The sequence below is a fragment of the Xanthomonas hyacinthi genome (genome assembly GCF_009769165.1).
Classification (GTDB): domain Bacteria; phylum Pseudomonadota; class Gammaproteobacteria; order Xanthomonadales; family Xanthomonadaceae; genus Xanthomonas_A; species Xanthomonas_A hyacinthi.
The window spans coordinates 3857109-3914053 of the sequence record NZ_CP043476.1 but is presented as its reverse complement, the minus strand read 5'-3'; the positions used below and the strand labels follow the sequence as shown (position 1 = coordinate 3914053).

At 66.5% G+C, this 56945-nt stretch carries 50 protein-coding genes, 1 tRNA gene and 1 pseudogene (2 of these 52 cut by a window edge); 28 read left to right on the top strand and 24 right to left on the bottom strand.

Annotation, left to right across the window (positions count from 1 at the left end; translation table 11 throughout):
- A protein-coding gene (gene cydC / locus FZ025_RS17180) for a thiol reductant ABC exporter subunit CydC (protein WP_046980140.1) crosses the window boundary here: on the bottom strand, nucleotides 1-1395 show its 5' portion. Its footprint begins 282 nt before the window's first position; only the first 1395 of its 1677 coding nucleotides appear in the window; the start codon lies at nucleotides 1393-1395; the stop codon falls past the left edge of the window.
- Complete coding sequence (gene cydD, locus FZ025_RS17175) at nucleotides 1392-3251, bottom strand: thiol reductant ABC exporter subunit CydD (RefSeq protein WP_046980143.1); 1860 nt, start codon at nucleotides 3249-3251, stop codon at nucleotides 1392-1394. Before cydD ends, cydC begins: the two co-directional genes overlap by 4 nt.
- Before the next feature lie 201 nt (nucleotides 3252-3452).
- Here cydD and FZ025_RS17170 point away from each other — a divergent pair, with 201 nt between their 5' ends.
- The 5 genes from FZ025_RS17170 (at nucleotide 3453) to xopB (ending at nucleotide 8738) form a co-directional block, all read left to right on the top strand.
- Nucleotides 3453-5042: a cytochrome ubiquinol oxidase subunit I gene (locus FZ025_RS17170; protein ID WP_104557958.1), complete on the top strand. Its 1590-nt coding sequence runs from the start codon at nucleotides 3453-3455 to the stop codon at nucleotides 5040-5042.
- 19 nt (nucleotides 5043-5061) lie between these two features.
- Nucleotides 5062-6213, top strand: coding sequence for a cytochrome d ubiquinol oxidase subunit II (cydB, locus tag FZ025_RS17165; protein ID WP_104557956.1), 1152 nt, complete (start codon nucleotides 5062-5064; stop codon nucleotides 6211-6213).
- Between the two features lie 37 nt (nucleotides 6214-6250).
- The gene (cydX, locus tag FZ025_RS17160; RefSeq protein WP_046978049.1) at nucleotides 6251-6361 is read left to right on the top strand and encodes a cytochrome bd-I oxidase subunit CydX; all 111 of its coding nucleotides are present in this window, start codon (nucleotides 6251-6253) and stop codon (nucleotides 6359-6361) included.
- Nucleotides 6362-6421: 60 nt separating this feature from the next.
- Nucleotides 6422-6498: transfer RNA gene (locus FZ025_RS17155), tRNA-Pro, on the top strand.
- Between the two features lie 386 nt (nucleotides 6499-6884).
- On the top strand, nucleotides 6885-8738 hold the full coding sequence (xopB, locus tag FZ025_RS17150; RefSeq protein ID WP_244292393.1) for a XopB/HopD1 family type III secretion system effector: 1854 nt from the start codon (nucleotides 6885-6887) through the stop codon (nucleotides 8736-8738).
- 137 nt (nucleotides 8739-8875) lie between these two features.
- On the opposite strand, the gene FZ025_RS17145 is transcribed toward xopB, so the two are convergent.
- Nucleotides 8876-10792 (bottom strand): CocE/NonD family hydrolase, encoded by a 1917-nt coding sequence (locus FZ025_RS17145; RefSeq protein WP_046978050.1) that lies wholly within the window; start codon nucleotides 10790-10792, stop codon nucleotides 8876-8878.
- Between the two features lie 315 nt (nucleotides 10793-11107).
- On the opposite strand from FZ025_RS17145, the gene FZ025_RS17140 reads away from it, so the two are divergent.
- From FZ025_RS17140 to FZ025_RS17090, 11 genes are all read left to right on the top strand, one after another.
- Nucleotides 11108-13516: a glycosyl hydrolase family 95 catalytic domain-containing protein gene (locus tag FZ025_RS17140; RefSeq protein ID WP_046978051.1), complete on the top strand. Its 2409-nt coding sequence runs from the start codon at nucleotides 11108-11110 to the stop codon at nucleotides 13514-13516.
- 405 nt (nucleotides 13517-13921) lie between these two features.
- Complete coding sequence (locus FZ025_RS17135) at nucleotides 13922-14068, top strand: hypothetical protein (protein ID WP_158185590.1); 147 nt, start codon at nucleotides 13922-13924, stop codon at nucleotides 14066-14068.
- A 32-nt stretch (nucleotides 14069-14100) separates the two neighbouring features.
- Nucleotides 14101-15039, top strand: a complete 939-nt coding sequence (locus FZ025_RS17130) for a hypothetical protein (RefSeq protein ID WP_046978052.1) — start codon at nucleotides 14101-14103, stop codon at nucleotides 15037-15039.
- Complete coding sequence (locus tag FZ025_RS17125) at nucleotides 15029-15919, top strand: hypothetical protein (RefSeq protein ID WP_053057156.1); 891 nt, start codon at nucleotides 15029-15031, stop codon at nucleotides 15917-15919. Before FZ025_RS17130 ends, FZ025_RS17125 begins: the two co-directional genes overlap by 11 nt.
- Nucleotides 15920-16055: 136 nt before the next feature.
- A complete protein-coding gene (locus tag FZ025_RS17120) occupies nucleotides 16056-17534 on the top strand; it encodes an alpha/beta fold hydrolase (RefSeq protein WP_104557952.1) in 1479 nt (492 codons plus the stop codon).
- Complete coding sequence (locus tag FZ025_RS17115; protein ID WP_046978054.1) at nucleotides 17534-18280, top strand: ABC transporter ATP-binding protein; 747 nt, start codon at nucleotides 17534-17536, stop codon at nucleotides 18278-18280. Before FZ025_RS17120 ends, FZ025_RS17115 begins: the two co-directional genes overlap by 1 nt.
- Nucleotides 18277-19455, top strand: coding sequence for an ABC transporter permease (locus FZ025_RS17110; RefSeq protein ID WP_046978055.1), 1179 nt, complete (start codon nucleotides 18277-18279; stop codon nucleotides 19453-19455). The genes FZ025_RS17115 and FZ025_RS17110 overlap by 4 nt, the downstream gene beginning before the upstream one ends.
- A gap of 30 nt (nucleotides 19456-19485) precedes the next feature.
- Entirely contained in the window at nucleotides 19486-20154 is a 669-nt protein-coding gene (locus FZ025_RS17105) for a YIP1 family protein (protein WP_146093501.1), read from the top strand.
- Nucleotides 20155-20171: 17 nt separating this feature from the next.
- On the top strand, nucleotides 20172-21353 hold the full coding sequence (locus FZ025_RS17100; RefSeq protein WP_158185589.1) for an efflux RND transporter periplasmic adaptor subunit: 1182 nt from the start codon (nucleotides 20172-20174) through the stop codon (nucleotides 21351-21353).
- 9 nt (nucleotides 21354-21362) lie between these two features.
- Nucleotides 21363-22037, top strand: a complete 675-nt coding sequence (locus FZ025_RS17095) for an ABC transporter ATP-binding protein (RefSeq protein WP_046978058.1) — start codon at nucleotides 21363-21365, stop codon at nucleotides 22035-22037.
- A gap of 44 nt (nucleotides 22038-22081) precedes the next feature.
- Entirely contained in the window at nucleotides 22082-23299 is a 1218-nt protein-coding gene (locus FZ025_RS17090) for an ABC transporter permease (RefSeq protein WP_046978059.1), read from the top strand.
- Between the two features lie 397 nt (nucleotides 23300-23696).
- On the opposite strand, the gene FZ025_RS17085 is transcribed toward FZ025_RS17090, so the two are convergent.
- From FZ025_RS17085 to FZ025_RS17020, 14 genes are all read right to left on the bottom strand, one after another.
- Nucleotides 23697-24425, bottom strand: a complete 729-nt coding sequence (locus FZ025_RS17085; protein ID WP_046978061.1) for a helix-turn-helix transcriptional regulator — start codon at nucleotides 24423-24425, stop codon at nucleotides 23697-23699.
- Between the two features lie 2 nt (nucleotides 24426-24427).
- Nucleotides 24428-24679, bottom strand: a complete 252-nt coding sequence (locus FZ025_RS17080) for a hypothetical protein (RefSeq protein WP_046978062.1) — start codon at nucleotides 24677-24679, stop codon at nucleotides 24428-24430.
- Nucleotides 24680-25039: 360 nt separating this feature from the next.
- Nucleotides 25040-26284 carry a glutamate-5-semialdehyde dehydrogenase gene (locus tag FZ025_RS17075; protein ID WP_104557945.1) on the bottom strand — a complete coding sequence of 415 codons (1245 nt, stop codon included), beginning with the start codon at nucleotides 26282-26284 and terminating at the stop codon, nucleotides 25040-25042.
- Nucleotides 26285-26434: 150 nt separating this feature from the next.
- A complete protein-coding gene (proB, locus tag FZ025_RS17070; RefSeq protein WP_104557943.1) occupies nucleotides 26435-27586 on the bottom strand; it encodes a glutamate 5-kinase in 1152 nt (383 codons plus the stop codon).
- A gap of 4 nt (nucleotides 27587-27590) precedes the next feature.
- Nucleotides 27591-27848, bottom strand: coding sequence for a YciI family protein (locus FZ025_RS17065; RefSeq protein WP_046981959.1), 258 nt, complete (start codon nucleotides 27846-27848; stop codon nucleotides 27591-27593).
- Between the two features lie 136 nt (nucleotides 27849-27984).
- On the bottom strand, nucleotides 27985-29283 hold the full coding sequence (argH, locus tag FZ025_RS17060) for an argininosuccinate lyase (RefSeq protein WP_046981960.1): 1299 nt from the start codon (nucleotides 29281-29283) through the stop codon (nucleotides 27985-27987).
- A 144-nt stretch (nucleotides 29284-29427) separates the two neighbouring features.
- Nucleotides 29428-30393: an N-acetyl-gamma-glutamyl-phosphate reductase gene (gene argC / locus FZ025_RS17055; RefSeq protein ID WP_104557941.1), complete on the bottom strand. Its 966-nt coding sequence runs from the start codon at nucleotides 30391-30393 to the stop codon at nucleotides 29428-29430.
- Complete coding sequence (locus FZ025_RS17050; RefSeq protein ID WP_046978773.1) at nucleotides 30390-31001, bottom strand: GNAT family N-acetyltransferase; 612 nt, start codon at nucleotides 30999-31001, stop codon at nucleotides 30390-30392. Before FZ025_RS17050 ends, argC begins: the two co-directional genes overlap by 4 nt.
- Before the next feature lie 5 nt (nucleotides 31002-31006).
- Nucleotides 31007-32338, bottom strand: a complete 1332-nt coding sequence (locus FZ025_RS17045) for an acetylglutamate kinase (RefSeq protein WP_046978766.1) — start codon at nucleotides 32336-32338, stop codon at nucleotides 31007-31009.
- 59 nt (nucleotides 32339-32397) lie between these two features.
- Nucleotides 32398-33495, bottom strand: coding sequence for an acetylornithine deacetylase (locus FZ025_RS17040; protein WP_046978767.1), 1098 nt, complete (start codon nucleotides 33493-33495; stop codon nucleotides 32398-32400).
- A gap of 6 nt (nucleotides 33496-33501) precedes the next feature.
- Nucleotides 33502-33945, bottom strand: coding sequence for a GNAT family N-acetyltransferase (locus FZ025_RS17035; RefSeq protein ID WP_046978768.1), 444 nt, complete (start codon nucleotides 33943-33945; stop codon nucleotides 33502-33504).
- A 291-nt stretch (nucleotides 33946-34236) separates the two neighbouring features.
- Nucleotides 34237-35472, bottom strand: coding sequence for an argininosuccinate synthase (locus tag FZ025_RS17030; protein WP_046978769.1), 1236 nt, complete (start codon nucleotides 35470-35472; stop codon nucleotides 34237-34239).
- A 57-nt stretch (nucleotides 35473-35529) separates the two neighbouring features.
- Entirely contained in the window at nucleotides 35530-36561 is a 1032-nt protein-coding gene (locus FZ025_RS17025; protein WP_046978770.1) for an N-acetylornithine carbamoyltransferase, read from the bottom strand.
- Nucleotides 36562-36858: 297 nt separating this feature from the next.
- Nucleotides 36859-37380, bottom strand: coding sequence for a glycine zipper 2TM domain-containing protein (locus FZ025_RS17020; protein ID WP_046978771.1), 522 nt, complete (start codon nucleotides 37378-37380; stop codon nucleotides 36859-36861).
- Between the two features lie 124 nt (nucleotides 37381-37504).
- Here FZ025_RS17020 and cysS point away from each other — a divergent pair, with 124 nt between their 5' ends.
- The 3 genes from cysS to FZ025_RS17005 all read left to right on the top strand — a co-directional run bounded on the left by cysS (nucleotide 37505) and on the right by FZ025_RS17005 (nucleotide 40799).
- Nucleotides 37505-38914 carry a cysteine--tRNA ligase gene (gene cysS / locus FZ025_RS17015; protein ID WP_046978772.1) on the top strand — a complete coding sequence of 470 codons (1410 nt, stop codon included), beginning with the start codon at nucleotides 37505-37507 and terminating at the stop codon, nucleotides 38912-38914.
- A 200-nt stretch (nucleotides 38915-39114) separates the two neighbouring features.
- A complete protein-coding gene (locus FZ025_RS17010) occupies nucleotides 39115-39555 on the top strand; it encodes a SufE family protein (RefSeq protein WP_104557938.1) in 441 nt (146 codons plus the stop codon).
- The gene (locus FZ025_RS17005) at nucleotides 39552-40799 is read left to right on the top strand and encodes an MFS transporter (protein ID WP_046979808.1); all 1248 of its coding nucleotides are present in this window, start codon (nucleotides 39552-39554) and stop codon (nucleotides 40797-40799) included. The genes FZ025_RS17010 and FZ025_RS17005 overlap by 4 nt, the downstream gene beginning before the upstream one ends.
- A gap of 22 nt (nucleotides 40800-40821) precedes the next feature.
- Here FZ025_RS17005 and FZ025_RS17000 read toward each other — a convergent pair whose 3' ends face one another.
- Nucleotides 40822-41931, bottom strand: a complete 1110-nt coding sequence (locus tag FZ025_RS17000) for an alpha/beta hydrolase (protein WP_046979807.1) — start codon at nucleotides 41929-41931, stop codon at nucleotides 40822-40824.
- 436 nt (nucleotides 41932-42367) lie between these two features.
- The gene (dksA, locus tag FZ025_RS16995) at nucleotides 42368-43435 is read right to left on the bottom strand and encodes an RNA polymerase-binding protein DksA (RefSeq protein WP_104557935.1); all 1068 of its coding nucleotides are present in this window, start codon (nucleotides 43433-43435) and stop codon (nucleotides 42368-42370) included.
- Nucleotides 43436-43550: 115 nt separating this feature from the next.
- Between dksA and yidD the strand changes: the two genes are divergently transcribed.
- The 7 genes and pseudogenes from yidD to FZ025_RS16960 all read left to right on the top strand — a co-directional run.
- Nucleotides 43551-43823 (top strand): membrane protein insertion efficiency factor YidD, encoded by a 273-nt coding sequence (yidD, locus tag FZ025_RS16990; protein ID WP_104558104.1) that lies wholly within the window; start codon nucleotides 43551-43553, stop codon nucleotides 43821-43823.
- A complete protein-coding gene (locus FZ025_RS16985; RefSeq protein ID WP_104557933.1) occupies nucleotides 43824-45158 on the top strand; it encodes a dihydroorotase in 1335 nt (444 codons plus the stop codon).
- On the top strand, nucleotides 45158-46018 hold the full coding sequence (locus FZ025_RS16980) for a M23 family metallopeptidase (RefSeq protein ID WP_046979805.1): 861 nt from the start codon (nucleotides 45158-45160) through the stop codon (nucleotides 46016-46018). Before FZ025_RS16985 ends, FZ025_RS16980 begins: the two co-directional genes overlap by 1 nt.
- 584 nt (nucleotides 46019-46602) lie before the next feature.
- Nucleotides 46603-47985, top strand: a complete 1383-nt coding sequence (eat, locus tag FZ025_RS16975; protein WP_046979804.1) for an ethanolamine permease — start codon at nucleotides 46603-46605, stop codon at nucleotides 47983-47985.
- 49 nt (nucleotides 47986-48034) lie between these two features.
- Nucleotides 48035-49429, top strand: a complete 1395-nt coding sequence (locus FZ025_RS16970) for an ethanolamine ammonia-lyase subunit EutB (protein WP_046979803.1) — start codon at nucleotides 48035-48037, stop codon at nucleotides 49427-49429.
- An 11-nt stretch (nucleotides 49430-49440) separates the two neighbouring features.
- Nucleotides 49441-50268 carry an ethanolamine ammonia-lyase subunit EutC gene (gene eutC / locus FZ025_RS16965; protein WP_046979802.1) on the top strand — a complete coding sequence of 276 codons (828 nt, stop codon included), beginning with the start codon at nucleotides 49441-49443 and terminating at the stop codon, nucleotides 50266-50268.
- 362 nt (nucleotides 50269-50630) lie between these two features.
- Nucleotides 50631-50804 (top strand): annotated as a pseudogene (locus FZ025_RS16960) (IS1595 family transposase); the annotation flags it as partial.
- 13 nt (nucleotides 50805-50817) lie between these two features.
- Here the strand turns inward: FZ025_RS16960 and FZ025_RS16955 are convergent.
- Nucleotides 50818-50994 carry a hypothetical protein gene (locus tag FZ025_RS16955; protein ID WP_158185588.1) on the bottom strand — a complete coding sequence of 59 codons (177 nt, stop codon included), beginning with the start codon at nucleotides 50992-50994 and terminating at the stop codon, nucleotides 50818-50820.
- Between FZ025_RS16955 and FZ025_RS16950 the strand changes: the two genes are divergently transcribed.
- Both FZ025_RS16950 and FZ025_RS16945 read left to right on the top strand, forming a co-directional pair.
- A complete protein-coding gene (locus FZ025_RS16950) occupies nucleotides 50993-52177 on the top strand; it encodes a putative acyl-CoA thioester hydrolase (RefSeq protein WP_104557930.1) in 1185 nt (394 codons plus the stop codon). The genes FZ025_RS16955 and FZ025_RS16950 overlap by 2 nt on opposite strands.
- 109 nt (nucleotides 52178-52286) lie before the next feature.
- Nucleotides 52287-53963, top strand: coding sequence for a glycoside hydrolase family 28 protein (locus FZ025_RS16945; RefSeq protein WP_046981793.1), 1677 nt, complete (start codon nucleotides 52287-52289; stop codon nucleotides 53961-53963).
- Between the two features lie 304 nt (nucleotides 53964-54267).
- On the opposite strand, the gene FZ025_RS16940 is transcribed toward FZ025_RS16945, so the two are convergent.
- The 4 genes in view from FZ025_RS16940 to FZ025_RS16925 are tightly spaced (at most 52 nt apart) and all read right to left on the bottom strand, a layout consistent with a single transcriptional unit that may run on beyond the window.
- Entirely contained in the window at nucleotides 54268-54972 is a 705-nt protein-coding gene (locus FZ025_RS16940) for a squalene/phytoene synthase family protein (RefSeq protein WP_104557928.1), read from the bottom strand.
- A gap of 20 nt (nucleotides 54973-54992) precedes the next feature.
- Nucleotides 54993-55703, bottom strand: coding sequence for a phosphoglycolate phosphatase (locus tag FZ025_RS16935; protein WP_046981316.1), 711 nt, complete (start codon nucleotides 55701-55703; stop codon nucleotides 54993-54995).
- Nucleotides 55693-56430 carry a bifunctional 2-polyprenyl-6-hydroxyphenol methylase/3-demethylubiquinol 3-O-methyltransferase UbiG gene (gene ubiG, locus FZ025_RS16930; protein ID WP_046981317.1) on the bottom strand — a complete coding sequence of 246 codons (738 nt, stop codon included), beginning with the start codon at nucleotides 56428-56430 and terminating at the stop codon, nucleotides 55693-55695. The genes FZ025_RS16935 and ubiG overlap by 11 nt, the downstream gene beginning before the upstream one ends.
- Before the next feature lie 52 nt (nucleotides 56431-56482).
- Nucleotides 56483-56945: the 3' end of a TRZ/ATZ family hydrolase gene (locus FZ025_RS16925; RefSeq protein ID WP_046981318.1), read on the bottom strand. Its footprint extends 875 nt past the window's final position; the window shows 463 of its 1338 coding nt (coding positions 876-1338); its start codon lies beyond the right edge, outside the window; it ends in the stop codon at nucleotides 56483-56485.

Genomic DNA, 56945 nt, shown 5'->3' with positions numbered 1-56945 from the left:
GACCTCGTGCAGCCATGCGTCCAGGCGCACGTCGGCGAGCGCGCGCTGCAACGTGGCGTCGTCGGCGTCGGCCGCGCCCAGGCGCAGGTTGTCGCGCACGCTGCCGGCGAACACCGGCGCGCCCTGCGGCAGCCAGGCGATGCGCCGGTGCCATTGCGCCTGGGCCAGCGCGCGCAGGTCCACGCCGGCATAACGGACGCTGCCGTGCTGCGGATCCCACAGCCGCAGCAGCAGCGCCGACAAGGTGGTCTTGCCGCTGCCGCTGTCGCCGCTGATCGCGACGCGCTCGCCCGGTGCGATGCGCAGGTCGATGCCGTCGAGCACGTGCCGGGTTTCGCCGGGCCAGGCGAAGACCACGCCGTCGAAGCGCACCTCGCCGGCGGCGGGCAGCGACTGCGGCTGCGCGGCGTCGGCCACCGGCGCGGTCTGGCCGGCAATCGCCTGCAGCCGCTGCGCGGCGACGCGGCCGGATTGCAGCGCCTGCCAGGCCAGGCCGGCACCGGCCCAGACTTCGAGCAGGGCCACGCTCAGGAACAGCAGCCCGGCCGCCTGTTCGGCACCGATCAGTTCGGCACGCGCCGCGCCCAGCGCCAGCCACAGCATCGCCAACAAGCCCAGCGCGGCGCACAGCGCGTGCAGCGCATTGCCGCCGATCAGGCGCTGCCGCTGGCGGCGATCCTGCGTGCGCAGGTGCTGCGCGCTGGCGTCCACGCGCGCGATCCAGTCGGCCTGCGCATCCAGCGCGGCCAGGTCGGCGGCGCCTTCCAGGCCTTCGTAGGCCAGCGTGCGCAGCGCCTCGCGCTGCTGCGCGCGGTGCTGCTCGCGCACGCGGCCGCCGTACGCGACCACCCACGGCACGCCGGCGCCGATCGCCAGCGCCAGCACTGCCAGCACCATCGCTGCCGGCCGATAGATCGCCGCCGCCGCGGCCACACCGACGATGCCGATGCCGAGCAGTGCCGCCAGCGGCGCCAATGCGCGCACCACCAGGCCATCGACCTCGCCGATATCCGACATCAAGCGCGCCAGCAGTTCGCCGGTGCGGCTGGCGCCGAGTCTGGCCGGCGCCAACGGCAGCGCGCGGCGGAAGAACCACACGCGCAGGTCGCGGGCGATGCGCAAGGTGGCGTCGTGGCCGACCAGCTTCTCGCCGTAGCGCGAGGCGATGCGGGCGAAGGTCAGCGCGCGGATGCCCGCCGAGGGCGAGAAGAAGTTGAAACCGCTGCCCATGCCGGCCACGCCGGCCAGCGCCGCGGCGGTCAGGAAGCCGCCGGACAGGCCGAGCAGGCCGACCCCGGCCAGCAGCGTGCACAACAGCAGCAGCGCGGTCAGCAGCAGGCGGCCGAGGTGGCGGCCGAACACGCTGCGCAGGTCGTCGCGTGCGGGGCCGCTCATGGCGCGGCGCCGAGCGCGGCGTCGGCCACGCTGCGTGCCGGCAGCCGCAGCACGCGGTCGGCCCAGCGCATCGCCGCCTCGCTGTGGGTGGCGACGATCACGCTGCGGCCGTGGCTGAAGGCGGCCAGGGTGCGCAGCAGTTCGGCCTCGGTGTCCGGATCGAGGAAGGCGGTGGGTTCGTCGAGCAGCAACAGTTCGGGATCGCGCAGCAGCAGCCGCGCCAGGCCGATGCGCCGCGCTTCGCCGCCGGACAGGCCGAAGCCGCGTTCGCCGATCACGGTGTCCAGGCCCAGCGGCAGGCGCGCGGCGAAGCGCAGCACCTGCGCCGCTTCGGCCGCGGCCTGCAGCTGCGCGGCGCTGGCCTGCGGCGCGGCCAGGCGCAGGTTGTCGGCGATGCTGCCGTGGAACAGGTACGGGCGTTGCCCGGCGTAGCCCACGCGCAGCCCGGGCCGCAGGTGCAGGCTGCCGGCACGCGGCGGCAGCCAGCCGGCCAAGGCTTCGAGCAGCGTGCTCTTGCCGCTGCCGCTGGGTCCGACCAGGGCCAGGCGCTGGCCGGGCTGCAGGCTGAAGGACAGATCGCGCAGCGCATCGCAGCGCGCGCCTTGTGGCCGCAGCGTCAGGCCCTCGGCATGCAGCAGTGCCTGCGCGGGAGCCGCTGGCGTCGCCATCGATGCGGGCGTTGCGGGCACTACCGACGCTGCAGGCACTGTGGGCACTGCGGCTGCTGACGTCGCGGAAGCAGGCATTGGCGACACCGGCCGCAACGGCGCAGACGGCGCGCCCGCAACGAGCGACCCCTCAGGCAGCGACGCCGATGCCGCCACATCCGGCAACTCGCCGAGCAGGCGCTCCACTTCGGCGGCCGCCGCCAGCGCGTTGGCGCGGTCGTGGTAGTGCGCGGCCAGGCGCCGCAGCGGCGCGTAGAACTCCGGCGCCAGCAGCAGGCAGAACACGCCCACGCCCAGGGTCGGCACCGCCGCATGCAGCGCGATCATGCCCAGGTAGCTCAGGCCCAGGTACATCGCCACCATCGCCACGCTGACCGAGGCGAAGAACTCGAGCACGGTCGAAGACAGGAACGCGATGCGCAGCACTTTCAGGGTGCGTTCGCGCACGCCCTCGGCGGCGGCGGCGATGCCGCGCAGTTCGTCCTCGCCGCGGCCGTACAGGCGCAGCAGGCCCAGGCCCTTGAGCCGGTCGGCGAAATGCCCGCCCATCCGCGCCAGCTCGCGCAGCTGGCGGCGCCCGGCGGCCTCGGCGCCCCAGCCGACCAGCATCATGAAGATCGGCACCAGCGGCGCGGTGCACAGCAGCAGCAGGCCCACCACCCAGTCGCTCCAGCCGACCGCGAGCAGGATCAGCAACGGCACCACGCTCACTTCCAGCCGCGCCGGTTGGTAGCCGGCGTAGTAGCCGTCCAGCGCGTCGCCGTGCGCCAGCAGCAATTCGCCCAGTTCGCCGTTGCGCTGGCCGCGCAGCCACAGCGGGCCGCGCTGCAGCAGGCGCCGGTACACGCGCCGGCGCAGTTCGAACTTCGCCGCATCGGCGACATCGCCAGCGGCGCGCTGCGCGCACGCGCCGAGCAGCGCGCGCACGACCAGCACCAGCGCCAGCAGCGCGAAGGCGGGCAGCGCCTGCTGCAGCTCACGGCGCTCCACCAACAGCGCCTGCAGCAGCCAGGCGATGGCGCCGGCCTGCACGATCAGCAGCGCCCCGGACAGGCTGAGCGCCAGCGCCGCCACGCGCTGGCGCCCGCGCGCCGCCGCGCCCAGCGACGCCAGCCAGCGCACGCGTTGCTGCCGCAGGTGCGGCGACTCGGCAGGCGGTGCGGCGGACGACTCGGCGGGATCGGTCAAAACGGGCTCGGCGCGGCAAACGGGCCGCCATTGTAAGGCGGCATCCCGGTCGGAACCGCCGCGTGCCGCCACCATGTCGGCGGCGCCCGGCGCGAACATTGATCTGAATCAAGGCCGAACGCGCGGCGGAAGCGGAACATCGCCTTCAACCTACCGCCACTCGGCCACCCAGATGCGCATTTTCCACGAGGTAGCACAGCCATGATCGACACCGCCGTCGTAGAGCTGTCGCGGCTGCAATTCGCCATGACCGCGATGTACCACTTCCTGTTCGTCCCGCTCACCCTCGGCCTGTCCTTCATGATCGCGATCATGGAGAGCGTGTACGTCATGACCCGCAAGGAGGTCTGGCGGCGCATGGCGCTGTTCTGGGGGGTGCTGTTCGGCATCAACTTCGCGATGGGCGTGGCCACCGGCATCGTGATGGAGTTCCAGTTCGGCATGAACTGGTCGTACTACAGCCACTACGTCGGCGACATCTTCGGCGCGCCGCTGGCGATCGAAGGGCTGATGGCGTTCTTCCTGGAAGCCACCTTCATCGGCCTGTTCTTCTTCGGCTGGAACAAGCTCTCGCCGGTCAAGCACCTGATGGTGACCTGGCTGATGGCGCTGGGCACCAACCTGTCGGCGGTGTGGATCCTGATCGCCAACGGCTGGATGCAGAATCCGACCGGGGCGGTGTTCAATCCGGACACGATGCGCATGGAAGTGGTCGATTTCATGGCGGTGGTGTTCAACCCGGTGGCGCAGGCCAAGTTCGTGCACACGGTCAGCGCCGGCTACGTGACCGGGGCGGTGTTCGTGATGTCGATCAGCGCGCTGTTCCTGCTGCGCGGCACGCACCGCGACATCGCGCGGCGCTCGTTCGCGGTGGCCGCCGCGTTCGGCCTGGCCTCCTCGCTGTCGGTGGTGGTGCTCGGCGACGAGAGCGGCTATGCCGCCAACGAACACCAGAAGATGAAGCTGGCCGCGATCGAGGCGATGTGGGAGACCGAACAGGCCCCGGCCGACTTCACCGCCTTCGGCATCCCCAACCAGGCCACCGGCAAGAACGATTACGCGATCAAGGTGCCGTACCTGATGGGCCTGGTCGCCACGCGCTCGCTGGACACGCCGATTCCCGGCATCCTGGAACTTGTCAAGCGCGCCGAGCACCGCATCCGCGGCGGCCAGATCGCCTACGGCGCGCTGCAACGGCTCAAGGCCGACCGCAACGACGTGCAGGCGCGCGAAGTGTTCGACCGCCACTGGCAGGACCTGGGCCACGGCCTGCTGCTCAAGCGCTATCGCGACGACATCCTCAACGCCACGCCGGAGGAGATCTCCAAGGCCGCGCTCGACACCGTGCCGCGCGTGCTGCCGCTGTTCTGGACGTTCCGGGTCATGGCCGGCCTGGGCTTCTACCTGATCGCCTTCTTCATCGCCGCGATGTGGTTCTCGTGCAGGCACACCTTCGAGGACAAGCGCTGGTTCCTGAAGCTGGCGCTGTGGACCCTGCCGGCGCCGTGGATCGCGATCGAATGCGGCTGGTTCGTCGCCGAGTACGGCCGCCAGCCGTGGGCGGTGGAAGGCGTGCTGCCCACCTTCTACGCCGCCTCCGGCCTGGCCCTGCACGAGATCCTGATCACCCTGGCCGGCTTCGTGGCGATCTACACCGTGCTGCTGGTCATCGAGATCAAGCTGATGCTCAAGGCAATCCGCAAGGGCCCGGACGCTCTGCCCGCGCTGCTGCAGCCGACCCCGCGCCCCGCCGCGCCCCTTGCCGCCACCGCGGCCGCCGGTCAACTCTGATCCCGGCAGGAGAATGACGATGGACTTCATTGCATTGGACTACACCACGCTGCGCCTGATCTGGTGGCTGCTGCTCGGCATCCTGCTGATCGGTTTCGCGGTGATGGACGGTTTCGACCTGGGCGTCGGCGCGCTGCTGCCGTTCGTGGCAAAGACCGACGCCGAACGCCGGCTGGTGGTCAACACCATCGGCCCGGTCTGGGAAGGCAACCAGGTCTGGCTGGTGCTCGGCGGCGGCGCGATCTTCGCCGCCTGGCCGCCGCTGTACGCGGTCAGCTTCTCCGGCTTCTACCTGGCGATGTTCGTGATCCTGTTCGCGCTGATCCTGCGCCCGGTCGGGTTCAAGTTCCGCGGCAAGCTGCCCAGCCAGCGCTGGCGCAACGGCTGGGACTGGGCGCTGTTCATCGGCGGCTTCATCCCGGCGCTGATCATGGGCGTGGCGGTGGGCAACGTGGTGCTCGGCGTGCCGTTCCACTTCGACGACACGCTGCGGGTGTTCTACACCGGCAGCTTCTTCGGCCTGCTGATGCCGTTCGCGCTGCTCGCCGGCCTGCTCAGCGTGAGCATGCTGGTGGCGCACGGCGCGGCGATGCTGGTGCTGAAGACCGACGGCCCGGTGGCCGAGCGCGCGGCCCGCTACGGCAGCGTGGCGGCGCTGCTGGCCTGCGCGCTGTTCGCCGCCGGCGGCGTGTGGGTGGCGCTGGGCCTGCCCGGCTATGCGGTGACCTCGCCGGTGGTCACCGACGGCGCCACCAACCCGCTGCTGAAGACCGCAGTGCTGGGCGAGGTCGGCGGCTGGATGCACAACTACCAGGCGATACCGCTGACCGCACTGGCGCCGCTGGCCGGGCTGCTCGGCCTGCTGCTGAGCGCGCTGCTGCTGCATCGGCGCCGCGGCGGCCTGGCGTTCATCGCCTCGGGCGCGGCGATCGCCGGCATCATCCTCACCGTCGGCTTTGCGATCTTCCCGTTCCTGCTGCCCTCCTCCAGCCAGCCCGGCTCCAGCCTGACCGTGTGGGACGCCTCCAGCAGCCGCCTGACCCTGTGGATCATGCTGCTGGCCACGGTGGTGTTCCTGCCGATCGTGCTCGGCTACACCATCTGGGTGTACCGGGTGCTGAAGGGCAAGGTCAGCGCCGCCTCGCTGGACGACAACCCCAACGCGTACTGAGCGCGTCCAACCCGATCGCATCATAGGAGATTGCACCATGTGGTATTTCGCCTGGATTCTCGGTGTCGGCCTGGCCTCCACCGCCGCCATCCTCAACGGCATGTGGTTCGAGGCGCGCGAGGCCGCCGCCGCGGACGCCGCGGACTGAAATTTTTTCGTAAGGGATCTTGCCGAATACGGGTGACCCCCGTATCATGTGCGGCTCCTTCGGGGTGTAGCTCAGTCTGGTAGAGCGCTACGTTCGGGACGTAGAGGTCGCAGGTTCGAATCCTGTCTCCCCGACCAGCTTCAAGATCGCGAGAAACCCGGAAAACGCAAGTTTTCCGGGTTTTTTTGTGGCCGCGGCATGCAGGCGCGGGGCATCGCGTCGGGCCCGCAGGCGGTCCGCGCCAACGCTGCGAGCTTCCACCCGCGCTCCGCCGCGCCGTCGGCAAGTCGGCGCCGGCGATGAACTCCCATGTCCACCAGCCCCGCATCGGCTGGCAGCATCGATGAGCGGGCTTGCTGGCGCGCCCGACTGTGACTTGGACCGACATCTTCGGGTATGGGATCGCCGCCGAATTCGCGCAAAGCAGCGCCTTTTCGGCAGTCGACCACCGCATTGCGGCATTGGCGATAACCTGCCGGCCGCCTCATCAAGGCGCCCCCATCCTTCCTAGCGATGCCAACTCATGCCTTCCACGACACTCATCCGCTCGCAATCCGAACCGATCCTTACCAGAAATGCCGCGCTGGACCAGCAAGCAACCGCGAATGGTTCGCAGTCTGCCCGTGTTCCGGAGCACGACCATGGCAGCGCCACCAACTCGCCGCTGGAGAATGCGCCGCGCCGCACATTGCGGCGCCAGGCATCGGCGCCAGCGATCGCCCAGCACACCCGCAATCCCGGCACGCCTGGCTTGCAGACTCCGCTGCTGGCTTCTTCCAGCGGCCAGGCCGGAAGCCCGCCGTCGCACGCCCAGGCCGCTGGCACGCCGTTGCATGCGGGCGCGGTGCGCCGGAACGCCGAGGGTCTGCTATCCGACGATCCGGTCGTCCATGCGCTGCTGGCGTATGTGCAGGCCGACCAGGAAATCCCGGCAGAGATCGCGAGCAGCGACATCTCCAGCCTGGAACTACACGCCCATCCCCAACTCGCGACCGCAGTGGACGCCTTCAAGCGCGCATTCACCGTCGAAACGGCGGACCTGGTGTCGCATGCCGATGCATCGGGTCGGGCAACCGAGCAGATCGATGCCGATATCCATATTGCGATGCTGCTGAAAGCCATAGAACAGGGCGCGCGGGCATTCGGGCCCAATGCGTCGATCGAGGTGGAAGGCCGCGGCAGCCTGCCTGTCGATCAGTTTCTGGCCTCGCATGCCCCCACGATCAACTCCAACGACGACCTGTTGGGCAAGTTCGTCAACGACAAGGTCCGCAACGACCGCGATCTGCTGACCCGCCTGGGCGCGCAGTCGCTGCTGCATGCCGCCACCAAGAAAGAGTTCCAGTTGCTCGGACTCGCAGGCAGCATCGGCGTCAGCAGCGGGCTGGGTTCGGCATGGGAACTGGGCGTGTCGCAACTGCTGAAGAACGCCATGTTCGGGAAAGGTTTTTCGCCAAGCAAATACGCCCTGCAAGCGGCAGGAATCGATTCGGCGCCACCCGCATTGATCGAGACGCTGGATACGCTCTGCGTGCTGTCGATCATCAAGGGCATGAAGGGCGAGGATTGGTCGTTGCGCGACCTGCTGCCCAAGGCCATGAAGGCCGGCGCCATCTCGTCGGCACTCTCGTTCCCCAACAATCTGTTGCAATACACCGGCTTCAAGTCCAGGCCGGCCGATCTTGCAGCGAACACGGTCACCAGCGAGGCAGCCATTTTCGGTGCGGCATCGGGGATCCCGCCCGAGTTGAAGGAGAGCGAGGAGCTCATGCGCGCGGGCCTGTTCCAGAGCATGAAGGACGGCGTGATAGCACGTCCCGCCGGTGAAGCCTCGGCGAAGCATACGATCGAACAGATGGCCAGACATGCACTGGATATCGCGCCAGGCGAAAGTACGGCGGTGAAATCCATGGGCCTGGCCGCCATCGTCGGCATGATGCCGTTGATCGCCAGCGACAAAGCGACCGGGCTGGCCTCGGAACAGCTGTTGCGCATCGTCCGCAGCGCCGTGTTCAACCCGATCGAGGCGATCGCGCTCAATGCGATCGCGCTGGGTGGCCGCATCAAGGTCCCGGGATTGTTCGACTCCGACAACGCCAAGCACGCGCGCGTCGTGCAGACGATTCTGGTCCGCGCCAGCCAACAGATGGATGCCGGCAATCGCACGATCAGCGCCGAGGAGTTGCATCGTCAGCTTGCGCCCCGGAGCGAGTTCCTGCGCCACATGGGCGCGGCCATCGTCAAGGGCATGAACTTGAGCATGGACGCCATCCCGATGCTGGCCCGCAAACTCGGCTATGGCAAGGCCCCGCTGGACGCGCGCATTCCGTACCAGGATCTGCACGCGCCTGCGCCCGTTCCGCAAGCCTTGCCGTGATCAAGACGGCAGCCGTGGGGAAGATGCCCGGCTGACCGCCCCCGGCCGTCGCGCGGCGGCAGATTGCCGCCGCGCGCCCTGCGCGACGCCATCGCCGGCGCCTCGATCGCCGGCGCCGGCCGCGCGGGACCGCCCGCTCAGCGCAGCGGCAGGCTGATGAAACTGGCCTGCTGCGGCGTATGCCAGATCCGCTGCGTCGCCTTCCGGTAATCGCCCGGCTTGGCGAAGTAGATGTTGGGCACGTAGGTCTGCGGGTTGCGGTCGTACAGCGGGAACAGGCTGGACTGCACCTGCACCATCACCCGGTGGCCGCGCTGGAAGGTGTGGTTGGCGGTGGGCAGGCCGAAGCGGTAGGCCAGCGGCTGGTTCGGCGCGATCGGCCCGGGGGTTTCGAAGCTCTCGCGGTAGCGGCCGCGGAAGATCGCCATCGACACCGCCAGTTCGTAGCCGCCCAGCTTCGGATCGGAGGCCATTTCGTCCGGGTAGACGTCGATCAGCTTCACCACCCAGTCGCTGTCGCTGCCGCTGGTGGAGGCCTGCAGGTGCACTTCGGGCACGCCGGCGATGCGCAGCGGCGCCTCCAGCGGCGCGCTGACGAAGCTCAGCACGTCCGGGCGGCCGTCGACGAAGCGCTGGTCGTGCACCAGCCAGGTGGTCCACATGTCGCGGTCGCCGAAATCGACCGGGCGCGGCACGAACGGCACCGGCTTGGCCGGGTCGGACACGTATTCCTCGTAGTCGCCCTGCCCGGCCGTCGGCGCGGCGAACGACAGCGTGCCGCCGGCGGCCAGGTACAGCGGCTTGCTGCGCGCCGCGCAGCCCTGCGCGCAGCTGCGCGGCCAGGTCTGCAGGCGATCCCAATGGTTCTCGCCGGTGTTGTAGATGAACACCGGCGGCGTGTCGGCCTTGGCCGCGCCATCGATCAGGTATTGATCGAAGAACGGCTTGAGCACGTCGCGGCGGAACTGCAGCGCAGTGTCGCCATCGAACTTCAGCGCGCCCAGCGCAGAGCCGTCGTAGTTGACCTGGCTGTGCCGCCACGGCCCCATCACCAGATAATTCCTGTCGTTGCCGGCGTCGCGCGGCTCCATCGCCTGGTAGCTGTGGATCGCGCCCCACATGTCCTCCTGGTCCCACAGGCCCTGCAGCCACATCGTCGGTACCTTCAGCGGGGTGCGCGCCATCACCTTGTCCAGCGCCTGCTGCTGCCAGAAGCTGTCGTAGGCCGGATGCTCGGTCAGCTTGCGCCACCACGGCAGCTGGTCCACACCGGCGGCCTTGGCGTAGTCGCCGGCCGAGCCGGCGCGCAGGAAATTGCTGTAGTCGTCGTGGCCCTGGCGCGGGATGCGGACACCCTTGCCGCGCTGGGTCAGCTGGCCGGTGAAGTAGTCGAAGTTGACCTGGCGGAAGGCGCCGTAGTTGAGCCAGTCGTCGCCCATCCAGCCGTCGATCATCGGGCTTTCCGGCGCGGCCACCTTCAGCGCCGGGTGCGGGTCGGTCAGCGCCATCACCACGGTGAAGCCTTCGTAGGACGAGCCGATCATGCCGACCTTGCCGTTGGACTCGCGCACGTGCTTGACCAGCCAGTCGATGGTGTCCCAGGCGTCGGTGGCGTGGTCGACCTTGCTGCCGTTGAGCGGCCCGCGCAGCGGCCGGGTCATCACGTAGTCGCCCTGCGAACCGTACTTGCCGCGGATGTCCTGGAACACGCGGATGTAGCCGCCGTCGACGAACACCTCGTCGCTCTGCGGCAACAGGTCGCGCATGTGCGGCGAGGCCAGCCGGCTGGCGCGGCCGCTGGCGTCGTAAGGCGTGCGCGTCAGCAGCATCGGCGCATGCTGCGCGCCCTTGGGCAGCACGATCACCGTGTGCAGCTTGACTCCGTCGCGCATCGGGATCATCACCTCGCGCTTGACGTAGTCGTTGGCCTCGGTCGGCGCGGCGAAGGTCTTGCCGGTGATGTCGGGGGTCATCGGCGCGGTCTGCGCCTGGGCGGCGGCGGCCAGCGCGGCGGCAATGACGGTGACGAGCAAGCGGGCGGCGATGGGACGCATGGAACCTCCGGACAGTGAGACGACGACTGTAGGCGCAACCGCGGCCCGTACGGAAGTGTCAACGCGCCGCACACGGCCCTGCATGTCCGCCTGCGACCGCAGTGCGGACGCGCCAGGACATGGAAATGGCGGAACCCGGAGCCGGAACGGCCATGCTGCCGCCAACGCCGCAGACCATGGCGGACAGGCGCAACGCCATCGGCGCAATCGCGCCGGAAACCGCACGCGACGGCTTCCCTGCAGCGCGCACGGCAGGTACAACGATACTTCTGCCCATCGTCGCGATCGCGCGCGGGCGCCGGCGAGACCCACACGATGAGCGATTCCGAGCACGCGCCCGGCAATGCGGCACGCCGCGCGTTCCTGAAGCAAGGCGGCGCCCTGGCCGCGATGCTGCCGTTGCTGAGCCTGCCGGCGTTCGGCCGCACGCTCGCCGCGCCGCTGCGCCCGACCCGCTCGCCGCTGGTGCCGCCGGCGCAGGCGTTGCGGATGCACTACGCCAGCCCGGCCAGCGAGGCCGACGTGTTGCGGCAAGGCCTGCCGATCGGCAACGGCCGCTTGGGCGCACTGGTCGGCGGCGCGCCCGAGCGCGACTTCCTGTACCTGTCCGATGCCAGCCTGTGGACCGGCGGGCGCAACGACGTGCTCGACGCGCAGGGCCAGTTCTCCTACGAGAAGGACACCTTCGGCAGCTTCGTGATGCTGGCCAAGCTGTATCTGGAACTGGACGGACACGCGCCGGCGCAACTGCGCGACTACCAGCGCGAGCTGGACCTGAGCAACGGCTGCATGCGCGTGCGCTACACGCTGGGCGCTGCGCAGTTCACCCGCACCGTGTTCGCCAGCCATCCAGACGACGCCATCGTGATCCAGCTCGAGCAGCGCGGCGGCGGCCGCCACAGCGGCCGGCTGCAGCTGGTCAGCGCGCACGCCGCACCGGCGCAGGGCGATGCCGGCGGGCGACTGGGGTTTTCCGGCGCATTGGGCAACGGCCTGCGCCATGGTGCGAACGTGCAATTGATCGCCGCCGACGGCACGCTGGAACTGCATGGCGACACGCTGCACTTCCGCGACTGCAGCGCGCTGCGCATCGTGGTGTGCGGCGGCAGCAACTACGTGCCCGACCTGGCCAGGAACTACCGCGATCCGACGCTGGATCCGCAGGCCCTGGCGCGGCAACGTTGCGACGCCGCGGCGAAGCTCGCGCCCGAGGCCTTGCTGTACACCCACGTGGCCGACTACCGCGCCCTGTTCGACAGCATGCAGGTGGACCTGGGCCGTTCCAGCCCGGCGCAACGCAAGCTCGACATAGGGGAGCGGCTGCAGGCGCGCGCCGCAGCGGATACGCCCGACCCGGAACTGGAAGCGCTGTACCTGCAGTTCGGCCGCTACCTGACCATCGCCGCCTCGCGCGACGCGCTGCCGATCAATCTGCAAGGGTTGTGGCTGGAGAACAACGATCCGCCGTGGATGAGCGATTACCACAGCGACGTCAATCTGCAGATGAACTACTGGCTGTCCGACGCGGCCGGGCTGAGTCGGTGCTTCGACGCGCTCGCTCGCTACTGCCTGGCCCAGTTGCCGGCATGGACGCAGATCACCCAGGCGCACTTCAACGACCCGCGCAACCGCTTCCGCAACACCTCCGGCAAGATCGCCGGCTGGGCCGTGGCGTTCTCGACCAATCCGTTCGGCGGTAGCGGCTGGTCCTGGCACCCGGGCGGCAATGCCTGGCTGTGCGACAGCCTGTGGCAACACTACGAATACACCCAGGACCGCGCCTACCTGGCGCGGATCTACCCATTGCTCAAGGGCGCCTGCGAATTCTGGCAGGCGCGGCTGATCGAGCTGGAAGTGACCGGCACCGACGGCCGCCCGCAGCGGCGCCTGGTCGACGATCACGACTGGTCGCCCGAGCACGGCCCGGAGAACGCGCGCGGCATCGCCTACGCGCAGGAGCTGGCCTGGAACCTGTTCGGCCAATACCGCCAGGCCAGCGCGCTGCTTGATCTCGATGCGGCGTATGCGGCGACCATCGCCGAGCTGCAGCAACGCCTGTACCTGCCGCAGATCAGCCCGAGCAGCGGGCAGTTGCAGGAATGGATGTCGCCCGACGACCTGGGCGAGGCGCACCACCGCCACCTGTCGCCGCTGATGGGGCTGTATCCCGGCCATCGCCTGCATCCGGACCTGGCCCCGCCGGAGCAGGTCGCCGCGGCGCGCAAGCTGCTGGAGGCGCGCGGCATGCACAGCTTCGGCTGGGCCTGCGCCTGGCGCGCGCTGTGCTGGGCACGGCTGGGCGAGGCCGAACGCGCCTATGCGCTGGTCGCGACCAATCTCAAGCCGTCGATCGTGCACAGCAACGGCACCGCGCCGAACTTCTTCGACATCTACGACCTCAGCCAGCATGGCGACCCCACGCTGGGCGGCGTGTTCCAGATCGACGCCAACTTCGGCACGCCCGCCGCGATGCTGGAAATGCTGCTGTACTCGCGCCCCGGCCACATCGCACTGTTGCCGGCGCTGCCGAAGGCCTGGGCCGAACACGGCCGGGTCACCGGCATCGGCGCGCGCGGCGGCTTCGTAGTGGACCTGGAATGGCGCGACGGCAAGGCCACGCGGATCGCGCTGCGCAGCGTCGGCGGCACCCGCACCGAGATCGCGTTCAACGGCACGCGGCGCACGGTCGAACTGGCGCGCGGCGGGTGGCTGTGGGTGCTATGAGCGTTCCTGGTGATCGGCTTTAGCGATAACACCCGTCTCGACCGAAGCGGCTCCCGCAAGGGCCTTCGCGTATATCAGATGCGTCGATGCAGCACCCGGTCTTAGCCATGCATCGGCATGGGTCTCCAGCGAATTACACACGGCCGGGCGCGCGTTTTTGCCGTCCCCGGCAGCCCGCGCCTGTCCCATTTTCACCGAGGTGTCGACGAACAGTCGCACGCAGCTGATAGCGCTCGATCACCACCGGCATTCGCGCACGGCAACGAGGTAATACCGCCCTTATCAACTACAGATATCGACGGAATTGTCAAGACCCCCAATTCCCCGTACTTAATTTTAAACTCGACTAATAGACTCATCTTCGTGTTTGGAATCCTCCACACACACCAATCGAGGAGAAAATCTATGCGCTTCACTGAAGACATGATCCCGAACCTGAGCCAGCAGGTCGCAGTTGGTGGCGCCGAATCCTCGGCTCCGACCCTGACCGCAATCGCCATCTCCGACGACGCAGTGATCATCATCGTAGTCGTGGCGATCGTCCTCGCCTAATAACAGAGTGCCGGGGCGCCCCGGCACTTCCTATGTTCACCGAATTCGTGCCGAGCCCAGGTATGACCTCAAATCTCCAGACAATTCTTGAGCAGTCATCTGATCTGCAGAACCTCGTTGAGGCATCTGACGCAGATACCGACTTCGACTTCCAGCGTTATACTCCGCTATTTCAAGCTGTCGCGTCATCATCCCTAGTTCGGGATATCATACAGTTTCATATAGAACAAATCGCAACGAACGCATCATACACGCCGGGAAAGTTTGTAATTTCTGGTGATGTCCATGGCACCACCTTCTTCGAGAACAAGCACTTCACGATGGCTATTGGCTATCGCAGCACTGACAAAAGACTCAAGGCGACGGAGAATGGTCGCGGGAACCGCATTCTGGTCAATGCCTTCGATCACTTCTCATCAATCATTAAACTGAATGGAATCGGAGAGTGGACGCGCTACGACGTTCCCGCCTTTTCTGATCTTGAGCCGCTGGAACCAGAAGCCGAAATGACCATCATCGAGAAAGGGCGCTTCAAGGAAGGACAGCACTTCTTCCTTCCCGCCGGACGCAGCGCCTTCACTCTTGACCACTTCCATGGCAATGCCATCTATCTCGATATTACTGGGAACACGTCAAAATTCCACTGCACACCGATCTTCGACCGCGACACCCTGAAGCTTGTCGGGATCACTGCCGGCAACCGCGTATCGGCACGAATTGAAATTCTGACAAAAGCGCTTACATGCCTGGAGCACACTCCAGCACTGCCAATTCTAGAAGAGCTTGCCAATCACTCCCATCATTTCGTGCGCTGGAACTCCATTCGTCATGCCATATGCCTCGATGGGCTATTTGGCCTCCATCTTGCTCAAAAAGCGGTCAATGATCCCCATCCACATGTAAGCCAGGCCGCTTCGCAGACCGTTGCCTACTTAGCACCGCTGCTCGAAGGAACGTCCTATGCCAATTAAGATCGAATCAGACGCAACCGACACCATCTCGCTTACCGAATTTTTAGATCACATCGAACATGAGGTTGAAATAAGCGATATTGACCAGCTTGCCGCCACGTCAGACAAACTGAAGGCTCTTTGCAACAATCGCTCGTTCCTCGGTGAATTCATAACCCGGCAACTTGAGAACGCAGCGCGCATGCAGCTAAAGAACAGCTACAACTCACAGGTCCTGATACTCGGCGGCGGCGACAATTGGTTTGCCCGTGCCAACTTTTGGCCAGCAGCGAAAGACTCCATCGTCAACTCGACCGGTAGAGAGACATTCTACTACGACGTCCCTCACGACCACAATTTCAACTTCCTGACCATCGGGTATTACGGGCCCGGCTATGAATCAGACTTTTACGAATACGACCATTCCAAAGTTCAAGGATACGTAGGCGAGAAAGTCGAGCTTCGCCCTATTGGCCGTATCGGCATCCCGCAAGGCCACATGCTTCTCTATCGCCGCAGCCTGGATGTCCACTCTCAATTATATCCGGATTCATTTTCGATCACACTGAATCTCGTGCACACAGATCAGGTCGAAATATCGCAGATTAATCAATACTACTTCGACGTGAAGAACTCCACAATCGGGGCCATCATCAACCGCAACGCTGCTCCGTTCCTGATCAGTGCCGCCCGCCACCTTGGATTAGAAGGGGCAGATCAGATCTTCAGCGAACTGATCTCTCCACGCTATCCGGCAAGGATACGTGCCGAAGCCATGTATGCCCTTTTCGAGCGGCAACCCGGTGAGCGGGAGCGACTCATAGCGCTGGCTGCAGATGACACATCGGACTACTTGAGCAATATCGTCCACCAAGATTTCGTCTACAGAGCAACTACGTAGCGCCGCCCCCGACGCTCCCATCTGTCACCGGGAAAACACCGCGTCCACCCATCAGATCGACGCACCTCATCGCACCCGGCAACCTCCATGGCAACCTTCCAATAGCGGCATAGCAAGCCAACAAGCATGGACATCCATGGACATCAGAAAACTAAAGCCCTATCTGGTTGGCCTCCTTCTCCTGGTTCTTTCTGTCCGCCTGGCCAACCACCACATGTTGGATCGCCCCAAATCAAATTTCTCCGACACCCGGTCTGCAAATGGAGATGTTGTCGTGGGCTCGTTGCGGTTTTCTCCCTGCGAGCTGGGGAAGAACGGCGAAAGGCCACTAACTGAGGCGGTATGCACGTCGATCACAGTTCCGGAGAACTATGACCGTCAGGCAGGGCGCACCATCAAGCTCTTCGTTGCGATGTTCCCTAGTCGCAGCCTGAAGCCGAGTCACAATCCTGTGTTCTTCCTGCCAGGAGGACCAGGCCAGGCAGCCTCCGAGAGCTTCCTTGCTCTTGGCGATGCGTTGCCGCGTCTGAATGAAGATCGGGACATCGTTCTGCTGGACGCTCGCGGCACAGGCCAATCTGAACCTGCCCAGTGCCCATCGGCTCCTCAAATCGCCAAAGGCCTAACGAGTGGCGATGTCGAGGTTACAGCGAGTGCAACCGCTTTGTGCCGCATCACTCTTGGCCAAAACAGCGACTTGACTCGATACGGCACTGAAGATGTCGCCCGCGATCTTTGGGAGCTGCAGACACAACTCAAAGTGGAAAAATCATCCCTTGTCGCCGTGTCGTATGGCACCCGCATCGCGCAGCGGTTCGTACAGGAATACCCTTCGAACGTCGAGGCGGTCGTGCTGGACAGCGTCCTTCCAGAGAAGGCCATCCTGGGCAGCGAAGCAGAGGAAATCCTCAAAGCTGCGCTGGACGATCGGCTCCACTTATGCGACTCCGACAGCAGATGCGCTGCTTCGTCGAGCCAGGCCAGTTCCTACATCAATCGCCTCTTCGACCGTGATCACCCAGTCGACCTGGGTACCGAAGCGCACACGCTCGGTGAGATGCTCGCATTCCGGCAGCTTGCGATGCGAGCCGAGACCGCAGAGCTCATTCCTGTGGCCGCGCAGGCTTCCTCCAGCGGTGATCACACGATTATCAGGGCCTCCCTAAAGGAAGAGGCGCATATGCTGGAAGGCATATCCTGGCTTTCCTACCTGTCGACCACCTGTAATGAATCGGCAGATGCGATCGGCTCGGAACCCGATGCATCCCGAAGCTGGGGCATACGACGAATGCTCCTCGCCCAGTGCAAAGGCTGGCCCCGATCTGCTGCGCGCCGAGACGGCGCTACGATCAACGACGGAACCTCCAGCGTCCCTACCCTGATCCTAGCCGGGCAGATGGATCCACTCACGCCGGCAAGCTATGCGCACCAGGTCCAGGAGCACCTCAAGCAAAGCCATCTCGTCGTTCTCCCGCTGCAGGCCCACAACGTGATTGGTCGCGCATGTGCACCATCGCTGGCCACCACCTTCCTGAACAATCCTACGACAGACTCGTTCGATACGAGCTGCGTGGGCTCCTATGCTCCGCCTGTTGCGCTCCTCGGAGATAACTAATGATCACTGTCAACAATCTTCACAAATCCTTTGGTGAGGTTGCTGCGGTCAAAGGGGTGAGCTTCCGAGCACTCGATGGCCAGATCACTGGGCTTCTAGGCCCCAACGGCGCGGGCAAAAGTACCACGCTACGCATGGTCTATACGGCAACCGCACCGGACGAAGGCTCGATTCTTATCGACGAGATGGACGGCGTGGCCCGACCACTGGACGCGAGAAGGCGATTGGGTGTACTTCCCGACTCTCCTGGCCTTTATCGCAAGCTCACCGCGCGGCAGAACATAGAGTACTTTGCCCGCCTCCACGGCCTGGGCAGAGAATCAGTTGCTGCGCGTTGTGAAGCGCTGATAAAAGACCTCGGGATCCTTGACATCGCTGATCGGCTAACCGAAGGGTTTTCGCAAGGTCAGAGGATCAAGACTGCGATTGCCCGTGCCCTGATCCACGATCCACACAACGTAGTTCTCGATGAACCGACAAACGGCATGGATGTGATGTCGATCCGCGTGCTTCGATCCTTTCTCTGCCAACTCCGTGAGCAGGGCCGATGCGTAATATTCTCCAGTCACGTGATGCAAGAGGTAGAGAGACTCTGCGATCAGATCGTCGTGATCTCGGGCGGGCAGTCAGTTGCACAATGCGGCCCACAGTCACTCAAGGCGGCAACAGGCAGGGATGATCTGGAGGATGCCTTCATAGACACGGTCGAGCGCAACCATCAGGCTCTCGACGGAGTTCCAACATGAACGCCGCCCTAGTCGTCTATCTAAAAGAGATGCAGGAGAGCATTCGCGACAGCAAAACGCTCATTAACAGCCTTCTTCTGGGGCCCTTGGTTGCCCCGTTGATCATGCTTCTCGTCATAGGCACGGAAATTGGTAGAAAGGAAGAAGTGCGAAATCACGTGGTTACCGTAGAGGTTCAAGGAGCGGGAAACGCCCCGAAGCTGGTTGCCGCACTGCAAAGCGACGTGTTGCATCTGGTGCCGATTGACACACGATTACCAGGCAAACCGGACGCGAAGTCGACGAGCCTTGTTGGATTGCGCATTCCCAATGGCTTCGAACAAGCATGGAACTCCAATCAGCCTGCACAAGCGGTCATTTCATACGACTCATCCAACAAAGACAGCGCAGCGGATGCAACGAAACTCCGAATGGCAATTCTTGTCCTCTCTCAATCGACAACGGCCGTTCGCCTGCTGGAAAACGGCCTCCCCCCCTCAATCATCACGCCCATCGCCATTTCCGAGCACGACAGGTCGACTCCATCATCCAGGGCCGGCGTCCTGTTCACCATGCTTCCGTACTTTTTCATACTTGGCGCCTTCATTGGCGGCATGCCAATAGCAATTGACACTACGGCCGGTGAACGTGAGCGGCGTTCCCTCGAATCGCTCTTCATCAATCCTGTCCGCCGCAGCACGATACTTATCGGAAAGATAGCCGCCACTAGCACCTTCTCGGTAACCACCGTGATGATCAGCGTGATCGCCTTTTCCCTGATCGGAAGGTCACTTCCGATTGATCGACTTGGGATGTCGCTGGATCTGAACGCATCTTTCGCACTCACAACGCTGCTGATCATGGCCCCCCTATGCATTCTCACGGCATCTACCCAGATCCTCGTAGGTGCATTCTCCAGTTCCTACCGACAAGCACAGACCTCACTGTCACTGCTCATGTTCGTTCCGATCGTCCCCTCTATTTTACTCTCGCTGAAGCAAGCCAGCGCCTCCTCGATTAGCTATGCCACACCCCTGCTTAGCCAGCATCTGATCGTCAGCAGGCTTCTTCGGACCGAGGCCGTACCATTCGGTGGAATTGCCCTCTGCGTGACAGCCACGCTGATAGCCGTAGCTGTCATGTTCCTGGGAATCAAGAGGATCTACGACTCCAGCAGTCTGCCAATTGCCGTTTGATTTCAAGAAACCCCATAGTTGGAGATCATCATGAACGTTTTTACTGATTCGGCAAAATTCTTCCAGCGCCTCGACAAGAAGCCTTCATTTCTGTACTTCTTGCTGGCAACCATCACCATGGCGAGTATGGTGTGGATCGTCTACTTCAAGAATGTCGACTTCGGCTGGATGATCGGAAACACCCTTTCCTCGGTCAACGGCCTGAGTGACAAGCAAATCGAGCTTGCCCAATTTACCATCAATCCTACAGTGATGTCCTGGTCCAAGGCATTTGGATCTGGCATCCAGTTCCTGCTGTGGTATCTGGTCATGGCCACCTACTTTTGGATTGTTGCCAGACTTTCAGGAAAGTCCCGCCGTTTTCTTGATTGGCTTGGGTTTCAGACTTGGGTCGGAGCACCGCTATTCATCTCGCTGGTGGCTCAACTTATTGAGACACTTATAATGCCCCCTAGGTCCATGCCTTCTTCTATTCAGTTGACGCACTTAGACCCTTTAATTATGCATCTACCGACGAACAGCGCCTGGAAGGGTCTCGCCTCCCACTTCGACCTGCTAAACATCGGCTGCATCTGGCTCGGTGCCGTGGCATGGCGCATCTGGGTGGGTGGCGGCTGGGGCAAGTGCGTGCTGATCGCGGCTGCACCCTATGTACTGCTGTACGGCGGTTGGGCTGCCTTCATCCTTGCTTTTCGCTGATGCGAACGTCGTCAGCCATGGCCATTCCAGTAACAATCAAAAAGTATCTGAAAGGTGTATTGGTGCTACTCGCGGTTTCGATTCCAGTGCTCATCAGGGCCAACACCTCTGGTGGAGAAGCCAAGGACGTCGAAGTCTCCAAAGCGAGCATTCAGGAGGTCAAGCCAAGCGTGCTCGCTTCCGGAACGCTGGCATACGCCACCGAGGTCAGCCTCACTGCCGAGGTCACCGCGAAGGTAAGCGAGATCTTCGTTTCCGAGGGAGATGAGGTGAAGGCTGGCCAGCTTCTCATAAGGCTCGACGCGGAGACCTATCGCAACAACGTAGCGAAAGAAGATGCAGCTGTCGCATTGCAGAAAGTCGACATTGATTCCAAGCGTCAGAAGATCGATCTCAAGGTAAAGCAGTTTGAGCGGAGCAAGCAGCTCCTACCATCCCGGATGATCGGACAGGCCACTTATGACGAGGATAGGAACGCTCTCGAGCTTGCTTTGACAGATCTAAGGTCTTCTGAGCAGTCCCTGAGGGCTGAGCAATATGTGCTTGCAGCAAGCAGAACAACTCTCTCAAAAACGGAGATCCTTTCACCGATCTCAGGACGTGTCATTTCGCTTCCGATCAAGGTGGGCGAGATCGCAATTCCTTCTACCGCAAGTCTTGCGGGTTCACAGCTCCTAACCGTAGCCGACACAAGTATATTACGGGCCGAGCTCAAGGTCGACGAAGGCGATATTGCCAAGGTCATGGTCGGCAAACCAGTCGACGTGTTTCCGGCCGCCTATCCCGACATGGCCATTGAAGGGCACATCAGGAGCATTGCCCTGGCACCTATTGTGGAGAAACAAGGGCGCGCCTATAAAGTGATAGCAGAGCTCCCGGACGCCGCTGGAACAAGGCTACAGTCAGGAATGAGTTGCCGCGCAGAAATTCACCTGACCGGCAGCAAGGAGCATCTAGCCATTCCTGTCGAAGCACTACTTTCTGAAGGTTCGGAGGGCACGGAACGCAAGCATTTCGTCGTCATGAACCGAAATGGAGTAGCATATCGGCAGGAGGTGTATCCCGGCATATCCGACGACCGCTGGCAGGAAGTCGTTTCTGGAATCAAGAACGACGACGTGGTCGTTGTGGGTCCAAGCAGGGTTCTATGGAGCCTGAAGGATGGTGACCGCCTAGATGTCACAACGGTTAATCGCTGATCAACCATCATGATTACACTCACCGAAGTTACCAGATCCTACGACCTTGGCGAAGAGACGACACAGGTGCTGCGCGGCATTAACCTTCACGTGAATCGAAATGAGTATGTGGCGATCACGGGCCCCTCGGGCTCGGGGAAATCCACGCTGCTAAATATCCTGGGCTGTCTGGATACCCCGTCTTCCGGGCGATATTCTCTCAATGGTAAGGATGTCCTCTGCGGAAGCGAGTGCGAGCTTGCACGGATCCGTAGCAGTGAAATCGGATTCGTCTTCCAGAGTTTCCACCTACTTCCTCGCCTCAGCATCCTGCAGAACGTGGAACAGCCCCTCGTCTACCACCAGGTCAAGAAGCAGGAGCGCAGGTCCATGGCACTCGAACTGCTGGAAAGGGTTGGGCTCGGCAATAAATCTAGCCATCTTCCAAACCAGCTTTCCGGTGGGCAGCGCCAGCGCGTGGCAATTGCGCGCGCCCTAGTCACACACCCTTCCCTGCTCCTTGCCGACGAACCCACCGGCAACCTGGACACTCAAACCTCACTCGATGTCATGACCCTCTTTGAGGATCTGCATGCGACTGGCCAGACCATAATCCTGGTAACCCATGAGCCAGATATCGCAGGGCGATCCAATCGGATCGTGCGGGTAGTGGACGGCAGAATCGATTCGGATTCAATAATATGAACGACGCAGGATCAGGTTATCAAAAGAATTGCTTACCGTGTTTCATGCTGATCGAATCGCTGCACTCTGCCTGCCATAACCTTGCCGCACACCGGCTCAGAAGCACGCTCACAGTGTTGGGGGTTGTGATCGGCGCCGCATCCGTCGTTACCGTTGTCGCGCTTTTACAGGGTTTGACTGATTCGGTTTCGAATCAGTTCGCCGAGATGGGCAGCGGCGTGCTCTCGCTGCAGGCAAGCAACGATTTCGGCAACTACAGCACCGGCAATATCAACACTCTGAGATTCGAAGATATTGACCTACTCCGGCATCGGGCTGAAGGCGTTGAGAATGTCGCTCCAGTCATGAGCGTGACTTACGCTGACAGGGTCAATTACCGCGGTCGCAGCGCGACGCCTGCAGTCATCGCGACGACATCCGACTATGTCCAAGTTGAACACCGTTACCCGCAACTCGGACGCTTTCTCACTCCAAGCGACGATCAGGGACACCGCCATGTCGTCGTCATCGGAACCAAGCTGAGGGACGATCTTAGGTTGCCCTCCAACCCGACCGGCGAGTTCCTTCAGATCGGCATGGAATGGTTCAAAGTGATTGGCATGATGGATCAGCGGGGCGAGATATTCGGGCAGAGCCAGGACAATTATCTGATGGTTCCGTTCGAAGTTGGCCGGGTACTGAACGGCACCGACCAGAAGGCCACGTTCAGCGTTCACTTCACCCTGCGGGACATCCGGAACGTGGAATCGGCAAGATCATCGGCTGAGCGTGCCATTCGCGCTGCCCACAAGCTACCTCAGGGCAAAGAGGATGATTTTGAGATCAACGCTGCCGATCAACTAGCCAAGCAGTTCTCGAAGATCAGTCGCATTGCGACTTTTGTGCTCAGCGGCATCGTTGGCATATCACTGCTTGTGAGCGGGATTGGCATCATGACCGTAATGCTGATCAGCGTAACGGAGCGCACCCGGGAAATCGGAATCCTAAAATCATTGGGGGCTACCAAACAGCATGTTCTGACCCAGTTCCTGCTCGAGGCATCGCTACTTTCGTTCGCCGGCGGTGCGGCCGGCAGCCTATTGGGTATCGTCGCCAGCCACTCGATAGCGGCGATGATCCCAGGCTTTCCAGCACCCCATTCTTCCGTCGGCTTGGCAGCGGGAATGATGATGTTCAGCCTTGTCACCGGCATTTTCTTCGGCATCGCACCGGCACTCAAGGCGGCGAACCTGGACCCAGTGGAGGCTCTGCGTTACGAGTGAGACTCGGCGGTTGCATTGCATATTCAAATGTAAAGGCGCCGAGGCACCTATTTGCGCCTCAACATGTGCACGATCCCGAACCATGTGCCTCGCCTCCTCGCTCGCATCACTGCAATGGTTACGGGAACCAGGACCAGCAAGAGGCAAGCATAGCCCACAGCAACGAGATTCTCATGCTGCAGGATCGCCCGGCACATAAGGCAGGCCAGGCACAAACTAGGCGACACCTTACCCAGCAGATATCCGATCCGCTTTCCGCTCGTCTCTAGAAGCCTAGTGGAGTCATCGACATTAACGGTAAAGTACGTCGACGCGACCTTGACCAGAAGAAAGCCTATGGCTGCGTAGAAGAAGCAATCCGCGAGTTGATCCTGCATTTTCCACCTATGCACCTAGCTTAAGTATCGAGTAATCCGTACGCATCGATCAGATTCAGGGCCTTGCGCAGATTCTCTGCATTGAGCTTATCCCTGATCGACTTCGTCTTCGCGTAGATCACTTTGGTTGACACTCCTATCTCAGTCGCGATGTTCGACGCATCGTAGCCTCGTCGGGTCAGCCTCATGATTTTGATTTCCCTATCTGTCAACTTGAACCTGATAATCGCCTCCTGCTTGAGGTTACGCACCCACCACTCCAGCAATTCCATCGCCATGGACCGTAGGATGACGCGACTATCCATCAGGTCACCGACATCTTTATCCTTGCAGGCCCACAGGCACAGGAGCCCCCCTCGCTTGGTGCTCCCCGTGTGCACGGGAATAATGACTCCACCGTGATAACCAAATGCCCGGATCGCATCACGAAGCTCCCGCTGCCCAGTTGACGCATAGCTCAGGCTCTCCATCGACATTGGCGCGGTGTTCGACTTTGCGTACTCCACAACAGGATCGTTCATGAACCACTTGCGATCTTGGTACAGTTGTATCAACCGAGGATGGCATCCGATCAAGAAGCGGACGCTGGAGTTTGAGCCCCCCTCCTCCGGGTTGAAGATGGTCGTGAAAAAGTAGGAATCGACCCCGACCTCTGCAAATATTGCACGCAACAACAGATGCAGATCAAATTCGCTCCCACAACTGCTGATCTGTTCGATCGAGCGTATCAGAGCACTGTAGTCAGACATAGCTACACACCACAATTGGCCAGGATCGCCTGCGCCCAGATCGCGCACTGGCTGTAAAGTGCCTGCAACTGATCATATTGCGGGTCGGCTTCAACGAAAGCGTAGAAGTCTTGGATGCTCAATATGGGGAAAGCCAGGGTGGCTTTCCCGCCATCTTCCTCCCTGGCTTCACGCTCAATCATTACACCCTTGCCGTGGGGTGTAATGCGCAACAGGATTTGCTCCCGTTTGAAGCGCCTAGTCAATTCAAACATAGCTCTTGCCCCCCTGTCCTGGCAATGCATCGGTACTACGCTAGATCAACATCACAATTTGATCTATCGGCGTCCACGGCCTCCTCTCCTGAGGCGGGGATTACGGTATTAACTGGCTTGCAAAGCCACCGGTCAAGTGCAGTTACATTCCGAGCGGCGTTTGTCTCTACTACGGCCAATAGCAACAACTAAAATGTACCTCCTTCACAAGGAATCGATTACATTACGCCAGCGCTGCCTTGTCAACAGCTTGTGAGCAAATAGCAAAACGCGTATTGCAGAGTTTCTTCGGACGCCTGCGCGGCCGGGTTAAATGCGGCGCGGAGCCGTGCTCGAACGCCTGCACCCGTCCGCGACATATCAGTGCCGCACCTGCCCCTCGCCACGCACCACGAAGCGCTCCACGGTCAGCGCTTCCAGGCCCATCGGGCCGTAGGCGTGCAGGCGCGTGGTGGAGATGCCGATCTCCGCGCCCAGGCCGAGTTCGCCGCCGTCGGAGAAGCGCGAGGAGGCGTTGACCATCACCACCGCCGCGCGCAAGGCCTGCACGAACGCCTCGGCGTTGGCCGCATCGGCAGTGGCGATGACTTCGGTGTGGTCCGAGCCGTAGTGGCGGATGTGCTCGATCGCGGCGGCCAGGTCCGGCACCACGCGGATCGCCAGGATCAGGTCGAGGTATTCGGCAGCGTAGTCGGCGTCGCTGGCCGCGTCGATGTCCGGCAGCAGGTCGCGGCTGGCGTCGTCGCCGCGCAGGACCACGCCGCGCCGCTGCAGCGCCTGCGCCGCCAGCGGCAGGAAGCGCGCGGCGACGTCGGCGTGCACCAGCAGCGTCTCCAGCGAATTGCACGCGGCCGGGCGCGTGGTCTTGCCGTCCACCAGCAGCTTCACCGCCAGCTCCAGGTCCGCCGAGGCGTCCACGAACAGATGGCACACGCCCTTGTAGTGCTTGATCACCGGCACCCGCGCGTGTTCGGCGACGAAACGGATCAGGCCCTCGCCGCCGCGCGGGATCGCCAGGTCGACGATGTCGTTGAGCTGCAGCAGTTCGAGCATGGTCTCGCGGCGCAGATCCTCCACCAGGGTCAAGGCGTCCTCGCCGATCCCGGCCTCGCGCAGCGCGCGCCTGAGCGCGGCGGCGATCGCGGTGTTGGAATGGATCGCCTCGGAGCCGCCGCGCAGGATCACGCCGTTGCCGGCCTTGATGCACAGCGCCGCGGCATCGGCGGTCACGTTCGGGCGCGCCTCGTAGATCATCGCGATCACGCCCAGCGGCACCCGCACCTTCTGCACGCGGATGCCGTTCGGGCGCACGTCGTCGCGGGTGATCTGGCCGACCGGATCGGGCAGCGCCGCCACTTCGCGCAAGGCCGCGGCGACGCCGGCCAGGCGCTTGCCGTCCAGCGCCAGCCGGTCGAGCATGGCGCTACCGACGTCCCTGGCCCGCGCCGCCTCCAGGTCGCGCGCATTGGCGGCGAGGATCGTCTCCGCATCCGCTTCCAACGCGGCCGCCATCGCCTCCAGCAAGGCCTGCTTGGCCGCCGAGGACAACTGCGCCAACGCCTGCGCGGCATCGCGGCATTGCAGGGCTTGGGTTTTGATGGTCATGGCTGGGAATCGGGAATGGAGAATGGGGAATGGGGAATGGGAAAAGCGCGCAACACCGTTTGCTGCCGAGTACGGAGAAATCACCGCCCGGGAAAGGGTGGCAGGAACGCTTTTGCGATTCCCCATTCCCGATTCCCCACTCCCAGCCTTCTACACCAGCACCAGATCGTCGCGATGGATCACGTTCTCGCCGTAGTTGTACCCCAGGATCGATTCGATGTCGCGCGAATGGCGGCGGGCGATGCGGCGCACGTCGGCCGCCGAGTACTGACTGACGCCGCGCGCCAGGCAGCGTTCGCCGGCGGCGTCGCGCAGACGCACCTCGACCATGTCGCCGCGGCGGAAGTCGCCTTCGGCGCCGGCCACGCCGCCGGGCAGCAGCGAGGCGCCCTTGTCGGCCAGCGCGGCGGCGGCGCCGGCATCGACCAGGATCGCGCCGGGTTCGACCGGCACCTGGCGCAGCCAGTACTTGCGCGCGGCGATGCGGGTGCGCGCGGGATGGATGCGGGTGCCGCGCAGGCGGTCCTGGGCCAGGCCGCGCACCACTTCTGCGCTGCGGCCGTTGAACAGATAGGTCTCGATGCCGGCGGCGCCGGCCTTGGCCGCGGCCTCCAGCTTGGTGCGCATGCCGCCGGTGCCGACGCTGCTGCCGCTGCCGCCGGCCATCGCCAGCACCGCCGCGGTCAGTTCCGGCACATCGTCCAGCGGCTGCGCGCGCGGGTCGCTGCGCGGGTCGGCGGTGTACAGGCCGTCGATGTCGGTGGCGATGAACAGCGCGTCGGCATCGACCAGCGCGGCGACGATCGCCGCGAGATTATCGTTGTCGCCGAGCTTGAGTTCGTCCACCGACACGGTGTCGTTCTCGTTGACCACCGGCAGCGCGCCCAGCCGCAACAGCTCGCCCAGGGTGGCGCGCGCGTTGAGGTAGCGGCGGCGGTTGCGCAGGTCGTCGTGGGTCAACAGCACCTGCGCCACCGGGCGCTCGAAGAAGCGCTGCCACAGCGCGATCAGCTGCGCCTGACCGAGCGCGGCCAGCGCCTGCCGCGCGGCGATCGCCGCGCCGGCCTCGGCGGCGCGCGGCAGGATCGCGCGTCCGGCCGCAACCGCGCCGGAGGACACGATCACCAGTTCGCGCCCAGCCGCCAGGTTGGCCGAGACGAACTGCGCCAGGCCCAGCGCGTAGCGCGGCGACAGCCCACCACCGCCATCGGCGGCGAGCAGGCTGCTGCCGACCTTCAGCACCGCACGCCGCCACGGCGGCAGGCGCTGTTCGGCGAAGGGCGATGGCGTTTGCGTCGTCATGGGATCAGCGCGTGTTCCATTCGTGGACGGTGAGCTCGGAGCAGTCATGGATCGCCAGCGGATCGGCGGCGACGATCGCCTGTGCCTGCGCCAGGTCGTCCACGCCCTGCAGCAGGTAGGCGCCGCCGCTGCGGTCGCTGAAACCGCCGGTCAGCGCCAGCAAGCCGCGTCCGCGCAGTGCGTCGAGGAAGGCCAGGTGCGGGGCGACCACGGCCTCATCGAAGTTCGGTTTGCGCATTGCCAGAACCAGGTAGTGCTTCATCGTATGGTCTTCCTTTGCATCGGTTCGAGTGTCGGGCATCCGTGGAGGGACAGCGGCCACGTCCTTCCTGTGGGAGGGGCTTTAGCCCCGACGCTTTATCGGTAAGGCGTCGGGGCTAAAGCCCCTCCCACAGGGATCAGCCGGCCAGCGCGTCCCAGCGCGCCTGCAATTGCGCCAGGCGCAGGTCGGCGGCGGCGCCGGGCGAGACCCGCGCGGCCAGGCTGCCTTCCGGGGTGCGGCCCTGCCCTGCGCTGTCCGACGCCGCCGCGGCGGCCTGGTAGGCCTCGCGGAACGGCACCCCGGCCAGCGCCGCCTCGACCGCGACGTCGGTGGCGTACATGCCCGAGTCGATCGCCGCGCGCAGCCTGTCTTCGCGCCACTCCAGGTTGGCCAGCAGCGCCGGCAGCAGTTCCAGCGCGGCCAGGCCGCGGCCGAAGCCGTGGAAGATCGCGCCCTTGCTGCTCTGCAGGTCGCGGTGGTAGCCGGACGGCAGCGACAGCAGCTGTTCGATCTCGGTACGCGCCGCGGCGACGCTGGCGTGGGTGGCGCGCATCAGTTCGATCACGTCCGGGTTGCGCTTGTTGGGCATGATCGAACTGCCGGTGGTGTACTGCGCCGGCAAGGCGACGAAACCGAACTCGCCGCTGGTGAACAGCGACAGGTCCCAGGCCAGCCGGCGCAGGTCCAGGGTCGCGCTGCCCAGCGCTTCCAGCGCGGCCATCTCGAACTTGCCGCGCGACAGCTGCGCGTAGATCGGACTGACCTGCATGCGCGCGAAGCCCAGCGCGGCGGTGGTGTGTTCGCGGTCGAGTTTTAGATTGACGCCGTAGCCGGCGGCGGTGCCGAGCGGGTTGGCGTCGATCAGGCGCAGCGTGTCGTGGGCGCGGATCGCATCGTCGATGAAGGCCTCGGCCCAGCCGGCCCACCACATCCCGGCCGAGGACACCACGGCGCGCTGGATATGGGTGTAGCCCGGCAGCGGCAGCGCCTGCTCGGCCTGCGCGCGCTCCAGCGCGACCTTGGCGATCTCGCGGCTCAGCTGCGCCAGCTGCGCCAGCCGTTCCTTCAGCCACAGCCGGGTGGCGACCAGGATCTGGTCGTTGCGGCTGCGCCCGGTGTGGATCTTGCGGCCGGCATCGCCCAGGCGCTCGGTCAGCCGCGCCTCGATCGCCGAATGGCCGTCCTCGAAACGTGCGTCGAGCACGAACCCGCCGCTGCGGAAATCCTCGGCCAGCAGCGCCAGCTCGCGCTGCAGCCCGGCCAGTTCGTCGGCCGACAGGATGCCGATGCGCTGCAGGCCTTCGGCATGCGCGCCGCTGGCGGCGATGTCGTGCAGGAAGAATTCGCGGTCCAGGATCACGTCGTCGCCGGCCAGGAACGCCTGGATCTTGGCATCGACGGCGACGCCGGGTTTTTGCCAGAGAAGATTGGTCATTTTTTGGGGGAATCGGAAATGGGGAATGGGAAATCGAAAACCGTCGCTTGCTCTATTTCGTCGCGCGTGACCGACAGGGCGATGTCGACGTGCGCGCGCTTGGAGTCATTGTTCGGGGTTCCGAGTCTCGGCGGCAAAGAAGCCTCATTGCGTCTGCCCCACCATCGGAATCGACGTCAGTTCGTCCAAGCCCAGCGCCAGATTGAGATTCTGCATCGCCTGCGTCGCCGCGCCCTTGAGCAGGTTGTCCAGGGTCGCCACGACCACCAGGCGCTTGTTGCCCGGGGCCAGGGTGAAGCCGCCGATCTGCGCGCCATGCCTGCCGGCGATGCGGCTGACCCACGGCGCTTCATCGAGCACGTCGATCAGCGGCTCGCCGGCGTAGCGCTCGCGGTAGCGGCGCTGGATCGCCTCCAGCGTCAACGGTTGCTGCAGCCACAGGTTCACGGTCATGCTGATGCCGCGGAAGTGCGGGGCCACGTGCGGCATGAACTCCACCGGCACGCCCAGTTGCGTGGACACTTCGCGCTCGTGCATGTGGTCGGTCAGCGCGTACGGCATCAGGTTGTCGCGCAGCAGTTCCGGATCGTTCTTGTCCGACGGCGTGGTGCCGGCGCCGGAATAGCCGGACACGCCGAAGCACTGCGGCGGGCCGGCCAGCTGGTCGAGCAGCGGCGCGATCGCCAGCTGCATCGCGGTGGCGTAGCAGCCGGGATTGCTGATCCGCTTCTGCCCGGCATAGCGCGCTCGGGTCAGTTCCGGCAATCCGTAGTACCAGCCCGGATCGAAACGGTAATCGGCCGACAGATCGACTACGACCGGATCGACCGCTGCCGCATCCAGCGCTGCGACGTAGGGCGCGGCCTTGCCGTTGGGCAGTGCCAGCACCACCGCGTCGGCGCGCTTGGCCGCGACCGCGTCGGCGTCCAGGTTCTCGTAGCGCAGGTCGCCGCGGTAATCCGCGCTGTGCTCGGCCACGCGCTGGCCGGCCAGCTCGCGCGAGGACACGAAGGCCAGTTGCAGCTGCGGATGCGCGGCGACCAGCTTGATCAGTTCGGCGCCGGTATGGCCGCGCGCGCCGACGATGCCGACGCCATAGGTCTTAGTCATGTATGCGAATCCAGGCGGAACTGCAGGTGGCGTTTCACCCCGGCCCATTCCGTATCGATGATGGAGAACACCACGGTATCGCGCGGGGTGCCGTCGGCGTGGCGCTTGTGGTTGCGCAGCACGCCGTCCTGCTTGGCCCCGAGCCGGGCGATGGCGGCGCGCGAGGTGTGGTTGAACCAGCTGGTCTCGAAGCCGACGCTGAGGCACTGCAAGGTCTCGAACGCGTACTGCAGCAGCATGCGCTTGACCTCGGTATTGACCCCGCTGCGCTGCACGCGCGGTGCGTACCATGTGTAGCCGATCAGCAGCGTCGGCACCTCGGGGTCCAGCCCGTAGACGCGCGTACTGCCGACCACCGCGCCGGCCGCATCGCGCACCGCGAACGGCAGCACGCGGCCCTGCGCCTGCGCGTCCAGCGCGGCGGCCACGTAGGCATCGACCTGGTCCGCGGCCGGCACGCTGGTGTACCACAGCCGCTCCAGGCCGCTGCCGTGCAAGGCCGCGCGCAACGCGTCGGCATGCGCTGCCTGCAACGGCTCCAGCGACGCATGCCGGCCCTGCAGGCTCGGCACTTCGCGCCACAGCGCAGGCAGCAGGTCCAGGCTCATCGCGCTCAGCCCAGCAAGGTCGGCGTGCGCGTGGCGCAATGCGCCACGCAGTGCTGGATCTGCTCGAAGTTCTCCAGCCCGTACCAGAACACCTTCCACTTCTCCTGCTTGAAACAGCCGTCGGATTCGGCGTAGTAGAAGATGTTGACCTGGTTGTTGTGGCGCGAGCGCCAGAACAGCTGCGGGGTCTCCTCGCGCATCACGTTCCATACCGCACGGCCCAGGCCTTCGCCCTGCGCGTCGTCGAGCACCGCGAACTTGTCCAGATAGGTGAGCGTGCCCGATGCAAGCAGGTCCTCGTCGGTCAGGATCACCGCGGCGCGGTAGTTCTCGCTGACGTAGGCGCGCAGCAGCCGGGTCGTGTCGAAATAGTCCGGCACCAGGGTGCGGCCGAAGCTGGATTCGATCAGCGACGTCAGCCGCGGCGTGTCCAGTTCGCTCCACGAGGTCGCCCGCAACACCTTCTCGCCGCGCCGCACCAGCGTGCCCGAACCCTTGTGGGTGAACAGTTCCTTGGCCAGGTCGGCCGGGCGCGTGATCGACACCGACGATTCCAGCGGCAGGCGGTCCAGCAAGTCCTTGATCTGCTCGATCTTGACCCGCATGCCGCCGTTGATCCACGGCTGCTGCATCAGCGTGTCGTACTCGGTGGACAGGTTGATCGAATCGATCACCTTGCCGTCCTCGTCGAGCAGCCCGCCGGTGCCGGTGAGGAAGATGATCTTGTACGGCTGCAATTCCTGCACCAGTTCGTTGGCGGCGAAGTCGGCATTGATGTTGAGGATCTGCCCGCTCGGGGTTTCGCCCAGGCTGGTGATCACCGGGATCGAGCCGGCCTGCAGGCTGGCCTCGATCGGCGCCAGGTTCACCGCCTTGACCTCGCCGACCAGGCCGTAGGTGTCGCGGTCCAGGTACTGCGCTTCGAACACCCCGCCGGTGATCGAGGTGGCGCGCGCGCCATTCTGCTGCAGCGCCTCGACCAGCTTGAGGTTGGAGGCCTGGAACACCTTGCGCACGATCGCCAGCGCTTCCGGCGAGGTCACCCGCAGGCCGTTGACGGTCTGCTTCTCGATGCCGGCGGCCGACAGTTCCGCGTCCAGCTGCGGGCCGGCGCCGTGCAGCACGATCGGGGTCAACCCGACTTCCTGCAGGAACGACAGCGAGGAGGTCAGCGCCTCCAGGTCGTCGCGCAGCACCGCGCCGCCGACCTTGACCACCGCGAAGCGCTTGGCGTCCAGCTGCGAAAAGCGCTTGAGGTACTGGCTGATCTCCTTGGCGCTGGCCATGCTCGAGAGCAGGCGGACGATGGTCTGGCGGGTTTGCTTGTTGGCGTGCATGGCGGTGATGGCGGTTCCGTGATCCGGGATGGAAGGGCCGTGGCCCCGGCGGCGCGTGCTCAGCGCACGCCGTTGATGATGCGGTCCACCGAGGTCGCGTAGCGCTGCAACTGCTGCAGCGTCACGAACTCGTCGGCGGTGTGCGCCTGGGCGATGTCGCCCGGACCGTAGACCAGCGCGGTATAGCCGCCGGCCGAGAACAGCGAGGCCTCGGTCCAGAAGTCCACCGCATTGCCGATCGGCAGCTCCAGCGCATCGGCGACGTCGCGCGCGGCCAGGCGCTGGTCCTCGGCGCGGGCGATGTCACCCGACGGCAGGCTCGGCCCGCGGAAGGTCTCCTCGAAGTGCGCCGCGGCCGGATCGGCGAAACCGGCGAAGGTCGCCAGCAACGCGTCCACGTCCATCGACGGCAGCGGCCGGAAACCGAAGCGCAGCTCGGCGGCCGGCGCGATCATGTTGGCCTTGATGCCGCCCTCGACCCGGCCGATGTTGAAGCGCAAGCCGGTCAGGCCGCCGAAGCGCGCATGCGCCAGCGACTCGACGTGGTCCAGCGCGCGCCCGCCCCAGCGCATCGCCTGGTGCAAGGCGCTGGCCGACGGATCCTGCCTGCCCGACGCATGCCCGGCGCGGCCGGCGAAGCGCATCAGCACCGAACTGATGCCGCGATGCGCCAGCACCGCCTCGCTCAGCGTCGGCTCGGCCACCAGCACCGCCTCGTAGGCGATGCCGCGCGCCAGGAACGCGGCGATGCAGCGCGGATCGTTGGCTTCCTCGTCGCTGGAGAACAGGAACGCGGCATCGCCGTCGCCGGCATTGGCCGCCGCGACCAGCGCCGCGGCCGCGCCCTTGATGTCGCACACGCCCAGGCCGATCACCCGATCGTCGGCGCGGCGCATGCGGTGCGGGTCGGCGCTCCAGTGCGGCGAATCCGGCACCGTGTCCAGGTGCACGTTGAACAGATACTTCGGCGTGCCGCGCACCGCGTACAGGCTGACCGCGCCGGCGCCGTGATCGATCACCTCGACCTGGAACCCGGGCAATTGCGCCCGCAGGTAGTCGAAGATGCCGCCGGTGCCGATCGCGCGCGGCGGATTACGGGTATCGAAGGACACCAGGGCTTGCAGATGCGCGAGGGTGGATTGGAGCAGATCGGTCATGGCGGGTCAGGCAGCCGTGGTGCTGGTGCGGTAGAGGTCGTGATGGGCGATTTCCATCAGCGACTGCGGGCGTGTCGGCGCGGCGAAGCCGTACTGGGCGTACAGCGCATGCGCGTCGGAGGTCGCGAGCATGAAGCGGCGCAGGCCCTGCAGCTGCGGGTGCGCCATAACTGCGGCGACCAGTTGCTTGCCGTAGCCGCGGCCGCGATACGCGTCGAGCACGAACACGTCGGCCAGATAGGCGAACGTGGCGAAATCGGAGATCACCCGCGCGAACGCCACCTGCCCTGCGCCCTCGGCGTAGCCGCCGAAGCACAGCGCGCCGGCGATCGCCCGCCGCACCGTGTCCAGCGGGATGCCCAGGCACCAATAGGCCTGTTCGCTGAGGAAGCGATGGATCAGCGGCAGATCCAGTTCGTGCTTGTCGGTGCTGATGCGCAGTGCGTGCATGGGTCCATCACGGCAATTCCTTCTCCCGTCGGGAGAAGGTGCCCCGCAGGGGCGGATGAGGGTACGGGCGAAGCCTGGTGAAATGGATATTGCTGCGGGCGGATGAGGGTACGGGCGAAGCCTGGTGAAATGGATATTGCTGCGGGCGGACGAGGGTACGGGCGAAGCCTGGTGAATCGAATCTCGCGCGAGCGGGTGGAGATGCTGGGAAGCTTGCGCGGTCGAAACGTTGCGAGGCTTCGCCCGTACCCTCACCCCAACCCCTCTCCCGGCGGGAGAGGGGCTCTACCCTCAGCGGTTGACTTGCGCGTACAGCGTCGAGCTCATCCCGAACAGCTTGATGAAGCCTTCCGCTTCGGCCACGCCCCAGTCCGCCGACTGCGCGTAGGTCGCGCCCTTGGCGTTGAGCAGGTGCGGCGACTTCACCGCCACCGCATCGACGCGGCCGCCGCGGGTCTCCAGCGTCACTTCGCCGTTGACCTTGGCCTGCGAGGAATTCAGGAACGCCTCCAGATCGGTCTTCAGCGGATCGTGATAGAAGCCTTCGTAGACCAGCTCCACCCACTTGCGCGCCACCTCCGGCTTGAAGCGGTTCTGCTGCTTGGTCAGCACCGCGTCTTCCAGCGCGCGGTGCGCGGCCAGCAGCGCGATCAGGCCCGGCGCCTCGAACACGATGCGGCCCTTCAGCCCGATCACGGTGTCGCCGGTATACATGCCGCGGCCCACGCCGTACGGGGCGAACAGCTTGTTGAGCTTGGCCAGCAGCTTGGCGCCTTCCAGCGGCTTGCCGTCCACCGCCACCGCTTCGCCGTGCTCGAACTTCAGGGTCACCGTCAGCGGCTCGGTCGGCCACGCGCTGCGCGGCGCGCACCAGCCGCGGGTGCCCTCGCCCGGCGCTTCCCAGCGGTCGATCTCGCCGCCGGACATGGTCACGCCGAGCAGGTTCTCGTTGATCGTGTAGGCCTTCTGCTTGGCGCGCACGCCGAAGCCGCGCTCTTCCAGATACTTCTGCTCGTAGGCGCGGGTCTGGGTGTGCTCCTTCTGGATCTCGCGGATCGGGGCGACGATTTCGTAATCGCCCAGTGCCTTGACCGCCAGGTCGAAGCGCACCTGGTCGTTGCCCATGCCGGTGCAACCGTGCGCGATGATCCTGGTGCCCAGTTCGTCGGCGCGCTTGAGCGCGGCATCGACGATCAGGTAGCGGTCGGACACCAGCAACGGATACTGGCCCTGGTAGCCCTCGCCGGCCCACACGAACGGCTTGACGAAGCCGCTCCAGATCGCCGGGCCGCCATCGACGGTGACGTGGCTGGCCGCACCCAGCTCGGCGGCGCGCTTCTCGATGAAGTCGCGCTCCTCGTCGTCCACGCCGCCGGTGTCGGCGAACACCGTGTGCACGGCATAGCCCTTGACCTGCAGATAGGGAATGCAGAAGCTGGTGTCCAGGCCGCCGGAGAAGGCCAGGACGATGTCCTTACTGCCGGGAATGGGGAGTGGGGAAGCGGGAATGGAAGAAGCAGTGCTCATGGTTGTTTCCTTATCACGCGTAAAAGTGGGGGCTAACGCTGTTGCTGTACCGATTCTCTATTCCCGTTTCCCGATTCCCGCTTGCGAAGCAAGCGCCGCCATGATCGCCTTCTGCACATGCAGCCGGTTCTCGGCTTCGTCGATGGCGATGCAGTTCGGCGAATCCATCACCGCGTCGGTGGCCTTGACGTTGCGGCGCAGCGGCAGGCAGTGCGAGAACACGCCGTTGTTGGTCAGCGCCATCTTGCGCTCGTCGACGATGAAGTGCTGGTACTGGTCGCGGATCGGCTTCTCCGGGCCCCAGTTGCCGAAGAACGGCAGCGCGCCCCAGCTCTTGGCGTAGACCACGTCGGCACCGGCGTAGGCGCTGTCGATGTCGTGGCTGACCTGCAGCGAGCCGCCGCTCTCGGCCACGTTCTGCGCCGCCCAGTCCATGTAGCGCTCGTCCAGCACGTAATCCGGGGTCGGGCACAGCAGGGTCACGTCCATGCCCAGGCGGGTGGCGATGGTCAGCGCCGAATTGGCCACCGCGGTGTTCAGCGGCTTGGGATGGTAGGTCCAGGTCAGCACGTACTTCTTGCCGCGCAGGTCCTGGGTGCCGAAATGCTGCTGCAGCGCCAGCGCATGCGCCAGCTCCTGGCACGGATGGGTGATGGTCTCCATGTTGATCACCGGCACCGGCGAGTACTTGGCGAAGCTCTTCAGTACCAGATCCTCGCGGTCCTTGGACCAGTCCACGAACTTCGGGAACGCGCGCACCCCGATCAGATCGACGTAGCGGCCCAGCACCCGCGCCACCTCGGCGATGTGCTCCTCGGTGTCGCCGTCCATCACCGTGCCCAGATCGAACTCGATCGGCCACGCGTCCTTGCCCGGCTGCAGCACCACCGCATGCCCGCCCAGCTCGAACGCGCCCAGCTCGAAACTGGTGCGGGTGCGCATCGACGGGTTGAAGAACACCAGCGCGATCGACTTGCCCTTCAGCTCGCTGCCCAGCTTGTTGCGCTTGAACAGCGCCGCCCGGGTCAACAGCGCATCCAGCTCGGCCCGGCTCCAGTCCTGGGTGTTCAAGAAGTGCTTCAGAGACATCGGTCCATCCTTTGCTGCGTGGAGCCACCGCGGCGGTAGCGTGCGCGGGACGCGCTGTAGTTCTTTACGGGTGAAACCTTTCCGGGGGATGAAAACGAAAAAACCCAGCCTCGGGCTGGGTTTTCAGACGAACGGCACGGCGCTCCGGTTACCCAGCCAGGATGTGGGATTCCGGTCGGCGCGCGCGCGATGTCATGCCCGAAGCCATGCGCGCGGCGCTGAGATCGTGCTGGGGCAGGTTCGCTTTCATCGGTGCGCATCCTCGCACGCGCACGCCGCAGGCGCAAGCGCGCGCGCTCATCGCGGCGGCACCACGACCGCATCGGGCACATACGGCGCCACCGACACGCGGATGCGCAGCCGGTTGCCCGGATCCTCCGCCAGCCGCGAGCGGTACTTGGTGCCCTTGTAGACATAGTCCACGTCGTAGGCGATCGGGCGGCGGAACTCGCGGCCGACCTCGATGGTGCGGCAATTGCGCCCGCTCGACGGCGGCGCCGGCGCCGCGGCGACCGGCACGGGCGCATCGCGGCGGCGGCTGAAGAGGTCCTTGACCGAATCCATCAACCGGTTCAGGCGGCTGTCGTCCTCCGGCTGGGCCGGCGCCGGCGCCGGCAACTCGACCGTGTCGCATTGCTGTTCGATGCGAGTGGCGCGCAGGGTCTGGTACACCGGCTCCACGTTCAGCACCTGCGCGTAGTCGAGCTTGACGTTCTCGATCACCACCACGCGGTTGCGCGCCTCGTTGTCCTGGGCCCAGGCCGGCACCGCGACGCATGCGAACAGGCCGGCCAGCGGCAACAACAGGTTCGGACGCATCGGCACCGAGCTTCGAATGACGGATCGAGCAGTGTAGGCATGGCAGCTTGCGTCGGGCTGAACGCAAGCCCACGCGCGGGGCCGCTGCCGGTAGAATCGACCGGCTTCCCCACGCCCGATGCCGATGAGCCTGCGCCTGCACAACAACCTGACCCGCCGGGTCGACGCCTTCGAACCCCTCGATCCGGTCGCCGGCCCAACCCTGTATGTCTGCGGCCCCACCGTCTACAACTATGCGCACATCGGCAACGCGCGCGGCCCGGTGGTGTTCGACGTGCTGGCCGCGCTGCTGCGGCGGCGCTACGGCGCGCTGCGCTACGCGCGCAACATCACCGACGTGGACGACAAGATCAACGCCGCCGCACAGGCGCAGGGCGTGCCGATCGCCACCATCACCGACCGCTTCACCGCCATCTACCGGCAGGACATGGCCGCGTTGGGGGTGCTGCCGCCGGACCTGGAACCGGAGGCCACCGCGCACATCCCGCAGATCGTGGCGATGATCGAGCGGCTGATCGACAGCGGCCACGCCTACGCCGCGCAAGGCCACGTGCTGTTCGCGGTGGCCAGCTTCGCCGGCTACGGCAAGCTGTCGCGGCGCGACCCGGAGGAGATGCTGGCCGGCGCCCGCGTCGAGGTGGCCCCGTACAAGCGCGATGCCGGCGACTTCGTGCTGTGGAAGCCGTCCAGCGACGAGCTGCCGGGCTGGGACTCGCCGTGGGGCCGCGGCCGCCCCGGCTGGCACATCGAATGCTCGGCGATGGCCGCCGCGCACCTGGGGCCGACCCTCGACATCCACGCCGGCGGCGTGGACCTGCAGTTCCCGCACCACGAGAACGAGATCGCGCAGAGCGAGTGCGCGCACGGCGGCGCCACCTTCGCCCGGTTCTGGCTGCACAACGGCATGCTCAACTTCAGCGGCGCCAAGATGAGCAAGTCGCTGGGCAACATCGAGACCGTGCACGACCTGATCGCCAGGCATCCGCCGGAAGCGCTGCGCTGCGCACTGCTGAGCGCGCACTACCGGCAGCCGCTGGACTGGTCCGATGCGCTGATCGAGCAGTGCAAGAGCACCCTGGACCGGCTGTACGGCACCTTGCGCGCGCTGGACGCGATCCAGGCCACCGCGGCGATCCCGCAAGCGATCGAGGACGCGCTGGAAGACGATCTCAACACGCCGCAGGCGCTGGCCGAAGTGGCGCGGATCGCGACGGTCGCGCGGCAGCTGCTGGCCCCGGTCGGCGGCAGCGATGCCCCGCGCGACGCACAGCTGGAAGCGCAATTGCGGCAGGCCAAGTCCGACCTGCTCGGCGCCGGCCTGGCACTGGGCCTGCTGCAACAAGCGCCGACGGCCTGGTTCAACCGCGGTGCCGGCGACGGCGACGATGGGCGCATCCAGGCGCTGATCGACGAACGCACCGCCGCCAAGAAGAGCCGCGACTTCGCCCGCGCCGACGCGATCCGCCAGCAGCTGGCCGCCGAAGGCGTAGTGCTGGAAGACACCGCGCAAGGCGTACGCTGGAAGCGCAGCTGAGCTTTTCCCTTCTCCCATCGGGACCATGGCCCCCTTTTTGGGGGAAGGTGCCCCGAAGGGGCGGATGAGGGTACGGCAACACTCGATAAGGGTACGGACAAAGCGGCTGGCGTCGATTTTTCGCGAGGCTGCGCCCGTACCCTCACCCCAACCCCTCTCCCGGGGGGAGAGGGGCTTTACCGATTGATTCTGGATTTGCGATGAACGACCCCACCGATTTCCCGCTCGAACCCACCCCCGCCGACGCCCAGGCCGCCATCGCCGAGGAATTCGGCTTCTTCGGCGACTGGTCCGAGCGCTACCAGTACCTGATCGATCTGGGCCGCAAGCTGCCCGCGTTCCCCGAGCAGTGGAAGACCGAACAGCACCGCCTGCACGGCTGCCAGTCGATGGTGTGGATCGTGCCCGAGGGCGATGCGCAGCGGCTGCTGTTCCATGCGATCAGCGATTCGGCGATCGTCTCCGGGCTGATCTACCTGGCGCTGCGGGTCTACTCCGGGCGCAGCGCCGCGCAGATCCTGGCCACTGCGCCGGACTTCGTCGCCGCGATCGGCCTGGGCAAGCACCTGTCGCCGACCCGCAGCAACGGCCTGGCCGCGATCCTGGCGTTCATCCAGGACAGCGCGCGCGCGCAGGCATGAGCGCCCCACTCCCTTCTCCCGAGAGCCTGCGTACGCTGCTGGCGCATCCCGGCTTCGCGCTGGTGCTGGCCTACCGCATCTGCACGATGCTGTCCTACCAGATCGTCGCGGTCACGGTCGGTTGGCACATCTACGAGATCACCCGCGATCCGTTCTCGCTGGGATTGATCGGACTGGCCGAGATCCTGCCGTTCTTCTGCATCGCGCCGTTCGCCGGCTACCTGGTCGATCACCTGCCGCGGCGCCGCCTGGGCATGCTCGCCAGCCTGGGCCTGGTCGCGACCGCGGCAGTGCTGGCCGCGCTGACCCACGGCTGGCTGCCGGTGCACGGCGTGTGGCCGATCTACGCGGCGATCGCACTGACCGGCGCGGCGCGGGCGTTCCTGGCGCCGGTGTACAACGCGCTGTTCGCGCACGCGCTGCCGCGCCAGGCGTATGCGCGCGGCGCCAGCATCGGCAGCGTGGTGTTCCAGATCGGCATGGTGATCGGGCCGGCGCTGGGCGGGGCACTGGTCGGCTGGGGCGGCAAAGGCCTGTCCTACGGCGTGGCCATGGCAGTGGCCTGCGTGGCGACGCTGGCGCTGTTGCTGCTGCGCGTCGCCGAGCCGGTCAACGCCGGCCCGCGCGCGCCGATCTTCCGCAGCATCGCCGAGGGCGCGCAGTTCGTGTTCTCCAATCAGATCATGCTCGGTGCGATGGCGCTGGACATGTTCTCGGTGCTGCTCGGCGGCGCGGTGTCGATGCTGCCGGCCTTCATCCACGACATCCTGCATTACGGCCCCGAAGGCCTGGGCATCCTGCGCGGCGCGCCGGCGCTGGGCTCGGTGCTGGTCGGGCTGTGGCTGGCGCGGCGCCCGCTGCAGCGCAACGCCGGCCGCATCCTGCTGCTGGCGGTGACCGGCTTCGGCCTGTGCACGATCGCCTTCGGCCTGTCGCGGCACTTCTGGCTGTCGGCGGCGATCCTGCTGGTCTACGGCATGTGCGACGGCGTGTCGGTGATCGTGCGCTCGACCATCCTGCAGCTGGCCACGCCGGACGCGATGCGCGGGCGGGTGTCCTCGATCAGCGGCATCTTCATCGGCTCGTCGAACGAGCTGGGCGCGTTCTACGACGGGGTCATGGCGCGGCTGGTCGGCCTGGTGCCGGCGGTGGTGATCGGCGGCTGCGTGACCTTGGGCGTGGTCGCGACCACTGCCTGGAAGGCGCCGAAGCTGCGCAAGCTGGACCTGCGCGAGCTGCAGTGACGGCGCGCTAGCCGCGCGCCGTTCAGCGCGCGCCGGCGGCGTCCTGGCGCGCCTCGGCGTCCCACGCCGCAGCGCAATCGGGCAGGTTCGCCGGCTGGGTCAGCCCGCCCTTGCCGGCCAGGAACCGGCACGTCGCCGCGAACACCGCCGGCACCGCCCTGGAGCGGATCGGCGACGCCAGCACGTGGTTGCCGGCATCGGCGAAATCCACCGCCTGGCGCAGCGCCGGCGGGGTGCCCAGCTGCGCGAACATCGCCTGCATCGCCGCCACCGACACGGTCGCGTCCTGATGCTGCGCGTCGCGATAGTAGTAACCGAGGAACAGCGGCACATGGATCCGCGCGTAGGTCGCCGGCAGCATGCCGCCGCGGGTCAGCGCGGCCAGCGCGCGGTAGCCGTCGACATGGGTGGCGTCGGCCCAGTAGCCACTATCGACCGGGTAGCGCATGACCGGATCGCCGCCGTTGCGCGACCACAGCAGCAATTGCGCGCCCCATGGCCACAGCATCGGCTGCAGCTGCTCGCCGTGCTCGCGCACCAGCGGCGACCACAGCACCACGGCCTGCACCTGCTGCGGATGCGCGGCCACGGTCTGCAGCGCCAGCGCGCCGCCCATCGAATTGCCGATCACCACCACGCGCCGGCCCAGCACCTGCGCCACCGCCAACGCCTCGGCGGCGGCGCCGAGCAGACGCGGCGCATCGATGCCGCGCAAGGCGTCGGCGGCGAGCAGCCCGTGTCCCGGCAGCCGCGGCAGGTACAGGTTGCAGCCGAAGCTGCGCGCCAGGCGCCGATGGGTCGGCGCGCCCTCGCCCTGGCTGGCGGTGAAGCCGTGCAGATAGACCATGGCGCAGTCGCGGCGTCCCGGATGCGCCGGGTCGGCCCAGACGATGCGCGCCTGGTTGTCCGCGCGCAGGCCGGGAGTGGCCCGTTCGCGCGCGTCCAGCCAGGCCTGCAGCGCAAGCGGATCCTGCGGCACCGCCGGCAGCGCGACCTGCGGCAGCGCCGGGCTGACCCGCGGCCCCAGCGCTACCACCGCCAGCAGCACCAGCACGACCAGCAGCGGCCAGCGGAGCCAGCGCCAGCTGGCGCCGCGCCGCGGCAGGTCGGGCGCGGAGGACGCGGCGATCATGCGCAAGCCCCCACTGCCTGTGTCGCCGCTACGGCCAGCCCGCCGCGCGACCCACTGCCACTACGCCGTGCACGGCGGCTCGGCAACGCGACACGGAACGGCACGGTAGGCCACGCGTGCGGCAGGCGGGCAAGGCGGTGCGGAAGCATCCGGAAGCAGCGGTCGCGTGGCCGACCGCCACCCGCGCAGTCTGCGGCGACGACATGACAGGCGGGTGTAAGGCGGGCTGCGCCGGCGATCGGCGGTGGCGGAAACGAGCGCATATCCGCGAACCTGCGTCCGCCGCAGGAGGCCGCTCAAGGTTCCCGTCCTGGCCGAACCGCGACGATCCTGCGTGGAGGCGACGCGGCTCGGCGCGCGCTTCCCTCGCAAAAAACAAAAGCCCCGCGCTGGCGGGGCCTTTGTTCGAACGGCGGGACAAGCGCGACGTGGCGGATCACTCGCCCTGCTGCTTCTGCAGGTGCTCCCAGCGCTCCTGCGCGTCGATGGTGCGCTCGGCGGTCAGGCGCGCGTCCAGGCGCTCCAGGCCGATTTCCTCGCCGGTGTCGACGCAGTAGCCGTAGTCGCCGGCATCCAGGCGCTTGAGCGTGCTGTCGATCTTGCCGATCAGCTTGCGGTAGCGGTCGCGGGTGCGCAGTTCCAGCGAGTTTTCGGTCTCGCGGGTGGCGCGCTCGGCCTCGTCGCCGATGTCGCGGACTTCGTCGCGCAGGTTCTCGATGGTCTGCTTGGATTCCTCGACCAGATCGGCACGCCAGCTGAGCAGGCGCTGGCGGAAGTACTCCTGCTGCAGCGTGCTCATGTACTCCTCGTCGCTCGCCGGCTTGTAGCCCTTGGGCAGGATCGGGCGACCGGTGGCTTCGTCGGTCTTGTACTCGACCACCTTGTGCTTGGCCGGCTTGGCGGGCGTGTTGGACTTGGCGGTCACCGCGACGGCGACCTTGCCGGTGGGCTTGGCGATCGGCGCCTTGGGGGTGGATTCGGATTTGGTGGGGGTTTTCGCGGAGGATTTCGAAACGGACACGGGATTCTTATGTGGCGGGGCCGAGGGCGCGGCGGGCTTGGCGGCAACCGGCTTGGAAACCGGTGCAGCGGCGGGCGTGGCGGCCTTGGCCGGGACAGACTTGGCCGGCGCCGGCTTGGCAGCCGGCTTCGGTACGGATTTGGACACCGCCGGGGCGGCGACCGGGGCGGTGGCCTGCTTTGGCTTTGCAACGGGCGTGGCCGGCTTCGCTGCCGGCGTCGCGCTGGATTTGGCGGCGGTCGCTGGCTTGGCGGCCGGCCTGGCCGCGGCTTTCTTGGCAAGCGCAGCGGCCGGCCTGGCCACCGGCTTCTTCGCCACCGCCTTGGCTGGCGCCTTCTTCGCCGGCGCAGGCGTGGACGCCGGTTTGACCACCGGTTTCTTCAGCGGCTTGGCAGCAGTGGACGCCGTCGCTTTCTTGGCAACGGGCTGGACGGGCTTCTTGGCGGCCTTGACGGCCTTCTTTACAGGTTTTTTAGCAGCCACGAATCGCTCTTCCTTGGTTTCCCCGGGGCCCGGGAAAGCGGGTCTTTATAGCCTACCCTACCCCCCGCGGCAACCACACCGCGTACACGCCGGTGAACGGCGGCCCGCCACGCAACTGGCATATCATGGCCAGGTGATCGCCCGCGCTCTTATCGCCCTGCTGCACCTGTACCAGCGCTTCATCAGCCCCCAGCTGGGGCCGCGCTGCCGTTTCGTGCCCAGCTGCTCGGCCTACGCGGTCACCGCCATCGCCCGCTACGGCGCGCTGCGCGGGGGCTGGATGGCCGCCCGCCGCGTCGGCCGCTGCCATCCCTTCCATCCCGGCGGGTTCGACCCGGTGCCCGATCCCGCGGCGCCGCCGGCCTGCCGCTGTCCAGGAAAACACTGAATGCCCTCCTCCACGCTCATCGTCAACGCCCGCCTGGTCAACGAAGGCAAAGAAACCCAGGGCGACCTGCGCATCGCCGACGGCCGCATCGCCGCGATCGCCCCGCAACTGGCCGCCCGCGACGGCGAGACGGTGGTCGATGCCAACGGGCGCTGGCTGCTGCCCGGCATGATCGACGACCAGGTGCACTTCCGCGAACCCGGCCTGACCCACAAGGGCGACATCGCCAGCGAGTCGGCGGCCGCGGTGGCCGGCGGCCTGACCAGCTTCATGGACATGCCCAACACCAATCCGCCGACCCTGGACGCGGCCGCGCTGCAGGCCAAGTACGATGCCGCCGGCGGCCGCGCCTGGGGCAACTACGGCTTCTACCTGGGCGCCAGCAACGACAACCTGGCCGCGATCCAGAGCCTGGACCCGAAGACCGCGCCCGGCATCAAGGTGTTCATGGGCGCCTCCACCGGCAACATGCTGGTCGACAACCCGCAGACGCTGGACGCGATCTTCCGCGACGCGCCGACCCCGATCATCACCCACTGCGAAGACACCCCGACCATCGACGCGACCCTGGCCGCGTTCAAGGAAAAGTACGGCGAGGCGCTGACCCCGGAGATGCATCCGGACATCCGTTCGCGCCAGGCCTGCCTGAAATCCTCGCAGCTGGCGGTGTCGCTGGCGCGCAAGCACGGCACCCGCCTGCACGTGCTGCACATCTCCACCGCCGACGAACTGGCGCTGTTCGCGCCCGGCCCGATCCAGGGCAAGCGCATCACCGCCGAGACCTGTATCCACTTCCTGCGCTTCGACCGCGCCGACTACGCCACGCTGGGCAACCTGATCAAGTGCAACCCGGCGATCAAGGACGCCAGCGACCGCGAGGCGCTGATCCGCGCGCTGGCCGAGGACGTGATCGACGTGCTCGCCACCGACCATGCGCCGCACACCTGGGAGGAGAAGAGCAAGCCGTATGCGCAGGCGCCGTCGGGGCTGCCGCTGGTGCAGTACGCGCTGGTCGCGGCGCTGGAACTGGTGCACGAAGGCCGGCTCGGCGTGGCCCAGGTGGTGCACAAGTTCGCGCATGCGCCGGCGCTGCTGTTCGACGTGCAACAGCGCGGCTTCCTGCGCGAGGGCTACCACGCCGACCTGGTGCTGATCGACGACACCGCCTTCACCGTGCGCCGCGAGGACGTGCTGTCCAAGTGCGGCTGGTCGCCGTTCGAGGGCCGCAGCTTCCGCTCCCGGATCGCGGCGACCTGGGTCAACGGCGAACTGGCCTGGGACGGCACCCGCCTGGTCGGCAGCCCGAACGGGCAGCGCCTGGCGTTCGACCGCTGATGCGGCGCGTCGTGTTGCCGGGCGCCGCGCTGGCGCTCGGCCTGCTGGCGTCGGCAGCCGCAGTGCTGCCGCTGCACGCGCAGACCGCGCCCACGGCTGGCGCCGACACCCGCAGCGCATTCCCGCGCCGCGCCTCGCAGGGCGCGCTGGTGATCGGCAAGGTGCCGCCCGGCAGCCGCGTGCAGTACGCCGGGCGCACGCTGCGGGTCAGCGGCTACGGCAGCGTGGTGTTCGGCATCGGCCGCGACGAACGCGGTCCGCTGCGGATCCTGGTGCAGCGCGCGGACGGCGGCAGCGAGACCGTCGACATCGCGGTGACCCCACGCGACTGGCCGCTGGAGCGCATCGATGGCGTGCCGCCGAAGACGGTCAACCCGCCGCCGGCGATCGCCGAACGGATCAAGCGCGAACAGGCGCAGGTCGCCGCCGCGCGCGACCGCGACGACGACCGCACCGACTTCGCCGCGCCCTTCATCTGGCCGGTGCAGGGCCGCATCAGCGGCCGCTTCGGCAATGCCCGCGTGTACAACGGGCAAGCCGGCGCCGCCCACTCCGGCATGGACATCGCCGTGCCCACCGGCACCCCGGTCAAGGCACCGGCCGCCGGCATGGTCAGCTTCGCCGCGCCGGACCTGTACCTGACCGGCGGCACCGTGCTGCTCGACCACGGCGACGGGGTCAGCTCCAACTTCCTGCACCTGTCGCGGATCGACGTGAAGGTCGGCGACCGCATCGCCCAGGGCCAGGTGCTCGGCGCGGTCGGCGCCACCGGGCGCGCGATCGGGCCGCATCTGCATTGGGGGATGAACTGGTTCGACGTGCGCATCGATCCGCTGCTGGTGTTGGAGCGCACCAAGTAACAGCCTGGCAGTTCACCCGCAGCGGCGCGCGGCGGCGCGTTCTTCATGTCCGTGGCCGAGGCCTCGCCTGGCGCGGTTCGACGTGCGCATCGATCCGCTACTGGTGTTGGAGCGCACCAAGTAACAGCCTGGCAGTTCACCCGCAGCGGCGCGCGGCGGCGCGTTCCTCATGTCCGTGGCCGAGGCCTCGCCTGGCGCGGTTCGACGTGCGCATCGATCCGCTGCTGGTGTTGGCGCGGACCAAGTAACCGTTTTTTGTGTGCGACTTCAGTCGCCCACAACAGCCGCTCATCGCAGTGCCATCGCCTGAATCAGGCCCCACACCCTGCCGCGCCAGCCGACTGGTCGGCTGCGCGCCGCATTCGGCCAGGGCGCGATACACCACCTCGCCGCACACCAGGTGCGAGGGATCGTATCCAAATGCGGACGCGGGCCGAACCCGCGACGCCGTGCTGCTTTGCGGTATAACCATGAGGCGACCGGCGCATCCGCCGCCGGCGCGGGCCATGGCGCGCAATGCGCCACCGCAGTCCCCGCGGCAGGTCTCGCCGCGGCGTTCGCTCTCCCTCCCCCCCGTCCAGGAGATGTGCGCAATGACCATCGACAAGCTCAAACCCACCCTCGGCACCCTGCACCTGTGGGGCATCGCCGTGGGCCTGGTGATCTCCGGCGAATACTTCGGCTGGAGCTACGGCTGGGGCACCGCCGGCACGCTCGGCTTCCTGGTCACCACCGTGCTGGTGGCGGTGATGTACACCTGTTTCATCTTCAGCTTCACCGAACTGACCACCGCCATCCCCAACGCCGGCGGCCCGTTCGCCTACAGCCTGCGCGCGTTCGGCACCGCCGGCGGGATGATCGCCGGCATCGCCACGCTGATCGAGTTCGTGTTCGCCCCGCCGGCGATCGCGATGGCGATCGGCGCCTACCTCAACGTGCAGTTCCCGACCCTGGACCCGCGCCTGGCCGCGGTCGGCGCCTATGCCATCTTCATGACCTTGAACATCCTCGGCGTCGGCATCGCCGCCACCTTCGAACTGATCGTCACGGTGCTGGCGGTGATCGAGCTGCTGGTGTTCATGGGCGTGGTCGCGCCCGGCTTCAGCGTGGCCAACTTCGCGCGCGGCGGCTGGGCCGGGTCGGACACGTTCAGCCTGGCGGCGATCGGCGGCATCTTCGCCGCGATCCCGTTCGCGATCTGGTTCTTCCTGGCGATCGAGGGCGCGGCGATGGCCGCCGAGGAAGCCAAGGACCCCAGGCGCACCATTCCGCGCGCCTACATCGCCGGCATCCTGACCCTGGTGATGCTGGCGTTCGGGGTGATGATCATGGCCGGCGGCGTCGGCGACTGGCGCACCCTGTCCAACATCAACGACCCGCTGCCGCAGGCGATGAAGGCGGTGGTCGGCGACAGTTCGACCTGGCTGCACATGCTGGTGTGGATCGGCCTGTTCGGCCTGGTGGCCAGCTTCCACGGCATCATCCTCGGCTATTCGCGGCAGTTCTTCGCGCTGGCGCGCGCCGGCTTCCTGCCGCACGGCCTGGCCAGGCTGTCGCGCTTTAGCACCCCGCACCGCGCGATCCTGGCCGGCGGCGTGGTCGGCGTGGCGGCGATCTACAGCGACGGCCTGGTGCAGCTGCAAGGCATGTCGCTGACCGCGGCGATGATCACCATGTCGGTGTTCGGCGCGATCGTCATGTACATCATGAGCATGCTCAGCCTGTTCAAGCTGCGCCGCGCCGCGCCGCAATTGGAACGCAGCTACCGCGCGCCGGGCTATCCGCTGGTGCCGGCGCTGGCGCTGCTGCTGGCGCTGGTGTGCCTGGCGGCGATGGTGTGGTTCAACGCGCTGCTGGCGCTGCTGTTCCTGGGCCTGATGCTGCTCGGTGCCGGCTGCTGCGCGCTGAGCCTGCGCCGCAGCGGCGGCAGCGGCGGCAGCCTCGCCGAGGCCGCCGCCCAGGCTTGATCGAGGACACGGCGCCCGCCGCGCGCGGGCGCCTGCAGGAGAACCCGGCATGAGCGGTTTCGCACACAGCGTCGGCGGCCAGACCTGGCGCTTCGACGACCTCAAGGACCTGCTGGCCAAGGCCACGCCGGCACGCTCGGGCGACCGCCTGGCCGGGCTGGCCGCGGCCAGCGAGCCGCAGCGGGTCGCCGCGCAGATGGCATTGGCCGATCTGCCGCTGCGGCACTTCCTGCACGAGGCGGTGATTGCCTACGAAGACGACGAGGTGACCCGGCTGATCGTGGACAGCCACGACGCGGCCGCGTTCGCGCCGGTGGCGCACCTCACCGTCGGCGGCTTGCGCGACTGGCTGCTCAGCGAAGCGGCCGACGAAGCGACACTGGCCGCACTCGCACCAGGGCTGACCCCGGAGATGGCCGCCGCGGCGTCCAAGCTGATGCGCATCCAGGACCTGATCCTGGTGGCGCAGAAGATCCGCGTGGTCACCGCGTTCCGTAACACCCTCGGATTGCGCGGGCGCCTGTCCACCCGCTTGCAGCCCAACCACCCCACCGACGACCTGGCCGGCATCGCCGCCAGCGTGCTCGACGGGCTGCTGTACGCCAACGGCGATGCGGTGATCGGGATCAACCCGGCCAGCGACAACACCCAGACCATCTGCGAATTGCTGAAGATGCTCGACGCGGTGATCGCCGGCTACCAGATCCCGACCCAGGCCTGCGTGCTGACCCACGTCACCACCTCGATCGAGGCGATCGAGCGCGGCGTGCCGCTGGATCTGGTATTCCAGTCGATCGCCGGCACGCAGAAGGCCAACGCCAGTTTCGGCATCGACCTGGCGCTGCTGCAGCAAGGCTACGAGGCCGGACTGAGCCTGAAGCGCGGCAGCGTCGGCGACAACGTGATGTATTTCGAGACCGGCCAGGGCAGCGCGCTGTCGGCCGACGCGCACCACGGCGTGGACCAGCAGACCTGCGAGGCGCGCGCCTACGCGGTAGCACGGCGCTTCAAGCCGCTGCTGGTCAACACCGTGGTCGGCTTCATCGGCCCCGAATATCTGTACGACGGCAAGCAGATCATCCGCGCCGGACTGGAAGACCACTTCTGCGGCAAGCTGCTCGGCGTGCCGATGGGCTGCGACATCTGCTACACCAACCATGCCGAGGCCGACCAGGACGACATGGACGTGCTGCTGACCCTGCTCGGCACCGCCGGGATCAACTTCATCATGGGCATCCCCGGCTCCGACGACGTGATGCTCAACTACCAGACCACCTCGTTCCACGATGCGCTGTACGCGCGCCAGGCGCTGGGCCTGCGCCCGGCGCCAGAGTTCGAGCAATGGCTGGAGCGGCTGGACATCCTGCGCATCGACAACGGCCGCTTCCGCCTCGGCCACGAGCCGCCGGCCGCGTTCCGGCGCGCGCTGGCGCAACTGGGCTGAGCGGGCCGCGCATGCACGACGACGCCGAACGCCCTTCCACCGCCGATCCCTGGGCCGCGCTGCGCCGGCTGACCCCGGCACGCATCGCCCTCGGCCGCACCGGCACCAGCCTGCCGACCGCAGCGCAGCTGGATTTCCAGTTCGCGCACGCACAGGCGCGCGACGCGGTGCACCTGCGCTTCGATCCGGCGCCGCTGGCCGCGGCGCTGCACGCGCGCGGCCGCGACCACGTCGCGCTGCACAGCGCCGCGGCCGACCGCCACATCTACCTGCAGCGCCCCGACCTGGGCCGCCGCCTGAGCGAGGACGCGGCCAGCGAACTGCGCGGCCACGTTGCCGTGCAGCGTCACCGCTACGACCTGGCGCTGGTGGTGGCCGACGGGCTGTCGGCACTGGCAGTGCACCGCCACGCCACGCCGATGCTGGAACGCATCGACGCGCTGGCCGCGGCCGAAGGCTGGACGCTGGCGCCGGTGGCGCTGGTCGCACAGGGACGCGTGGCGATCGGCGACGAGATCGGCGAACTGCTGGGCGCGCGCATGAGCGTGGTGCTGATCGGCGAGCGCCCCGGCCTCAGTTCGCCGGACAGCCTCGGCCTGTACTTCACCTACGCCCCGCGCGTGGGCCTCAACGACGCCTGCCGCAACTGCATCTCCAATGTGCGCGAGGCTGGCCTGAGCTATGCGCAGGCCGCGCACAAACTGGCCTGGCTGCTGCGCGAGGCGTGCCGGCGGCGGCTCTCCGGCGTGCAGTTGAAGGACCGGGCGCAGACGCCCGCGCTCTCCGCCGCGGACGACGCGCCGCGCAAGGCGCCGGGCAATTTTCTGATCCCGGACTGAGGCGGCCGGCGGCCGCCGGCAGGCGGGCAGCCAGCGAATCGATGCCGCCCGGCAGCGACGGCAGCGATCGCGCCGCGCGTCGACCTGGCCCGCCATGCAGGCGTTGCCGCGGGCGCGCGCACCAAAGCACGAGCGCCGCACGCGGAAACCGCGCGCCTGCGCACAACGAAGGCATTGGTGCGTTTCAAAACATAGACAAATGTTCTTTGCAAGAACAAAACAAGGATTGCCGTACACGCATCTGCTACAACTACGCCGCGTCTGGAAACGGCCGCAATGCATCGCAACCGGCAACGTCGCAAGCATTCAAAAAACGTCCTGATTAGCCCTGACCTTCAGCCAGCAGTCGCAGGATCTGCGCTTATCACGCCATCGCGCAAGGCAACTACGCAAGACGTTATCTGGCCGAGGCGGCCTACCGTTTCAATCGCCGATTCTGCCTGCGCGAGATGCTGCCACGACTCGCCACGGCGATGATGCGATGCAAACCCTGTCCAGAGCCGGTTCTGCGTGCGGCGAGCAATCTCCACAGCTGAGAGTCAGGGCTAATCAGGAAAAACGTTGGAAGTTCTTCGCAAAGAACATTTTTTCGCGCAACCGCAACTCGGTAGAAACGGCAACCGCCGCGACAGCCGTATTCACGCCATTCGCAATCGGGCTGCCGGGCACGACAAAAAAATCCGGCTTCGCCGCATTTCCTTTTTCAGACAAATAGAGAATTCGCATGCGTTTTACCTTCTCGCTGCACGCCTCCGCGCTACTGGCCGTCTTCTGCGTCTCCAACTGCGGCGCGCAGGCCAAGGGCGGCACCGCCGACCGCCCGCAATTGAGCGCCGCCGACGCCCAGACCTACACTGCCTCCGCCTACCTGGCCAAGGCCGGCAGGATCGGCGCATTGATCGCCGACGGCTGGGATCCAGGCGCGGGAGTGGCGCTGCTGAGCGCCAACTATCGCGTCGCCGCCGATGGCTCGGCGCCGTTCAAGAGCGTACAGGCCGCGGTGGACAAGGCCGTGGCGGACGGCGGTGCGATGCGTCGCTACATCAGCCTCGCACCGGGCATCTACAGGGAGACGGTCTGCATTCCTCAGGGAGCGCCGCCGATCGTGCTGTTCGGCCTGGGCAGCACCCGCAGCGATACGCTGATCGTCTTCAACAACGCCAATCCGACCCCCAAGCCGGTCGGCACGCCCAGCCAGGCTTGCGCCAGCAACGCCGATGCGGCGGTGATCGGCACCGCCGGCAGCGCCACGGTCTCGGTGCGCGCGGACGGGTTCCAGGCACGCAACCTGACCATCGCCAACGGTTATGTGGAGGGTACCTTCCCCGGCGCCAATCAGTCGGCAGTCGCCCTGGCCGTGCGCGGCGACAAGGCGCTTTTCCAGAATGTGGCGGTGCTGGGCAACCAGGACACCCTGCTGGTCAGCGCCGTCGACCCCGCCTTGCTGATCCGTGCGTACTTCAAGGAAAGCCTGGTGCAGGGCGATACCGACTTCATCTGCGGCTCCAGCGTCGCGGTATTTTCCCATAGCATCATCCGCTACGACACCACCCGCCCGAGCAAGTCCAGCGTCGGCCATGTTTTCGCGCCCAGCACCGTGCCCGGCAGCGTCTACGGCTTTCTCGCCACCGACAGCACCTTCGACGCGATCGGCGATGTCGGCAGCAATCCGACCTATCTGGGCCGCGCCTGGGACCAGGCCGTCGGCGACCTCTCCAAGTATGTCAGTGGCGTATCGCCGAACGGCCAGGTGACGATCCGCAATTCGATCCTCGGCGCGCATATTCGCAAGAACGCGCCGTGGGACGCGTCCACCGTCAAGCGCCCCTACTGCGACAACCCCACCTGCCCTCACTCGCGCAACCGCTTCTACGAGTATTCCAACAGCGGCCCGGGCAGCGCCGACTGAATCGATCCCCACCGATCTCGCCGCCGCGCGCGCCGGCGGCTACCGACATCGCCGAAAGGTCGCATTGGCTGCGCACACTACCTCCCCCTCCCATCAGCAGAACCACCCCATGATCACTGCAACTCCCTTGTTCCGCCTCACATTCGGCCTGCCGCTGCTGGCGATCGCCTCGCTGCAGGCCAACGCAACGACCCGGCAGCCGTTCGCCCAGCAGGATGCCGCAAACAGCGTCGGCACCAGCTGGGGCACGATCGACAAGCCGACCTTGCCGCAAAACGTATGCATGAAACTGGTGGCGACGCTGCTGCCGGTCAACGGCTCGCTCGACAGCCTCGACGCGGACCCAGCCTACGTGGCACCGGATACGATGCGCATCCAGAACGCCATCGCCGATTGCCCTGCCGGCAGCGCGGTGAGGCTGGTCGTCGGCGCCAATGGCAAATCCGGTTTCCTCACCGCCCCGCTGACCCTCAAGAGCGGAGTGACCCTATGGATCGACCAGGGCGCCACGCTGTTCGCCTCGCGCAATCCGCAAGACTACGATACCGGCGTCGGCACTTGCGGAATCGCCAACACCGACAAGATCAAATCCTGCAAACCGCTGATCTACAGCAGCGCCACCATCGGCAGCGGCATCGTCGGCGACGGCAAGATCGACGGGCGCGGCGGCAGCGTGCTGACCACTGGCCCCAACGCCGGCAAGCGCAGCTGGTGGGACGTGGCCTATCAGAACGTCACCGATAAACTGATCCAGCACGCGCCGCGCATGCTGCAGATCGAAAACAGCAGGGATTTCACCCTGTATGCGGTGACCTTGGAGAATTCGCCCAATTTCCACGTATTCACCGACAACGTCGTCGGCATGACCGCCTGGGGCATCAAGATCCTCACCCCGAGCCTGGTCTACTCCCAGCCGGGTTACAAGTGTCCGGCCGGCACCACGCCGGATGTGCGCACGCCCGCGACCTGCTTCACCCCGGAAACAGCCAAGAACACCGATGGTTTCGACCCCGGCCAGTCCAGGAACGTGCTGCTGGCATATTCCTACATCAGCACCGGCGACGACGATGTCGCCATCAAGGCGCATGCCAGCAGCAAAGCCAGCAATCCCTCCACCGACATGGTCTTCATCAACAATACGATCATTTACGGCCATGGCTTCGGGTTCGGCAGCGAAGCCGATACGGGCATCCACCGCATCCTGGTGCGCAACCTGAGCATCGACGGGCACAACGCTAACGATGCCATCACAGACCCCGCATCCAACAACGGCCTGCGCATCAAGTCCGACATCAGCCGCGGCGGCCTGGTCTCCGACATCGCCTTCGAGAACATCTGCATGCGCAACGTGGCGCGCCCGCTGGTCTTCGACGCGTTCTACAGCAAGCCGGCCAATGCCGGGCTCAGCCCCGAGTATCCGCGTTTCGAGGGCATCACCCTGCGCAACGTGCATTCGCTGGGTTCACGCGATTTCGGCGCAGGCCAGTTGAGCTTCTACGGCTACATGGACGCGAAGCAGTCCTTCCCGATCACCATCGCGATGGACAATGTGGTGCTCGAGGGCGGTCCCATTTCCTTCGCCCCTCCGCACAATGGCGGACCGGGCGCGAATCCGGCGGCCACCCACTTCAGCTTCACCGGTGGACCGGTCAGTTTCGCCAATCTGCTGACCCCCTCCACCCAGTACGACGTACAGATCCAGGGCCAGCCGGGAATCGGCGAGCCGCTGGACTGCAGCAATGCATTCGTGCCCTATAGCAGCGTGCTGCCCGATTCGCCGATCTGATCGCACCGGCGCGCTACCGCGCGTCGCTCCGCAGCGCTGGCGCCATGCCGGCGCTGCGGCATCGGCGCCGCTGCCCTGCGCGGATGCGGCGCACTGTCGGTTTGCGTGCGCGCTGGACCGCGCATGACGGTGGCCTGTCCACCTGCGCTGCGCGCGTGGGCCGCAACGCAGCTGGCTCCAGCGCGATCGCTGTCGCCGGCGGCCCGCGCCGCTGCACGCTCGCGCGCACGGCAACCGAAGCGCACGCCGTCGTCGCCGATCGGCAGCGTCCCGCTCCATTGCAGCGTCGTTCGATCCTGAGACCTCAGCCCAGGCCGGCCCACCAGGCGCGCCACAGTGTGGCCATCGCCGCGGGCGGTTTGCGTGCGGCGCGGGCGTGTTGCGCGATCCGCGCACGCGCCAGCGCCGCCACGATGCGCCGCGGCCGCGGCCCGTCCACGCGTCGCGGCCAACCTTGCAGCAGGGCCTGCGCCCAGCGCCGCTGCGCCTGCGCCGCGTCGCCGCCACCGCGCAGCGACAACGGCACCGCGGCGATGCCGGCGGCGGCCAGCCGCTGCGCCAGCACCTGCGTGGCCAGCGCCGCCGCCGCGCCGCGGCGGCCCTCGAAGACGGCGCCCTCGACCTGCGCCGCGGCCAGTGCGAACGCCTCCAGGCGCTCGTAGGCATGCGCCGGATCGGCCGCGGCCGCGCGCGTGGCGAGCAGCCCCGGCAAGGCCTCGGCCAGCGGCGTCCATGGCGCGGCGACCGGCTCCAGCACCCGCCCCAGCGGATGCCGCGAGCGTTGCGCGGCCCAACTGTGCAATTCCTCGCCCCACCACGCCAGCTTGGCGTCGGCTGGCAGCGGATCGCCGGCGATGTTGAGGATGTCGTCGAATTCCTGCAGCAGCGCGAACCAGGCCACGGTGTGCGCGCGCTGCGGCGCCGGCACGAACACCTCGGCCACCGCCCATTCCGGCCAGCGGCTGCGCCATTTGTCGAGGAAGGCATCCAGGGCGGAGGTGCTGCTCATGCGATCGGGATTCCGGAAGTTCAGGAGGGCTGCGGCGCGCCGGGCCAGGCGTGCGCATCGAGCAGGTCGGCCGGCGCGGCGACCAGCGCATCGGCGCGCCAGGCCAGCGGATCCTCGCCGTCCAGGCGATAGCCCCACAACACCGCCACCGAGGCCATGCCGGCGGCGCGCGCGGCGAGGATGTCGCGCTCGTCGTCGCCGACGTAGGCGATCTGCTGCGGGTCCAGGCCCAGGCGCTGCGCCGCCACCTGCAGCGGCAGCGGGTGCGGCTTGCGCTCGGCCAGGGTGTCGCCGCCGATCAGCACCGCGCAGCGCCGTTCCCAGCCCAGCTGCGGCAGGATCAGCCGCGCCAGGTATTCGGGCTTGTTGGTGACGATGCCCCACACGCAGCCGGCATCTTCCAGTCGCTGCAGCATCGGCGCGATGCCGTCGAACGGCTGCGAATGCCGGCCGATCAAGGTTTCGTACTGGCGCAGGAAATCGGGGATCAGCGCATCGCGCGCCGCGGTCGGCAACTCGGGAAAGGCCACGCCCAGCATCGCCCGCGAGCCCTTGGACACCACCGGGCGCAGCTGCTCCAGGCGCAGCGCGTCGGCGCCATGCTCGGCGCGCAGCGCATTGGCCGCGGCCAGCAGATCCGGCGCACTGTCCAGCAGCGTGCCGTCCAGATCGAACAGCACCGCGCGCGGGAACCCGCCGCGCGGCGGCTGTGCCGATCCCCTACTCCCCATTCCCGCTTCCCGGCTTCACCGCACACGCCAGATAATTCACCTCGGTGCGCGTGGACAGCCGCGCGCGGTTGCGCCACGGTTCGTACAGCATGCCGCTGACGTCGCGCAGCTGCAGCTCGGCCTGGCGCAGCCACGCCGCCAGTTCGGCCGGCTTGATGAACTCCTGGTAGCGGTGGGTGCCGGTGGGCAGCAGCCGCGCCACGTACTCGGCGCCGACGATGGCCAGCGCGAACGCGGCCGGGGTGCGGTTGAGGGTGGACAGGAACAGCTGGCCGCCGGGCTTGAGCAGGCTCGCGCAGGCGCGCACGATCGCCGCCGGATCGGGCACGTGTTCCAGCATCTCCATGCAGGTGATCGCATCGAAGCCGCCCGGGCGCTCGGCGGCCAGGTCCTCGACCGACTGCACGCGGTAGTCGACCTCCACCCCGGACTCGAGCTGGTGCAGCCGCGCCACCTTGACCAGCTCCGGCGACAGGTCGATCGCGGTGACCTGCGCGCCCTGCCTGGCCAGCGCCTCGCTGAGCAGGCCGCCGCCGCAGCCCACGTCGAGCACGCTGGCGCCGCGCAGCGGCAGCCGCTCGGCGACGTAGCGCAGGCGCACCGGGTTCAGCGCGTGCAGCGGCTTCTGCGGGCCGTCGGCGTCCCACCAGCGGGTGGCCAGCGCACCGAACTTGTCCAGTTCGGCCTGATCGAAGTTGGCGGAGGCGTTGGAGGCGGAAACGGTCATGGCGGCATCTCGGTTGGGCCGCGCGCGGAGCGCGGCGCGGCAGGAAAGCAGATCAGGCGTGCACGCTGCGGATGCGTTCGCGCCACTGCCGCGCGTTGGCGACCAGCGCGTCGGTGTCCATGTCCACCAGCACGCGCTGTTCGAGCTTGCGCTGGCCGGCGATCCACACGTCGCTGACCTGCTGCCGGCCGGCCGCATAGACCAGTTGCGACAGCACGTTGTGCAGCGGCTGGGTCTCCAGCGCCGACAGGTCCACGCAGATCAGGTCGGCCTGCTTGCCGACCTCGATCGAGCCGATCCTGTCGCCGAAACCGAGCGCGCGCGCGCCGCCCAGGGTGGCCGCGCGCAGCGTGCTGGCCGCGTCCAGCGCGGTGGCGTCGTTGGCCACCGCCTTGGCCAGGATCGCCGCGGTGCGGTTCTCGCTGAACATGTCCAGGTCGTTGTTGCTGGCGCAGCCGTCGGTGCCGATCGCCAGGTTCACGCCCGCGCGCTGCAGCGCGCAGGCCGGGCAGAAG

What these genes read in the sequence shown, in the direction of transcription:
- FZ025_RS17170 (WP_104557958.1), top strand. Translation starts at nt 3,453, where the DNA reads ATGATCGACACCGCCGTCGTAGAGCTGTCGCGGCTGCAATTCGCCATG.
- cydB (WP_104557956.1), top strand. Translation starts at nt 5,062, where the DNA reads ATGGACTTCATTGCATTGGACTACACCACGCTGCGCCTGATCTGGTGG.
- cydX (WP_046978049.1), top strand. Translation starts at nt 6,251, where the DNA reads ATGTGGTATTTCGCCTGGATTCTCGGTGTCGGCCTGGCCTCCACCGCC.
- xopB (WP_244292393.1), top strand. Translation starts at nt 6,885, where the DNA reads ATGCCTTCCACGACACTCATCCGCTCGCAATCCGAACCGATCCTTACC.
- FZ025_RS17145 (WP_046978050.1), bottom strand. Translation starts at nt 10,792, where the DNA reads ATGCGTCCCATCGCCGCCCGCTTGCTCGTCACCGTCATTGCCGCCGCG.
- FZ025_RS17140 (WP_046978051.1), top strand. Translation starts at nt 11,108, where the DNA reads ATGAGCGATTCCGAGCACGCGCCCGGCAATGCGGCACGCCGCGCGTTC.
- FZ025_RS17135 (WP_158185590.1), top strand. Translation starts at nt 13,922, where the DNA reads ATGCGCTTCACTGAAGACATGATCCCGAACCTGAGCCAGCAGGTCGCA.
- FZ025_RS17130 (WP_046978052.1), top strand. Translation starts at nt 14,101, where the DNA reads ATGTTCACCGAATTCGTGCCGAGCCCAGGTATGACCTCAAATCTCCAG.
- FZ025_RS17125 (WP_053057156.1), top strand. Translation starts at nt 15,029, where the DNA reads ATGCCAATTAAGATCGAATCAGACGCAACCGACACCATCTCGCTTACC.
- FZ025_RS17120 (WP_104557952.1), top strand. Translation starts at nt 16,056, where the DNA reads ATGGACATCAGAAAACTAAAGCCCTATCTGGTTGGCCTCCTTCTCCTG.
- FZ025_RS17115 (WP_046978054.1), top strand. Translation starts at nt 17,534, where the DNA reads ATGATCACTGTCAACAATCTTCACAAATCCTTTGGTGAGGTTGCTGCG.
- FZ025_RS17110 (WP_046978055.1), top strand. Translation starts at nt 18,277, where the DNA reads ATGAACGCCGCCCTAGTCGTCTATCTAAAAGAGATGCAGGAGAGCATT.
- FZ025_RS17105 (WP_146093501.1), top strand. Translation starts at nt 19,486, where the DNA reads ATGAACGTTTTTACTGATTCGGCAAAATTCTTCCAGCGCCTCGACAAG.
- FZ025_RS17100 (WP_158185589.1), top strand. Translation starts at nt 20,172, where the DNA reads ATGGCCATTCCAGTAACAATCAAAAAGTATCTGAAAGGTGTATTGGTG.
- FZ025_RS17095 (WP_046978058.1), top strand. Translation starts at nt 21,363, where the DNA reads ATGATTACACTCACCGAAGTTACCAGATCCTACGACCTTGGCGAAGAG.
- FZ025_RS17090 (WP_046978059.1), top strand. Translation starts at nt 22,082, where the DNA reads ATGCTGATCGAATCGCTGCACTCTGCCTGCCATAACCTTGCCGCACAC.
- FZ025_RS17085 (WP_046978061.1), bottom strand. Translation starts at nt 24,425, where the DNA reads ATGTCTGACTACAGTGCTCTGATACGCTCGATCGAACAGATCAGCAGT.
- FZ025_RS17080 (WP_046978062.1), bottom strand. Translation starts at nt 24,679, where the DNA reads ATGTTTGAATTGACTAGGCGCTTCAAACGGGAGCAAATCCTGTTGCGC.
- FZ025_RS17075 (WP_104557945.1), bottom strand. Translation starts at nt 26,284, where the DNA reads ATGACCATCAAAACCCAAGCCCTGCAATGCCGCGATGCCGCGCAGGCG.
- proB (WP_104557943.1), bottom strand. Translation starts at nt 27,586, where the DNA reads ATGACGACGCAAACGCCATCGCCCTTCGCCGAACAGCGCCTGCCGCCG.
- FZ025_RS17065 (WP_046981959.1), bottom strand. Translation starts at nt 27,848, where the DNA reads ATGAAGCACTACCTGGTTCTGGCAATGCGCAAACCGAACTTCGATGAG.
- argH (WP_046981960.1), bottom strand. Translation starts at nt 29,283, where the DNA reads ATGACCAATCTTCTCTGGCAAAAACCCGGCGTCGCCGTCGATGCCAAG.
- argC (WP_104557941.1), bottom strand. Translation starts at nt 30,393, where the DNA reads ATGACTAAGACCTATGGCGTCGGCATCGTCGGCGCGCGCGGCCATACC.
- FZ025_RS17050 (WP_046978773.1), bottom strand. Translation starts at nt 31,001, where the DNA reads ATGAGCCTGGACCTGCTGCCTGCGCTGTGGCGCGAAGTGCCGAGCCTG.
- FZ025_RS17045 (WP_046978766.1), bottom strand. Translation starts at nt 32,338, where the DNA reads ATGCACGCCAACAAGCAAACCCGCCAGACCATCGTCCGCCTGCTCTCG.
- FZ025_RS17040 (WP_046978767.1), bottom strand. Translation starts at nt 33,495, where the DNA reads ATGACCGATCTGCTCCAATCCACCCTCGCGCATCTGCAAGCCCTGGTG.
- FZ025_RS17035 (WP_046978768.1), bottom strand. Translation starts at nt 33,945, where the DNA reads ATGCACGCACTGCGCATCAGCACCGACAAGCACGAACTGGATCTGCCG.
- FZ025_RS17030 (WP_046978769.1), bottom strand. Translation starts at nt 35,472, where the DNA reads ATGAGCACTGCTTCTTCCATTCCCGCTTCCCCACTCCCCATTCCCGGC.
- FZ025_RS17025 (WP_046978770.1), bottom strand. Translation starts at nt 36,561, where the DNA reads ATGTCTCTGAAGCACTTCTTGAACACCCAGGACTGGAGCCGGGCCGAG.
- FZ025_RS17020 (WP_046978771.1), bottom strand. Translation starts at nt 37,380, where the DNA reads ATGCGTCCGAACCTGTTGTTGCCGCTGGCCGGCCTGTTCGCATGCGTC.
- cysS (WP_046978772.1), top strand. Translation starts at nt 37,505, where the DNA reads ATGAGCCTGCGCCTGCACAACAACCTGACCCGCCGGGTCGACGCCTTC.
- FZ025_RS17010 (WP_104557938.1), top strand. Translation starts at nt 39,115, where the DNA reads ATGAACGACCCCACCGATTTCCCGCTCGAACCCACCCCCGCCGACGCC.
- FZ025_RS17005 (WP_046979808.1), top strand. Translation starts at nt 39,552, where the DNA reads ATGAGCGCCCCACTCCCTTCTCCCGAGAGCCTGCGTACGCTGCTGGCG.
- FZ025_RS17000 (WP_046979807.1), bottom strand. Translation starts at nt 41,931, where the DNA reads ATGATCGCCGCGTCCTCCGCGCCCGACCTGCCGCGGCGCGGCGCCAGC.
- FZ025_RS16985 (WP_104557933.1), top strand. Translation starts at nt 43,824, where the DNA reads ATGCCCTCCTCCACGCTCATCGTCAACGCCCGCCTGGTCAACGAAGGC.
- FZ025_RS16980 (WP_046979805.1), top strand. Translation starts at nt 45,158, where the DNA reads ATGCGGCGCGTCGTGTTGCCGGGCGCCGCGCTGGCGCTCGGCCTGCTG.
- eat (WP_046979804.1), top strand. Translation starts at nt 46,603, where the DNA reads ATGTGCGCAATGACCATCGACAAGCTCAAACCCACCCTCGGCACCCTG.
- FZ025_RS16970 (WP_046979803.1), top strand. Translation starts at nt 48,035, where the DNA reads ATGAGCGGTTTCGCACACAGCGTCGGCGGCCAGACCTGGCGCTTCGAC.
- eutC (WP_046979802.1), top strand. Translation starts at nt 49,441, where the DNA reads ATGCACGACGACGCCGAACGCCCTTCCACCGCCGATCCCTGGGCCGCG.
- FZ025_RS16950 (WP_104557930.1), top strand. Translation starts at nt 50,993, where the DNA reads ATGCGTTTTACCTTCTCGCTGCACGCCTCCGCGCTACTGGCCGTCTTC.
- FZ025_RS16955 (WP_158185588.1), bottom strand. Translation starts at nt 50,994, where the DNA reads ATGCGAATTCTCTATTTGTCTGAAAAAGGAAATGCGGCGAAGCCGGAT.
- FZ025_RS16945 (WP_046981793.1), top strand. Translation starts at nt 52,287, where the DNA reads ATGATCACTGCAACTCCCTTGTTCCGCCTCACATTCGGCCTGCCGCTG.
- FZ025_RS16940 (WP_104557928.1), bottom strand. Translation starts at nt 54,972, where the DNA reads ATGAGCAGCACCTCCGCCCTGGATGCCTTCCTCGACAAATGGCGCAGC.
- FZ025_RS16935 (WP_046981316.1), bottom strand. Translation starts at nt 55,703, where the DNA reads ATGGGGAGTAGGGGATCGGCACAGCCGCCGCGCGGCGGGTTCCCGCGC.
- ubiG (WP_046981317.1), bottom strand. Translation starts at nt 56,430, where the DNA reads ATGACCGTTTCCGCCTCCAACGCCTCCGCCAACTTCGATCAGGCCGAA.